Annotated in this window: 51 protein-coding genes; 30 read left to right on the top strand and 21 right to left on the bottom strand. The window is 69.3% G+C overall.

The window, feature by feature from the left end; all coding sequences use genetic code 11:
- Nucleotides 1-211 precede the first annotated feature (211 nt).
- Both O9335_RS04620 and O9335_RS04615 read left to right on the top strand, forming a co-directional pair.
- Entirely contained in the window at nt 212-2,050 is a 1,839-nt protein-coding gene (locus O9335_RS04620; RefSeq protein WP_298384218.1) for a 2-oxoacid:acceptor oxidoreductase subunit alpha, read from the top strand.
- Nucleotides 2,047-3,093: a 2-oxoacid:ferredoxin oxidoreductase subunit beta gene (locus tag O9335_RS04615; RefSeq protein WP_298384215.1), complete on the top strand. Its 1,047-nt coding sequence runs from the start codon at nt 2,047-2,049 to the stop codon at nt 3,091-3,093. The genes O9335_RS04620 and O9335_RS04615 overlap by 4 nt, the downstream gene beginning before the upstream one ends.
- Nucleotides 3,094-3,108: 15 nt before the next feature.
- Here O9335_RS04615 and O9335_RS04610 read toward each other — a convergent pair whose 3' ends face one another.
- Complete coding sequence (locus O9335_RS04610) at nt 3,109-3,324, bottom strand: hypothetical protein (protein ID WP_298384212.1); 216 nt, start codon at nt 3,322-3,324, stop codon at nt 3,109-3,111.
- A 180-nt stretch (nt 3,325-3,504) separates the two neighbouring features.
- Here O9335_RS04610 and O9335_RS04605 point away from each other — a divergent pair, with 180 nt between their 5' ends.
- Nucleotides 3,505-5,421, top strand: a complete 1,917-nt coding sequence (locus tag O9335_RS04605) for a bifunctional diguanylate cyclase/phosphodiesterase (RefSeq protein WP_298384209.1) — start codon at nt 3,505-3,507, stop codon at nt 5,419-5,421.
- Between the two features lie 15 nt (nt 5,422-5,436).
- On the opposite strand, the gene O9335_RS04600 is transcribed toward O9335_RS04605, so the two are convergent.
- The 3 genes from O9335_RS04600 to O9335_RS04590 all read right to left on the bottom strand — a co-directional run bounded on the left by O9335_RS04600 (nt 5,437) and on the right by O9335_RS04590 (nt 9,481).
- Complete coding sequence (locus tag O9335_RS04600) at nt 5,437-5,817, bottom strand: hypothetical protein (RefSeq protein WP_298384206.1); 381 nt, start codon at nt 5,815-5,817, stop codon at nt 5,437-5,439.
- 127 nt (nt 5,818-5,944) lie between these two features.
- Nucleotides 5,945-8,407 (bottom strand): EAL domain-containing protein, encoded by a 2,463-nt coding sequence (locus tag O9335_RS04595; protein WP_298384203.1) that lies wholly within the window; start codon nt 8,405-8,407, stop codon nt 5,945-5,947.
- 90 nt (nt 8,408-8,497) lie between these two features.
- On the bottom strand, nt 8,498-9,481 hold the full coding sequence (locus tag O9335_RS04590) for an ABC transporter substrate-binding protein (RefSeq protein WP_298384201.1): 984 nt from the start codon (nt 9,479-9,481) through the stop codon (nt 8,498-8,500).
- 147 nt (nt 9,482-9,628) lie between these two features.
- Between O9335_RS04590 and O9335_RS04585 the strand changes: the two genes are divergently transcribed.
- The gene (locus O9335_RS04585) at nt 9,629-10,423 is read left to right on the top strand and encodes a hypothetical protein (protein WP_298384199.1); all 795 of its coding nucleotides are present in this window, start codon (nt 9,629-9,631) and stop codon (nt 10,421-10,423) included.
- On the opposite strand, the gene O9335_RS04580 is transcribed toward O9335_RS04585, so the two are convergent.
- The gene (locus tag O9335_RS04580) at nt 10,407-11,021 is read right to left on the bottom strand and encodes a redoxin domain-containing protein (RefSeq protein ID WP_298384196.1); all 615 of its coding nucleotides are present in this window, start codon (nt 11,019-11,021) and stop codon (nt 10,407-10,409) included. The genes O9335_RS04585 and O9335_RS04580 overlap by 17 nt on opposite strands.
- Before the next feature lie 62 nt (nt 11,022-11,083).
- Nucleotides 11,084-13,231, bottom strand: a complete 2,148-nt coding sequence (locus O9335_RS04575) for a protein-disulfide reductase DsbD (protein ID WP_298384193.1) — start codon at nt 13,229-13,231, stop codon at nt 11,084-11,086.
- A 133-nt stretch (nt 13,232-13,364) separates the two neighbouring features.
- Here O9335_RS04575 and O9335_RS04570 point away from each other — a divergent pair, with 133 nt between their 5' ends.
- Complete coding sequence (locus O9335_RS04570; RefSeq protein WP_298384190.1) at nt 13,365-13,847, top strand: hypothetical protein; 483 nt, start codon at nt 13,365-13,367, stop codon at nt 13,845-13,847.
- Nucleotides 13,848-14,105: 258 nt separating this feature from the next.
- Here O9335_RS04570 and O9335_RS04565 read toward each other — a convergent pair whose 3' ends face one another.
- Genes O9335_RS04565 through O9335_RS04555 form a run of 3 tightly spaced genes read right to left on the bottom strand, consistent with a single transcriptional unit; the run spans nt 14,106 to nt 17,039 of the window.
- Nucleotides 14,106-15,110 carry a cytochrome d ubiquinol oxidase subunit II gene (locus tag O9335_RS04565; protein ID WP_298384187.1) on the bottom strand — a complete coding sequence of 335 codons (1,005 nt, stop codon included), beginning with the start codon at nt 15,108-15,110 and terminating at the stop codon, nt 14,106-14,108.
- Nucleotides 15,107-16,483 (bottom strand): cytochrome ubiquinol oxidase subunit I, encoded by a 1,377-nt coding sequence (locus O9335_RS04560; RefSeq protein WP_298384185.1) that lies wholly within the window; start codon nt 16,481-16,483, stop codon nt 15,107-15,109. Before O9335_RS04560 ends, O9335_RS04565 begins: the two co-directional genes overlap by 4 nt.
- Nucleotides 16,476-17,039: a GbsR/MarR family transcriptional regulator gene (locus O9335_RS04555; RefSeq protein ID WP_298384227.1), complete on the bottom strand. Its 564-nt coding sequence runs from the start codon at nt 17,037-17,039 to the stop codon at nt 16,476-16,478. The genes O9335_RS04560 and O9335_RS04555 overlap by 8 nt, the downstream gene beginning before the upstream one ends.
- Before the next feature lie 201 nt (nt 17,040-17,240).
- Between O9335_RS04555 and O9335_RS04550 the strand changes: the two genes are divergently transcribed.
- Nucleotides 17,241-18,038: an SDR family NAD(P)-dependent oxidoreductase gene (locus O9335_RS04550; RefSeq protein ID WP_298384182.1), complete on the top strand. Its 798-nt coding sequence runs from the start codon at nt 17,241-17,243 to the stop codon at nt 18,036-18,038.
- A gap of 57 nt (nt 18,039-18,095) precedes the next feature.
- Here O9335_RS04550 and O9335_RS04545 read toward each other — a convergent pair whose 3' ends face one another.
- The 3 genes from O9335_RS04545 to O9335_RS04535 form a co-directional block, all read right to left on the bottom strand.
- Complete coding sequence (locus O9335_RS04545) at nt 18,096-18,329, bottom strand: RNA-binding S4 domain-containing protein (RefSeq protein ID WP_298384180.1); 234 nt, start codon at nt 18,327-18,329, stop codon at nt 18,096-18,098.
- A gap of 23 nt (nt 18,330-18,352) precedes the next feature.
- Nucleotides 18,353-19,828 (bottom strand): endonuclease, encoded by a 1,476-nt coding sequence (locus O9335_RS04540; protein WP_298384178.1) that lies wholly within the window; start codon nt 19,826-19,828, stop codon nt 18,353-18,355.
- Between the two features lie 163 nt (nt 19,829-19,991).
- Complete coding sequence (locus O9335_RS04535; protein WP_298384176.1) at nt 19,992-20,798, bottom strand: DUF6671 family protein; 807 nt, start codon at nt 20,796-20,798, stop codon at nt 19,992-19,994.
- Nucleotides 20,799-20,889: 91 nt separating this feature from the next.
- Here O9335_RS04535 and O9335_RS04530 point away from each other — a divergent pair, with 91 nt between their 5' ends.
- The 5 genes from O9335_RS04530 (at nt 20,890) to O9335_RS04510 (ending at nt 26,763) form a co-directional block, all read left to right on the top strand.
- On the top strand, nt 20,890-22,155 hold the full coding sequence (locus O9335_RS04530; protein ID WP_298384174.1) for a hypothetical protein: 1,266 nt from the start codon (nt 20,890-20,892) through the stop codon (nt 22,153-22,155).
- A gap of 43 nt (nt 22,156-22,198) precedes the next feature.
- Nucleotides 22,199-23,029 (top strand): rhodanese-like domain-containing protein, encoded by an 831-nt coding sequence (locus O9335_RS04525; protein ID WP_298384172.1) that lies wholly within the window; start codon nt 22,199-22,201, stop codon nt 23,027-23,029.
- A gap of 89 nt (nt 23,030-23,118) precedes the next feature.
- Complete coding sequence (locus O9335_RS04520; RefSeq protein ID WP_298384170.1) at nt 23,119-24,132, top strand: pseudouridine synthase; 1,014 nt, start codon at nt 23,119-23,121, stop codon at nt 24,130-24,132.
- A complete protein-coding gene (locus O9335_RS04515; protein WP_298384167.1) occupies nt 24,129-25,427 on the top strand; it encodes a glycosyltransferase in 1,299 nt (432 codons plus the stop codon). The genes O9335_RS04520 and O9335_RS04515 overlap by 4 nt, the downstream gene beginning before the upstream one ends.
- Nucleotides 25,428-25,515: 88 nt before the next feature.
- Complete coding sequence (locus O9335_RS04510; protein WP_298384163.1) at nt 25,516-26,763, top strand: nucleoside recognition domain-containing protein; 1,248 nt, start codon at nt 25,516-25,518, stop codon at nt 26,761-26,763.
- Nucleotides 26,764-26,814: 51 nt separating this feature from the next.
- Here the strand turns inward: O9335_RS04510 and O9335_RS04505 are convergent, their stop codons facing one another.
- Entirely contained in the window at nt 26,815-27,168 is a 354-nt protein-coding gene (locus O9335_RS04505; protein WP_298384160.1) for a PilZ domain-containing protein, read from the bottom strand.
- 103 nt (nt 27,169-27,271) lie between these two features.
- Nucleotides 27,272-27,949 carry an outer membrane beta-barrel protein gene (locus O9335_RS04500; RefSeq protein ID WP_298384157.1) on the bottom strand — a complete coding sequence of 226 codons (678 nt, stop codon included), beginning with the start codon at nt 27,947-27,949 and terminating at the stop codon, nt 27,272-27,274.
- 74 nt (nt 27,950-28,023) lie between these two features.
- On the opposite strand from O9335_RS04500, the gene O9335_RS04495 reads away from it, so the two are divergent.
- The gene (locus O9335_RS04495; protein WP_298384154.1) at nt 28,024-29,049 is read left to right on the top strand and encodes a LytTR family DNA-binding domain-containing protein; all 1,026 of its coding nucleotides are present in this window, start codon (nt 28,024-28,026) and stop codon (nt 29,047-29,049) included.
- A 30-nt stretch (nt 29,050-29,079) separates the two neighbouring features.
- Here O9335_RS04495 and O9335_RS04490 read toward each other — a convergent pair whose 3' ends face one another.
- Both O9335_RS04490 and O9335_RS04485 read right to left on the bottom strand, forming a co-directional pair.
- The gene (locus O9335_RS04490) at nt 29,080-29,346 is read right to left on the bottom strand and encodes an OmpA family protein (RefSeq protein ID WP_298384224.1); all 267 of its coding nucleotides are present in this window, start codon (nt 29,344-29,346) and stop codon (nt 29,080-29,082) included.
- 12 nt (nt 29,347-29,358) lie between these two features.
- Entirely contained in the window at nt 29,359-29,679 is a 321-nt protein-coding gene (locus O9335_RS04485) for a hypothetical protein (protein ID WP_298384151.1), read from the bottom strand.
- A gap of 131 nt (nt 29,680-29,810) precedes the next feature.
- On the opposite strand from O9335_RS04485, the gene O9335_RS04480 reads away from it, so the two are divergent.
- The 12 genes from O9335_RS04480 to fabG all read left to right on the top strand — a co-directional run bounded on the left by O9335_RS04480 (nt 29,811) and on the right by fabG (nt 41,430).
- A complete protein-coding gene (locus O9335_RS04480) occupies nt 29,811-30,119 on the top strand; it encodes a phosphopantetheine-binding protein (protein WP_298384221.1) in 309 nt (102 codons plus the stop codon).
- Nucleotides 30,120-30,124: 5 nt separating this feature from the next.
- Nucleotides 30,125-30,745: a hypothetical protein gene (locus O9335_RS04475; protein ID WP_298384150.1), complete on the top strand. Its 621-nt coding sequence runs from the start codon at nt 30,125-30,127 to the stop codon at nt 30,743-30,745.
- A 34-nt stretch (nt 30,746-30,779) separates the two neighbouring features.
- The gene (locus O9335_RS04470; protein ID WP_298384147.1) at nt 30,780-32,477 is read left to right on the top strand and encodes an AMP-binding protein; all 1,698 of its coding nucleotides are present in this window, start codon (nt 30,780-30,782) and stop codon (nt 32,475-32,477) included.
- Nucleotides 32,474-33,418: an acyl-CoA synthetase gene (locus O9335_RS04465; protein ID WP_298384144.1), complete on the top strand. Its 945-nt coding sequence runs from the start codon at nt 32,474-32,476 to the stop codon at nt 33,416-33,418. Before O9335_RS04470 ends, O9335_RS04465 begins: the two co-directional genes overlap by 4 nt.
- Nucleotides 33,387-34,046 carry a LolA-related protein gene (locus O9335_RS04460; RefSeq protein WP_298384142.1) on the top strand — a complete coding sequence of 220 codons (660 nt, stop codon included), beginning with the start codon at nt 33,387-33,389 and terminating at the stop codon, nt 34,044-34,046. Before O9335_RS04465 ends, O9335_RS04460 begins: the two co-directional genes overlap by 32 nt.
- Nucleotides 34,043-36,433: an MMPL family transporter gene (locus O9335_RS04455; protein ID WP_298384139.1), complete on the top strand. Its 2,391-nt coding sequence runs from the start codon at nt 34,043-34,045 to the stop codon at nt 36,431-36,433. The genes O9335_RS04460 and O9335_RS04455 overlap by 4 nt, the downstream gene beginning before the upstream one ends.
- Before the next feature lie 122 nt (nt 36,434-36,555).
- Nucleotides 36,556-37,404 carry a polysaccharide deacetylase family protein gene (locus O9335_RS04450; RefSeq protein ID WP_298384137.1) on the top strand — a complete coding sequence of 283 codons (849 nt, stop codon included), beginning with the start codon at nt 36,556-36,558 and terminating at the stop codon, nt 37,402-37,404.
- A complete protein-coding gene (locus O9335_RS04445; RefSeq protein ID WP_298384134.1) occupies nt 37,401-38,165 on the top strand; it encodes a trans-aconitate 2-methyltransferase in 765 nt (254 codons plus the stop codon). The genes O9335_RS04450 and O9335_RS04445 overlap by 4 nt, the downstream gene beginning before the upstream one ends.
- A gap of 13 nt (nt 38,166-38,178) precedes the next feature.
- Complete coding sequence (locus tag O9335_RS04440) at nt 38,179-39,369, top strand: beta-ketoacyl-[acyl-carrier-protein] synthase family protein (RefSeq protein ID WP_298384131.1); 1,191 nt, start codon at nt 38,179-38,181, stop codon at nt 39,367-39,369.
- Complete coding sequence (locus tag O9335_RS04435; RefSeq protein ID WP_298384128.1) at nt 39,366-40,160, top strand: beta-ketoacyl synthase chain length factor; 795 nt, start codon at nt 39,366-39,368, stop codon at nt 40,158-40,160. The genes O9335_RS04440 and O9335_RS04435 overlap by 4 nt, the downstream gene beginning before the upstream one ends.
- Nucleotides 40,157-40,663 (top strand): hydroxymyristoyl-ACP dehydratase, encoded by a 507-nt coding sequence (locus O9335_RS04430; RefSeq protein WP_298384126.1) that lies wholly within the window; start codon nt 40,157-40,159, stop codon nt 40,661-40,663. The genes O9335_RS04435 and O9335_RS04430 overlap by 4 nt, the downstream gene beginning before the upstream one ends.
- Nucleotides 40,664-40,683: 20 nt before the next feature.
- Nucleotides 40,684-41,430, top strand: coding sequence for a 3-oxoacyl-ACP reductase FabG (gene fabG, locus O9335_RS04425; RefSeq protein ID WP_298384123.1), 747 nt, complete (start codon nt 40,684-40,686; stop codon nt 41,428-41,430).
- A 16-nt stretch (nt 41,431-41,446) separates the two neighbouring features.
- Here the strand turns inward: fabG and O9335_RS04420 are convergent, their stop codons facing one another.
- Nucleotides 41,447-42,385, bottom strand: a complete 939-nt coding sequence (locus tag O9335_RS04420; protein ID WP_298384120.1) for a hypothetical protein — start codon at nt 42,383-42,385, stop codon at nt 41,447-41,449.
- 181 nt (nt 42,386-42,566) lie between these two features.
- On the opposite strand from O9335_RS04420, the gene O9335_RS04415 reads away from it, so the two are divergent.
- The 5 genes from O9335_RS04415 to O9335_RS04395 all read left to right on the top strand — a co-directional run bounded on the left by O9335_RS04415 (nt 42,567) and on the right by O9335_RS04395 (nt 47,737).
- Nucleotides 42,567-43,103 (top strand): hypothetical protein, encoded by a 537-nt coding sequence (locus O9335_RS04415; RefSeq protein WP_298384117.1) that lies wholly within the window; start codon nt 42,567-42,569, stop codon nt 43,101-43,103.
- 131 nt (nt 43,104-43,234) lie between these two features.
- On the top strand, nt 43,235-43,942 hold the full coding sequence (locus tag O9335_RS04410) for an alpha/beta hydrolase-fold protein (RefSeq protein ID WP_298384115.1): 708 nt from the start codon (nt 43,235-43,237) through the stop codon (nt 43,940-43,942).
- Nucleotides 43,939-45,177: a beta-ketoacyl-ACP synthase gene (locus O9335_RS04405; protein ID WP_298384112.1), complete on the top strand. Its 1,239-nt coding sequence runs from the start codon at nt 43,939-43,941 to the stop codon at nt 45,175-45,177. Before O9335_RS04410 ends, O9335_RS04405 begins: the two co-directional genes overlap by 4 nt.
- The gene (locus O9335_RS04400) at nt 45,174-46,001 is read left to right on the top strand and encodes a beta-ketoacyl synthase chain length factor (protein WP_298384109.1); all 828 of its coding nucleotides are present in this window, start codon (nt 45,174-45,176) and stop codon (nt 45,999-46,001) included. Before O9335_RS04405 ends, O9335_RS04400 begins: the two co-directional genes overlap by 4 nt.
- 32 nt (nt 46,002-46,033) lie before the next feature.
- Entirely contained in the window at nt 46,034-47,737 is a 1,704-nt protein-coding gene (locus O9335_RS04395) for an NAD(P)/FAD-dependent oxidoreductase (RefSeq protein ID WP_298384106.1), read from the top strand.
- Nucleotides 47,738-47,741: 4 nt separating this feature from the next.
- Here the strand turns inward: O9335_RS04395 and O9335_RS04390 are convergent, their stop codons facing one another.
- The 4 genes from O9335_RS04390 to O9335_RS04375 are packed head-to-tail and all read right to left on the bottom strand — an operon-like array spanning nt 47,742 to nt 51,677.
- Nucleotides 47,742-48,521, bottom strand: a complete 780-nt coding sequence (locus O9335_RS04390; protein ID WP_298384103.1) for a glycosyltransferase family 2 protein — start codon at nt 48,519-48,521, stop codon at nt 47,742-47,744.
- Entirely contained in the window at nt 48,518-49,282 is a 765-nt protein-coding gene (locus O9335_RS04385; RefSeq protein WP_298384100.1) for a 1-acyl-sn-glycerol-3-phosphate acyltransferase, read from the bottom strand. Before O9335_RS04385 ends, O9335_RS04390 begins: the two co-directional genes overlap by 4 nt.
- Nucleotides 49,279-50,322, bottom strand: a complete 1,044-nt coding sequence (locus O9335_RS04380) for a hypothetical protein (protein ID WP_298384097.1) — start codon at nt 50,320-50,322, stop codon at nt 49,279-49,281. The genes O9335_RS04385 and O9335_RS04380 overlap by 4 nt, the downstream gene beginning before the upstream one ends.
- On the bottom strand, nt 50,319-51,677 hold the full coding sequence (locus O9335_RS04375) for an NAD(P)/FAD-dependent oxidoreductase (protein ID WP_298384094.1): 1,359 nt from the start codon (nt 51,675-51,677) through the stop codon (nt 50,319-50,321). Before O9335_RS04375 ends, O9335_RS04380 begins: the two co-directional genes overlap by 4 nt.
- Before the next feature lie 182 nt (nt 51,678-51,859).
- Between O9335_RS04375 and O9335_RS04370 the strand changes: the two genes are divergently transcribed.
- The gene (locus tag O9335_RS04370; protein ID WP_298384091.1) at nt 51,860-52,501 is read left to right on the top strand and encodes a phosphatase PAP2 family protein; all 642 of its coding nucleotides are present in this window, start codon (nt 51,860-51,862) and stop codon (nt 52,499-52,501) included.
- Nucleotides 52,502-52,607: the final 106 nt, after the last annotated feature.

The raw sequence follows: 52,607 nt of genomic DNA, 5'->3' as shown, positions 1-52,607 counted from the left end.
CAATCCCGCAGCCCCCCGGAACGAGCAGCGCAGGGAACCCCAGCCGAAGGCTGGGGCGCTGGAGCCGGGGCGGCGCTTTTGGTTCCTTTTGGCAAGACAAAAGGAACTCCGGGTGCAGGGCGGACAGCGCCTGCGGGCTGCCCCGAGGCACGCGCCCAAGCGACCCTGGACGCGCAGTCGCTCCGCGCACTCACGCAAAGGAAACCCAACGATGAGCCGCATCGAATCCACCAACGACTTCGTCATCAAGTTCGCCAACGTCAATGGCAGCGGCAGCGCCAGCGCCAACGAGCTGTTGGCGCGCGCCATCTTGCGCATGGGCGTGCCGGTCAGCCCGAGCAACATCTTCCCCAGCAACATCCAAGGCATGCCCACCTGGTACGAGCTGCGCGTGTGCGAGCAAGGTTGGTTGGGCCGACGGGGCGGCATCGACCTGATGGTGGCCATGAACCCGCAGACCTGGGACGCCGACGTGGCCGAACTCGAGCCCGGCGGTTACCTGTTCTACGACAGCACCAAGCCCTTGCCACCGGGCAGCTTGCGCGACGACATCACCGCCATCGGCATGCCGGCCACGGCGATCTGCAACGCCACGTACGAGGACCCGCGCCAGCGCACGCTGTTCAAGAACATCCTCGTGCTGGGCGCGCTGGCCGAGCTGATGCAGGTCGAGCTGCCCGTCATCGAAACCCTGTTCGCCGAGCAGTACAAGGGCAAGGAGAAGCTGCTGGACGGCAACGTGCAGGCGCTGCGCGCCGGCGCGGCCTTCGCGCGCGAGCACCTCGCGCAGCAAGGCTTGGGCCTGCGCGTGCAACGCGCCGACGCCGTGGGCGACCGCATCTTTGCCGAGGGCAATGCCGCGACGGCGCTCGGCATGGTCTACGGCGGCGCCACCGTGTGCGCCTGGTACCCGATCACGCCGTCCACCTCGGTGGCCGAGGCCTTCCAGGCTTACTGCAAACAGTTCCGCACCGACCCCGAGACGGGCGAAGTCCGGGCCGCCATCGTGCAGGCCGAGGACGAGATCGCCGCCATCGGCATGATCCTGGGCGCGGGCTGGAACGGCGCGCGCGCCTTCACCGCCACCAGCGGCCCCGGCATCAGCCTGATGCAGGAGTTCCTGGGCTTCGCCTACTTCGCCGAGGTGCCGCTGACCATCGTCAACGTGCAGCGCGGTGGGCCCAGCACCGGCATGCCCACGCGCACCCAGCAGGCCGACCTGCTGGCCTGCGCCTACGCCAGCCACGGCGACACGCAGCACGTGCTGCTGTTCCCCGAAGACCCGGCCGAGCTGTTCGAGTTCGCCGCCACGGCGCTGGACCTGGCCGACCGCCTGCAAACGCCGGTGATCGTGATGAGCGAGCTGGACATCGGCATGAACCAGCGCCTGTGCCGCCCCTTCCACTGGGACGACGCGCGCCGCTACGACCGCGGCAAGGTGCTGACCCGCGAGGATTTGGACGCCGGTCGCAAGCTCGAGCGCTACAAGGACGTGGACGGCGACGCCCTGGCCTGGCGCACGCTGCCGGGCACGCACCCCAGCAAGGGCGCCTACTTCACGCGCGGCAGCACGCACAACGCGCTGGCCGTGTACAGCGAGCGCGGCGACGACTACCGCTACATCGCCGACCGCCTGCAGCGCAAGATGGTCACGGCCGCACAGCTGGCGCCGCAGCCCGCTGTGCGCGCCGCCGCGAACACCACGCACGCCACGCGCCTGGCCGTCGTCTACTTCGGCAGCACGGCCCCGGCCATGGACGAGGCCTTGCACGAACTGGCCCAAGAAGGCCTGCACCTGGACGCGCTGCGCGTGCGCGCCTTCCCCTTCGCCGCGTCGGTGGGCGAGTTCATCGCGGCGCACGACACGGTGTTCGTCGTCGAGCAAAACCGCGATGGCCAACTGCGCACCCTGCTGGTGAACCAGCTGGAGATCGACCCCAAGAAGCTGCGCAAGCTGCTGCACTTCGACGGCACGCCGATCACCGCGCGCTTCATCCGCGACGCCATCACGCAATCGGTGCACCAAGCTGCCGTCGGGAGCCCCGCATGACCTACATCGCCAAGCCCACGCTGCACCACCCCACGCTCACCAAGAACAAGGTGGGCTACACGCGGCGCGACTACGAGGGCCGCATCAGCACCCTGTGCGCTGGCTGCGGGCACGACAGCATCAGCGCCGCCATCGTGCAAGCCTGCTGGCAGATGGACATCGAGCCGCACCGCGTGGCCAAGATGAGCGGCATCGGTTGCAGCAGCAAAACGCCCGACTACTTTTTGAGCGCCAGCCACGGCCTCAACAGCGTGCACGGCCGCATGCCCAGCGTGCTGACCGGCGCCAGCCTGGCCAACCGCGAGCTGCTGTACCTGGGCGTGAGCGGCGACGGCGACTCCGCCTCCATCGGCCTGGGGCAGTTCGCCCACGCCATGCGCCGCGGCGTGCCCATGGTCTACATCGTGGAGAACAACGGCGTGTACGGCCTCACCAAGGGCCAGTTCAGCCCCACGGCCGATGCCGGCAGCCGCAGCAAGAAGGGCGCGACCAACACCGACGTGGCCATCGACCTCGTGAGCCTGGCCCTGCAGCTGGGCGCCAGCTACGTGGCCCGCGGCTTCAGCGGCGACAAGGCGCAGCTGGTGCCGCTCATCCAGGGCGCCCTGCAGCATGGGGGCGCCGCCTTCATCGACGTGGTGAGCCCCTGCGTGGCCTTCAACAACCACGCCGGCAGCACGCGCAGCTACGACCACGTGCGCGAGCACAACGCCGCGCTCAACCGCATCGACTTCATCGACCTGGCCGAGGCCCCCACCGGCGACGCGGCGGTGATGGACGTGCCCCAGGCCGACGGCAGCCTGCTGCGCCTGCGCAAACTGCAAGCGGATCACGACCCGCGCGACCGCCTGAGCGCCATGACGACCGTGCAACGCCTGCAGGCCCAGGGCGAGCTGCCCACGGGCCTGATCTACGTGAACCCCGAGCCGCGCACCCTGCACCAGCAAATGAAGCTGCCCGCGGGCGCGCTGAACCGCTTGGACGAGGCCGCGCTGTGCCCGGGCGCCGAGGCGCTGGCCCGCCTCAACGACGGGCTGCGCTGAAACCGGCGGCGGCGCCTAACCGAAGGCGAGCTGCCACAGCCCCACGATGACATGGCCCCAAATCAAGATGTTCAGGGTGGCCAGCGTGAAAACGCGCGTGTAGGCCCACAGGGTCTTGGCCCGGTCCAAGCAGCCGTCTTCCCCGGTGAAGACGAACATCGCGAAGTAGAACGCCGCCGGCAAAAAGGTGCCGACGATGAGGATCGCCATGGTCCAGTAGAAAAAGCCCATTCGGCTATTGTGCTGGGCGCCCGCCCTCCCCAGGTCCTGGGGGGAACCAGGGGAGCCGGGCCAATCGCTCGGGACTTCCCCAGGGGGTGACAGGGGCAACGCCAGTTACAACGCCTGGCTTTTTCGCCGCACCGCCCCCTGCCCGCCCTTCCGCCCCGCCGTGTTGCGTGGGGTTGCCCGATGTTCGCGTCCCCCGCTTTCCTGACCCGCCCCCGAGCGGCCCTCTGGCTGGTGGGCGGCGCCTGGGTGGTCGCCACGGTCGCGGCCCTGTGGGTCGAAGCTGCTGCGCTGCGCGGCGCGGCCATGCTGGGGCTGGCGGCGGTCTTGGGGCTGGTCGCATGGTCCACCCGGCACGCGTGGTGGACGCACCGGAGCCTGAAGCGCGCTCAGCACGCCCGCTGGCGGATGGAGGCCGAGGTGTTCAACCATGCCCGCGAGGGCATCGTGATCTCCGACCCCCTGGGCCGCATCGTGGACGTCAACGCCGCGTTCGAGCGCCTGTGCGGTCACCCCCGAGACCAGCTCGTGGGCCGCTCGTTCCATGGGCTGGATTCGGGCCAGCATCCCCCCGCCTTCTTCGAGCACCAGTGGGCCGAGCTGCAAGCCACCGGCACCTGGCAGGGCGAGGTCTGGAGCCGCCATGCCGGCGGCCACCTGTACGCCACGCAGCAAACCATCACGGCCGTTCGCGACGCCGAAGGCCGCGTGACGCAATTCGTCAGCCTGATCAGCGACATCACCCGACTCAAAGAGCAGGAGCAGCGGCTGGAGCACAACGCGCACCACGACGCCCTCACCGGCCTGCCCAACCGAGCCCTGCTGGCCGACCGCCTGCGCCAAGCGCTGGCCCTGGCCACCCGTCGCGGCATGCGCCTGGCGGTGGCCTACCTGGACCTGGACGGTTTCAAGGCCGTGAACGACACCCACGGCCACGAGGTGGGCGACCGCCTGCTGGTGGGCCTGGCCGGCCGCATGCAGCAGGTCTTGCGCGAAGGCGACACGCTGGCGCGGCTGGGCGGCGATGAGTTCGTCGTCGTGCTGCAAGACCTGCCCGACGCTGCGGCCCTGGAACCCCTGCTGATCCAACTGCTGTGGGCGGCCTCGGTGCCCTACGACGTGGGCGCGCTCACCTTGCAGGTGTCGGCCAGCCTGGGCGTCACCCTGTACCCGCAAGACGAAGAGGTGGACTGCGACCAACTGCTGCGCCAAGCCGACCAAGCCATGTACGCCGCCAAGCTGCAAGGCAAGAACCGCTTCGTGGTGTTCGACAACGAGCGCGACCGCGAGATGCGCGGTCACATCGCCAACGTCGAGGGCCTGCGCCAAGCCCTGGGTCGACACGAGATGGTGCTGCACTACCAGCCGCAGGTGAACCTGCGCACCGGCCACGTGGTGGGCCTGGAGGCCCTGGTGCGTTGGCAGCACCCCGAGCGGGGCCTGCTGGCGCCGGCCGAGTTCCTGCCGGCCCTGCAAGATCACCCCCTCGAGTGCAGCCTGGGGCAGTGGGTGCTCGAATCCGTCATCGCGCAGCGCGCCGCCTGGGCGAACGAGGGCCTGAACCTGCCCATCAGCGTGAACATCAGCGCGCGCCACCTGCAGCAGCCGAACTTCATCGACCAGGTCGAGCACATCCTGCGCAGCCATCCGCAAGTCAGCGCGAGCGATCTTGTGCTCGAAGTGCTCGAGTCCAGCGCCTTGGAAGACCTGCTGGGCGTCAGCCGCACGATGACCGACGGCGCCCAGCGCGGCTTTCGCTTCGCGCTCGACGACTTCGGCGCCGGCTACGCCTCACTGACCTACCTGCGCCGCCTGCCGGTGGCCAAGCTCAAGATCGACCAAAGCTTCGTGCGCAACCTGCTGGACGACCCGGACGACCTCGCCATCCTGCAAGGCATCGTCGGGCTGGCGCAAGCCTTCGGACGCGAGGTCGTGGCCGAGGGCGTCGAAACCGAGGCCCACGGCAGCGCGCTGCTGTGGCTGGGCTGCGAGGTGGGCCAGGGCTTTGGCATCGCCCACCCCATGCCGGCCGAAGCCGTGGTGGATTGGGTGCAGCAGTGGCGCGCCCCGCGCGCTTGGTGGACCAACGCGCCGGATTGAGGGCGTGCGTGCGGCTCAGGTCGGCGTGGGCACGCCGGCCATGCGGTCGTGCTTGACGAAGGCCTGACGCGCCAGGGCCACCAGTTGCTTGTCGCTCGGGTGATCCACGGTTTGGTAGCCCACGATGTGGGCGGCGAGTGCGGGTCGGTGCTGGCTCACGTAGTGCTTGAAGTCGGACTGCGCGGTGCGCGAGCCCGTCACCAGCACCTCGGCGATGCCGGCCAGCGCATCGCACACCTCGCTGAAAAACTCATGCTCGGTGCGCACCGCGCTGCCATGCTGCTTGGTGTGGTGGGTGTGCGCTTTGACGCGCTCGGCCAGCACGTGCTCGGCATCGAACTGCAGCACCCGGGCTTGGTGGTGGTCGAGCCACAACACCGCGTGAAAGAGGGACATGGAAGGCTCCTGACTGAGGTTCACGGACAGGGCTCCATGGTGGAACGCCTGAGGCCCGGACGCCTTGACGAGGCGCAAAGCCGACGCCGACACCCCTCCCCCTGGAAACGGCCAAAGACCGGCGCGATCAAGTCACCCAGCGCTGCCACCAAACCGCTTCGGGCTCGGGCCGCGCGAAAAAGTAGCCTTGCAGCCGCACCTGTGGCGCCAAGCCGGCGAACAACGCCACCTGCTGCGCCGTCTCGATGCCTTCGGCTACCACCTCGAGGTTCATGTGGTGGGCCACGGCCAGGATGGTGCTGATGAGGGCCACCGAGTCGGCATCGCCCACGGCGTCTTGCACGAAGCTGCGGTCGATCTTGAGCTCGTGGATGGGCAGGCGCTTGAGGTGCGCCAGCGAGGAGTAGCCGGTGCCGAAGTCGTCCATGGAGAAACAAATGCCCAACTCGCCCAGGCTGTGCATCTTGTCGATGACCTCGGTGAGGTTCTCGATCACCAAGGTTTCGGTCACTTCCAGCATCAGGTCCTCGGGCAGGGCCCGCTGGCGCAGCAGGCAGGCCTGCAACCAGCTGACGAAGTCGGGCGAATGAAAGTGCAGCGGGCTGATGTTGACGGCGATGCGCGTGGGGCGGCCGGCCTCGCGCAAGCGCCGCGTCAGGTCGGCCACTTGGCCGAGCATCCAGCGGTCGAGATCGACGATCAATCCGCTGTCTTCGGCCACGGGAATGAACTCGCCCGGGGCCACGAGGCCGTGTTGGGGGCGCTGCCAGCGCACCAGGGCCTCGGCGGCCACCAAGCGGCCACGAACGTCCACCTGGGGTTGCAAGAACAAACGCAGCTGCTGCGCGGGAATGGCCTCGCGCAGGGCCTGCTCCACATGGAATTGCTGCCGAGCCGCGTCGCCCATGCCCTCGTCAAAAAAGGCCACCCGCTGCACGCTGGCGCGCTTGGCGCGGTGCAACGCGGTGTCGGCCCGGCGCATGACGTCGCTGAAGTGGTCGTGCGGACCGCTGGGCATCAGGGCGATGCCCACGCTCACCCGCAACTCCATGCTGTGCTCGTTCACGTGCATCGGTTGCTGCAGCGCGCGCAGGGTCGCGTGGGCCAACCGCAAGGCTTGCGCACCGGTTTCGGCCGCGTCGCGCCCCCGCTCGTCGTCCAGCAGCAGCACGAACTCGTCGGCCCCGAGGTGCATGACCGAGGCGGCGTGCAGGGGCAAGGTCTGCAAGCGGCGAGCGGCCTCGCGCAGCACCTCGTCGCCGACCGCGCGCCCCAGGGCGTCGTTGATGGCATGGAAGCGGTCGAGGTTCACGATGAGCAAGGCCGCGGGCTCTGCCGCCGTGACGCGCTTGAGCAGTTGCGCCACGCGGTCGCTCAGCAGATGGCGGTTGGGCAGTCCCGTCAGGCCGTCGTAGTAGGACAGGCGGTGGATGGCCTGTTCGGCAAGCCGGCTGTCGGTGACATCGCGCCAGATGGCGGCGATGAAGCGCTGCCCGTGCACCTCGATGCCACGCCCGCTCATCTGCACCTCACGCACACCGCCGTCCCGGTGGCGGTGTTGGGTGTCGAAGCGCACCGGCTGCTCGCCGCACATGGCCGCCAGGCGCAGGGCCTGGCTGGCGGCATCCGCATCGGCTTCGATGTCGGCCATGCACAGCGCGGTGAACTCGGCCCGCGTGTAGCCCAGGTTGCGAGGGGCCGAGTCGTTGAACTCCACGAAACGGCCAGTGCCTGGGTCCACCACGGCAAAGCTGTCGCTGGATTGCTCCACCACCGCGGAGAACAAGGCTTGCCGTTCCAGCAAGGCACGGTCCTGCAGCACGCGCTCGGTCACGTCTTGCACGATGCCCACGGTGCTCTGGGCCGGTCCGCTGTCGCCGTCGAAGTGCTGCCCGTGCTCCTGCACATGCCGGACGTCGCCATCGAGCCGCAGGATGCGGTGCTGGCTGCGATAGGGCGCGCCGTCTCGGCGCGAGGCCTCGAAGCACGCCTGCACCCGGGGGCGGTCATCGGGATGCACGCGCTCCAGGAAGTCGGCGTAAGCCGGAGAAGTCGAGCCGGTGTCCGTCCCAATAATCCGGTGCGCTTGTTCCGACCACGTCAACGTCCGGTGGTGGTGGTCCAACTCCCACGAGCCCTGCTTGGCAATGCGTTCGGCCTGACGCAGCCGTGACAGGCTGCGCTCCAGCTCGTCTTGCAGGTTGAGTTGGTCCGTCAGGTCGCGGGCGATGCCCAGCACCCCCACCAGTCGCCCCTGGGCATCGCGCATGGGCGTCTTGATCGTTTGCAGATGCTCTTCGTGGCCATCGCTGGCGAAGCGCAGGGTTTCGATGAGCACTTGGGTGCGATCGGCGGCGATGGCGGCCTGGTCGTGCAAGCGAAAGAAAGCAGCCCGCTCCGGCGGCACGAAGTCGTCGTCGGTCTTGCCCACGATCTCCGCTTCGGGCGCCCCGTACAGGGCCTCGAATCGGGTGTTGCACGCGAGGTAGACCCCATTCGGGTCCTTGATCCAGACCAGGTCGGGCAAGGCCTGAACCAGGCTCCGAAAGAAGTCGGGCAAGGAGGCGCGAATCGCATCGGCATCTGACATGAACCCTCCTGGCGGCCCCGGGGGGCCGGCGACACAGTCCGTCGGCTGAGCGTAGCGCTCAGCGACCGACTCGCCGCCACCGAAGGCGCCTCAACCCGTGAATCGTTCGCTGACCGCCCGGTTCAGCGCCACCTCGCCGGGCTTGTACAGCCCGGCCTTCACCATGTCTTGCAAGAACGCCTCCACCCGGGCCACTCGCAACCGGCCCAGGGTCGCCACGTCGCCCACCAGGCCCTGGCCCACCATCAGCGCATGGCTGGCCAGCAATTCGGCCTGCTTCATCTCGGGGTTGTCCTGGCGCATGCGGGCATCGGCCGCGGCGCGCTGGGCCGGGCTGCCCGTGATGTAGGCCTTCCAGCCGGCGATGCTGGCGTCGACGAAGCGCTGCACCAGGTCGGGCTGTTGCGCGACGGTGGCGGCACGGGCGTCGATCAGGGTGCTGTAGCTGCGCCAGCCGTGGTCGGCGATGAGGTGCACCACGGGGTCGAAGCCGCCTTGCTCCTTCACATAGATCGGCTCGGCCACCGAGTAAGCCTGCTGGATGCTGCGCCGGTCGGCCAAGAACGGACCCAGGGTGTAGTGGTAGGGGCGCAGCGCCTCGTCGCGAAAACCGTGCGCCTGCTTGAGCCATTGCCAGGTGGTGAACTGCAGGTCCTTGGCGATCCAGGCGCGCGGCGCCTTGGCCAGGGCCTCGAACTTGTCGAAGCCTTGGCCGGGGTGGGCGATCAGGGCCTGCGGGTCTTTCTGGAACAGCGCCGCCACGCTGAGCGTGGGCACGCCCATCTTGGCGTTGTCGAAGGCATGCAGCAGGTTGCCCGTCATCAAGAAGTCCACCTTGCCGGCCGGCAACAAGGGGCGGTTGTTGACCTGCGGCCCACCCTGCCGGATCTCCACCGCCAGCCCGGCCTTGGCGTAGCTGCCATCGACCAGCGCTTGGTAGAAGCCACCGTGCGCGGCCTGCGCCCGCCAGTTGGTGGCAAACACGACCTTTTGCGGGGCGCTCAGCCCTTGGGCGCGGATGAAGGCGGGGGCGGCCAGGGCCCCGGTGGCGAGGAGGGTGCGACGCTTGAGCATGGCGGCATTGCACCACCTTCCGGCAGGGGGAAGGGTGCCGGTGCGGGCGACCCGCGGTATCGAGCGGTGCGCCCGCGCCGCACCAGCCTTGCCAGGGCGCGGGGCGGCGCGCACGATGCGCGCCGTTGCCACCCCGTCGAGACCCCGATGACCCCCTCCCACCGCTGGTTCACTGCCCTGGCCCTCCTGCTGCTCGCTCTGGCTGTGTTGGCCCTCGCCCTGGGTGAGCCCCTGACCGCGCGCTGGCTCGCTCACCTGAACGAACACGGGCACGCCCACTTGCATCCCCATGGACACCCGTTTGCCGATGCCCGCTGCTTTTTGGGCATTCCCAACACGGCCGACACCCTCAGCAACGCCGTGTTCTTGTTGCCAGGCCTGCTCGGCCTGTGGGCCTTGCGCCGTCGGCCGGCCATGGCCCCCGGGCTGCACGCCGGACTGTGGGTGTTCTTCTTGGGCTTGCTGCTGACGGCGGTGGGCTCCTCCGTCTACCACTGGACCCCCAGCGGCGCCACCCTGGCCCTGGACCGCGCCGGCATGGCCGTGGCGTTTGCGGGGCTGCTGACGGCGGCCACGGCCGACCGTTTGAGCCCCGCCGGCGCGGCCTGGATGCTGCGACTGAGCCTGCCCCTGGCCCTGCTGGCCGCCACACTGCCCGCCTTGAGCGGCAATGTGCTGCCCTGGCTCGTGGTGCAGGGCGGGGGCGTGCTCTGGGTGCTGGCACTGGCCCTCGGCAGCCGGCCCAGGCCCGATGGCATCGCCATCAGCCTCGGCGCGGTGGTGGCCTGGTACGCCGTGGCCAAGGTGCTGGAGGGCGCCGACAGCGCCGTGTTTGCCGCCACCGGCGACTGGGTGAGCGGCCACACGCTCAAGCACGTGGCCGCGGCTGGGGCGGCTTGGCCGGTGGTGGCCGCCGTGCGACGGGTCAGCTCGCGTACTTGATGCTGCACCCGTAGGGCGTGGTGCTGGGCTTGCTGACGGCTTGGCCGGCCTTGAGCTCGCCCAAGGCCTGCGTCACGAAGTTGGTGGCGCCGGGGATGTCGGCGGGGTTGGCACTGGGCTTGCTGTCGATGGCGCCGTTGTAGACGACCTGCCCAGCTGGGTTCACGATGAACAGGTGGGGCGTGGTCTTGGCGCCCCAGGCTTTGCCCACGGTGCCGGCATCGTCCAGCAGCAGGGTGCTGGCGGCTTTCTGCTCGGTCATCCAGGCGGCCAACTCGGCCGGCTTCTTGTGGTCCTTGTGGCTGGCGGCGGTGCTGCTCACGGTGAGCCACACCACGCCCTGCGCCGCGGCGGCCTTTTGCGTGGCCTGCATGTTGCCGCTGCCGTAGTGCTTGACGACGAAGGGGCAGCCGGGGTTCACCCACTCCAGCACCACGGTTTTGCCCTTGAAGTCGGCCAGCGCCACGGGTTTGCCGCTGGCGTCCACGGCCTGCAAGGCCGGCGCGGCTTGCCCCACCACGGCTTGGGCGTGCAGGGCACCTGCAGCGAACAGCGCGGCGGCGGCGAACAGGGTGCGGCGGGCGAGACGATCGGTCATGGGCAACTCCAAAAACAAGGGTGAGGGGCGAATCAAATCAGCAAGTCGCCAACCCTGTGGCGTCAGGGGTTGAGCGTGGCGGCCAGGCTGCTGCGCACGCCATCGGCGCTCAGGATTTCGGGCAGCAGCACGGGCTCGGTGGCGCCGGGCTTGTACAGGGCGTACACCGGCACGCCGCTGCGCCCCAGGCGACGCAACTCGGCGGTGATGGTGGCGTCGCGCAGCGTCCAGTCGGCGCGCATCAGCACCACGCCACGCTGCGCAAAGTCGGCCAGCACCGCCGCGTCGGCGAGGGCGTTGCGCTTGTTGTACTGGCAGCTGATGCACCAAGCGGCCGTGAAATCGACGAACACCGGCTGGCCCGCGGCCAGGGTTTGCGCCTGTGCCTCGGGGCTCCAGGCCTGCCAGCCGCTGGCTTGGGGCGAAGGGGCCGACACCGTCGCTCCCTCGGGCTGGTGCAGCGACGGAGCGGCCCACACGCCGGCGGCGCCCAGCACCACCGCCGCGCTGACGCGCCAACCCCAGCCGCCTTGCGTCCAGGCCCAAACCGCATAGGCCATGCCCAGCAGCAGCACCAGCAGCGCCACCGCGCCATCGATGCCCGTTTGCTGGCCCAGCACCCACACCAACCACAGCACCGTGGCCAGCATCGGGAAGGCCAGCAGGGTGCGCACGCGCGCCATCCAGGCGCCGGGGCGCGGCAGCAGGCGGGCCAGGGCCGGCACGAAGGCGATCAGCGCGTAGGGCGCCGCCATGCCCAGCCCCAAGCTGGCAAACACCGACAGCGCTTGCCACGCCGGCAGGGCCAGCGCTGCGCCCAGGGCCGCGCCCATGAAGGGCGCCGTGCAGGGCGAGGCGATGGCCACGCTGAGCACGCCGGTGGCGGCTTGATCCAGCCAGGGGCGCTCGGCCCGCCAGCCGGCCACGTGCCCGGGCAGGGCCAGCGCCACCTCGAACACACCGAACAGGTTGAGGGCGATGAGGGTGAACAAGGCCGCCATGGCGGCCACCACCCACGGCGTTTGCAGCTGGAAGCCCCAGCCGATCTGCTCGCCACCGGCGCGCAGTGCCAGCAGCAGACCGGCCAAGGCCACGAAGCTGATCACCACGCCCAGCGTGTAGGCGATGGCCCCGCCCCGGCGGTGGGGGGCGTCGTCTTGCACCAAGGAAAACGCCTTGAGCGACAAGACCGGGAACACACACGGCATCAGGTTCAAGAGCAGGCCCCCGACGAAAGCCAGCCCCAGGGCGAGGCCAAAGCCCGCCCCGGCCGCAGCCGCGCTGGCACCGTCGGCCTCGGGTTGCGCCTTGGCCGCCGCGGCGGTGGCAGGCGTGTCAAACGTCACCGCCGGGGCGGGGCCTGGCGTCCAGCCCTGGGCCAGGGCCACGGGCAGGGCCACGGCGCGTTCGCCCTGGCGCAACACGGCGCTCAGGGCGGCCGGGCTTTCGCTGCGCACGGGCGACAGCGGCACGCTGAGCCACAGGGTCTCGCCCTCCCAGCGCTGGCCAGCCGGGGCCGCATGCTCGATGACCCCCGCCTCGCCCGCGAAGTAGCTCACCCGCTGGCCGCGCCAGTCGGCGGGCAGGCCGGGCACCTGCATCACCAAGGCCTGGCGGCCGTCTTGCTCGGCGACCTGCGCCTTCGCGCTCAAACCGGGCACCGTGGCCGGTTGCGCAGCGCGCGACTGCGCGAAGGCTGCGGCATGGGCGGTCAGCGGCTTGCCCGTGGGCAAGGTGATGGAGAACTGCCCTTCCTCGGGGATGCACACGTCCTTGCAGACCAGCCACTGGGCCTGCAAATCGATCTTCAGCGGCCCGGCGGGCAAGGGGTCGGGGAGCGACACGGCCACCGGCAACAGCAGCTTGCCCTCGAAGCCGTAGTTCACCATCGGGCCCAGCGGCAGCTTGTGCGGCGCCGGCCACTGGATGTCGCCTGCCGTGAGCCCCCCGGGCAGGGTCCAGTTCAAGGTGGTGGGCAGGCCGGAGTCGCCCGGGTTCTTCCAGTAGGTGTGCCAGTGCGGCGCGTGCTCGATCTCCAGGCCCAGCCACAGGGTCTTGCCCGGGGCCACGCCCTCGGGCGCGTGCGCCAGCAGCCGGGCTGCGGCTTGCAAGGACTTGACCGGGGCGGATTGCTCCTGCGCGGGGGCCAGGGCGCTGGCGCCCAGGAGCACGAGGGCCAGGGCCCAGCGGGTGAAGGCGTGGAAGGTCATGGGGCAGAGAACCGATTCGGGGGGCGCAGCGCGCCCAGGCGCCGAACTTTAGGTGGGGATGAGTCGGCCTGACGGTCGTCAGGCTTACAACGGTGCACGCAAAATCCCGCGCCCTGCTTCCCGGCCCGCCCCAATGCACGACGACGACGCGACCCCCGACCTGATCCAAGAGCCCCGCCGCTGGCGCGACAAGGGCTGGACGGCCCAGGTCATCAAGAACGAGGACGACGAGGGCTGGGCCGTGGCCATGTACCTCGACGGCCATGCCGAGCCCGCGCTCGTCGGCCCCTGGACCATGGGCCGCGACAAGAAGAACCCCAAGCCCCTGGACAGCAGCGCTTTCAACACCCTGGTGAAGACGGCCAGCGAGGTCATCGAACGGCACGAGCAACAGCTGCGCGCCCAGCTGCACAAATCGCTCTACGTGGCGCAGGACGGCGCCTGGCTCAAGGTCAACCTGGACATCGTGCCCTCAGAGGACGAGCCCTACGCGGTCCTGAGCGCCGAAGACGCCACCGGCACGCGCCTGGCCGAGGTGCGCGTGGCGCCGAACTACAAGCTCAGCAAGGCCGCGGCCGAGGACTGGGTGGCCGGGGGTTTTCAGCGTCCGCGCTGAACCCGCGCTGCGCCTTGGCGCGATCGGCATCAGCCGCCGGACTCGGGAAGGGCGTTCGACGCGTCCCACGGCATCGCTCGCCCCGGCAAGCCCGGCGATTTGAACGGCCCCTTTTCGGCCAGCCAGTGGCCGTGCGGCCCAATCGTTTTCAGGTACGCCCGCGCGGTGCTGAGGGTCTCGGGCCCCGGGAAATCGGGGACACACAGGGCGTGTCGGGCTGGGACATGGGGCGCTTGCCAACGGCGCGACGTTGAGGCGTCAGCCGTAACTCAGCGGCTGTGCCTTGCCCCAGAACACCCGGTAGGCGAACACCGTGTAGCCCACGATGGCGGGCACGGTGATGGCGCAGCCGACGAGGATGACCTTCAGCGAATCCGGGTGGCTGGCGGCCTGCCACAGCGTGAGCCGGTCCATCACCACGTAGGGGTAGAGGCTGTAGGCCAGGCCCAGGCCGCTGAGCAGGAACACCAGCACCGCCAGCAAGAAGGGCCCGGCGCAGAGCTTGCCGCGCACGCGGTGGCTGTTGAGCAAGGCGCGCAGGCCGGCCAGGGCCAGCAGGGTCATGAGCGGGATGGGCAGCAGGGCGATGAACTCGGGCATGGCGAACCAGCGCGCGCGCACCGTGGTGCTGACCAGGGGCGTGGCCACGCTGATGGCGCCGATGCCCAGCACCACCGGCGCCCAGGCCTGCTTGGCCCAGGCGATGGCGCGTTCTTGCAGCGCGCCCTCGGTCTTCATCACCAGCCAGGTGGCGCCCAGCAGCACGTAGGCGGCGGGCAGCGCCACGGCGATGGCGGCGGCAAAGGCCGTGGCCGCCCAGCCCTCGGCGAAGCCCGTGATGTAGCGGCCCAGCATCCAGCCTTGCGCCGCGGCGGCCAGGCCCGAGCCGGCGACGAAGGCGGCGTTCCAGGCCGGCTTGTGGCTGGCCTGCGCCTTGACGCGGAAGTCGAAGGCCACGCCGCGCAGGATGAGCCCGATGAGCATCGCCGCCACCGGCAGGTACAGGGCGGTGAGCACGATGCCGTGCGCCTTGGGGAAGGCGATGAGCAAGATGCCCACGCCCAGCACCAGCCAGGTTTCGTTGGCGTCCCAGAAGGGGCCGATGCTGGCCACCATCAGGTCTTGCTCGGCCTCGCCTTGGCCCCGCGGCAGCAGCAGGCCCACGCCGAGGTCGAAGCCGTCCAGGATCACGTAGGCCAGCATGGCCGCGCCCATCAGGGCGACGAACACCACGGGCAGCCAGTGGCCGTCGGTCGGGGTCATGCCAGCACCTCTTGGCTCTTGGGCTCGCGCGGGGCCTCGCCGGTGCCGTGCAGCAGCTCGTCGATGGGCTTCTTGGCCAGGTGGCGCAGCACGTGCACGTAGGCCACGATCAGCGCCAGGTACACGGTGACGTAGGCCGCCAGCGTGAGCGCGATGTGGCTGCTTGGCGTGGTGGAGGCCAGCTCGGCGATGCGCAGCTGCCCGTAGACCATGAAGGGCTGGCGGCCGATTTCGGTCACGTACCAGCCGGCCAGCGTGGCCACCCAACCGGAGAAGCCCATCAGCGCCATCCAGCCCAGCAGCTTCTTCGGGAGCCGTTCGGGCGCCCAGCCGCGGCGCCGCAGCAGCCACCACGCGCCCCAACTGGTCAACAGCATCAGCACGCCGGTGCCCACCATCAGGCGGAAGGCGAAGAACACGGGCTTGACGGGCGGGTGCGCGCCCTCGAATTCATTCAGGCCTTTGATTTCGCCGTCCAGCTCGTGCGTCAGGATCAAGCTGGCGAGCTTGGGGATGCCGATCTCGAAGTGGTTGGTGCGGGCGGCCTCGTCGGGCCAGGCGAACAGCAGCAGCGGTGCGCCGCGCTCGGTCTCCCACACGCCTTCCATCGCGGCCACTTTGGCGGGCTGGTGCTTGAGCGTGTTCAGGCCGTGCAGGTCGCCCACGAAGATTTGGATGGGGATCAACACGGCGCCCAGGGTCAGGCCCACGCGCATGACCTTGGGCGTGCTGGCGTTGGCGTGGCCGCGCAGGGTCTGCCAGGCGCTGAGTCCCGCCAGCAAGAAGGCCACGGTCAGGCCCGAGGCCAGCAGCATGTGCGCCAGGCGGTAGGGGAAGCTGGGGTTGAAGACGACCTCGAACCAGCTCGTCACGAAGAACTCGCCGTTCTCGATGCGGAAGCCCGCAGGCGTGTGCATCCAGCTGTTCAGGCTCAGGATCCAGAAGGCGCTCAGCGTGGTGCCGAAGGCCACCAGGAAGGTGGCCAGCAGGTGCACGCGCTCGCTGACCCGGCCGTGGCCGAACAGCATGATCCCGAGGAAGCTGGCTTCCAAGAAGAAGGCCGTCAGCACCTCGTAGCCCAGCAGCGGCCCGGCGATGTTGCCCACGCGCTCCATGAAGCCTGGCCAGTTGGTGCCGAACTGGAAGCTCATGGTGATGCCGCTGACCACGCCCAGCGCAAAGGTCAGCGCGAAGACCTTGGTCCAGAAGCGGTAGGCGGCCAGCCAGGCGGTGTCTTGCGTGCGCAGCCAGCGCCAGCGCAGGAAGAGCAGGGTCCAGCCCAGGGCGATGGTCAGCGTGGGCGCCAGGATGTGGAAGCTGATGTTGGCCGCGAACTGCGCGCGGGCCAGCAGCAGGGCGCTGGGGTCAACCATGGCCGAGCTCCTCGTCAGCAGCGCGGACTTTGATGGCGCCGGTCAGCTCCAGCAGCTTCTGGATCCTGGCGCCCATCTTCATCAGCTTGGCCAGCGTGGCCGGGTCCAGGCGCTGCACGTCGTCGAACCAGGTGCTCATCAGGTCGATCAGGTCGTGCATGCCGCGCATGCGCTCCTGGGCGATGCGGTCGGCTTCGCTGGTGGGCGTTTCCAGCAAGGCGTTGCGCAGCATGCTCAGCGTGGGCTCGATTTCGCGGCGGCGGCGCTCTTCGGCCAGCGTGCGGAACACCTCCCAGGCGTCGCTCGGGGCCTCGAAGTACTCGCGGCGGTCGCCCGGCAGGTGTTTCAGGCGCACCAGGCGCCAGGCCTGCAGCTCTTTCAGGCCCATGCTCACGTTGCCGCGGCTGAAGCTCAGCGTGGCGGCGATGTCGTCGGCATGGATGGGCACCGGCGATACGAAGATCAGCGCGTAAATCTGGCCCACGGTGCGGTTGATGCCCCAGTGGCTGCCCATCTCGCCGAAGTGGCTGACGAAGGCGTGCACCAGCGGGCTCATGGGGGCGGGAGAGGGGGCGGCGGCAGGGTCAGGAGCGGTCATGAGGGCGCTCGGGCGGGTGACCTCCGCATTGTTTCTAAAGTTTCAAAGAGTATTGAAACTTCAGGAAGAGGCCACAAAGTCGGCAAGGGCAAAACCGCTTGGTATTTTCAAATACTGCGCGGTATATTTCATGAACCCAATGTTTTACGGGAAGCCACCATGACCGTCACCGCCCTGCACACCGCTTTCCGCCCCGACTGGCTCACCCACCCCGGCGGCCCCCTGGCTTGGCAGCCAGGCTTGACATGGCGCGGCCTGCACGTGCTGGTGACCGGCGGCACCCGGGGCCTGGGCCGGGCGCTGGTGAAAGCCCTGCTGGCCCGCGGCGCGGCCGTCACGGCCACGGGCACGGACGAGGCCCGGCTGGCGGCCGCACGCCGGGCCCTGCCCGAGGCGCGTTGGTTGGCCTGCGACTTGATCGACCCAGCCGAGCGGCGCGACCTGCTCCAGGCGCTGGCCGGCGTGCCACTGGACGCCGTCATCCACCACGCCGGACTCAAAGCCCCGCGCGACTTTGGCGCCCCGGGCACCGCCGACGAGGCCCCGCTGGCCGACGAACTGGACCTGAACCTGCTGGCCCCGATCGCGCTGACGCAGGCGCTGTGGCCGGCATTGCGGCAATCCGCGGCGCAGCGCCGGGCCGGTATCGTGGCGCTCACGCCCGCGCCATGGGCGCGGGGCCCGCACAGCACCAGCCCCGTGCAGCAGGCGGCTCAAGCGGGCTTGCAGGCGTTTGCGCAGTCGCTTCGCTTGCACAGCGAAGCGCGCGGCGACGGCGTGAGGGTGTTGTGCGCCCAACCCGGCGTCAACTCGGCTTGCGACCCCTGGGCGCCGCTGCACGACGCGGCCAACACCTTGCTGGACGCGCTCGAAGATGGCGAGGAAGAGTGGACGTGGGACGCCGCGGGCAGCTTGCAGCGCAGCCTGGGTGGCTCGCTGGTCGGACGGCTTTACTGACCAGGGCCCATTCACACCGCGGCAAGCCAGCGTGACTTCCCGTCGGGTCAAAAGGCCCTACAAGGCGCCTGCGGGCTCCACCCGCACGACGGCGCCACGCAAGCGCACCAGCTCGCCCCCTCGCAGCTTGCGCCCGCGGCGCTGCTCCACCTCGCCGTCCACGGTGACAGCGCCATCGGCAATGACGGCGCGGGCCAGTTGACCCAAGCCAGCGAGGTCGCTGGCCTTGATCAGGGCTTCCAGGGTGATGTAGTCGCCGCGCAAGGCGAAGGGCGTGGGCACCGTGCTCATTGGCACAGTGTCGCCGCCCTCGGTCAGGGGCAGCCGGCGCCGAACAACTCTTCGGCCCAGGCCGGGTAATCGACGAAGGGGTTGCGGTTGCCCTGGCGCTCGACGATGCGGGCGTGGCGGCGAATCTCGTCAGCGCTCACCGGGTCTTGGCGGTGCCAGGTCATCAGCGCGCAGCGCTTGCCCAGAACGGCGCCCGTGGTGCCGGTGGTTTCGGCCAACTCCAAGTTGGGCACACCGGTCGCGTCGCTGCCCTCGTAGCGAATGGCCATGTAGAACATCATGCGGGCGATGTCGCCCTTCACGGCGGCACGCGGCTCGAAGCTGTCGGCATCGGTGAAATTGCCTGGGGCCTCGCCGATGGCGGTGCCACCCCAGTCGAAGTCCTTGTTGCCCCGCGTGCTGTTCACCGACACATCGGCCGGGCGCAGGTGGTGGATGTCCGTGTAGCCCCACTGGGCTTCATCGGGGAAACCGCGGCTCTTGGGCCACACGTGTTCGCGGTTCCAGGCGTCTTGGTCGCTGGAGTTGACCGAAGCGTTGTAGGTTTTGGCTTGGGAACGGCCGGTGTAGATCAGGATCACGTTGGCCGTATTGGCCGGGTCTTCATCGGTGTACTTGAGGATGTCCCACACCTCGGTGTAGGTCTTGCGCACATGGCCGCGGGCCGCGGCTTGGTTCAGGGCGGAGCGCAAGGCCACACCGGTCTTGCCGATGGCCTGCACGTAATAGCTCTCGAAACCCGACCACGTGGCCCCGCCGCCGCCCGGGGGCTGGCTGGGCGCCGTGTACTGCGCCTTGATCGTCACGCCCGAGAACGCCTGGAAACCGTAAAGGCCGATGTGATACGTGGTGGCCTGAGGCTGGGCGAAGGTGCAGGTTTCGTTGTTGCCCGTCACCAGGGGTCGGCAGTCGTACACCGTGAGCGAAGGCGCAGTGCCTGCGCGCACGTACAGGTCGGCCGCGCCCGTGCCGCCGCTGCTGCTGATGGACAGGTTCGTGGCGCCCGCCGGAACGGTGATCGTGTAGCGCAGCCAAGCGCCTTGCGCAGCCCCCTGGCCCCCCACGGCCACGCCGTTTTGCAGGGTCACCGTGGGAGCCGGAGTGCTGCCGGCCGTGTAGTTGGCCAGCAAACTGGCTCCGCTGTAGCTGCTGTAGCCCTGCACGCGCACGAAATACGTGGCTGCCGTTGGGCTGGAAAAACTGCAGGTCTCGGCGTTGGTGGAGCCCGTGGAGGCGCAATCGTTCGTGCTGCTGGTGGCGATGGCGCCGCGGCGCACATACAAGTCGGCGTCGCCCGTGCCGCCGCTGAGCTTGAAGCTCAAGCCGGTGGCGCCAGCTGGCACCACCAGGCTGTAGTCCCTCGTGCTGCCCTTGGCGCCCGAAATACTGCTGACGGTGACGCCCTTGGTCAGCGCGGTCTGCGCCCAAGCCGCCGGCGCCGACACCACCACCATCGACACCACCAGGCCCCCGGCCCACTTGGAAAACACCCCGCGCATGACGAACTCCAGCTTGGCTTTTGACGAAACCGCGCACGTTAGCGAAACGGTGTGACCGATGGGTGACGCCGGCGCCACAACGCGGGTTTCCACACCCCTAAAACGGGGCGGGAATTTCCCGCCCCCCGATTGGGTTGCGGGCTCTAAGACCGGGATCGTCCGCTCAGGGATTGCAGTATGCGCAACGCGCTGGCGACACCGTCTCGCGCAACGGCCGCTGCAGCGCGTGGGCGCAAGCGCCGCAGGCCAGCACCTCGGCCCGAGCCGCAGGCGTGGGCAGGCCACAGCCTTCGCAACGGGCCCCAGGCAGGCTGCGCACCGGGCCAAAGCCGGGAGCCTGGCAAGCCGGACACACCACGGCCAAACGCTCCGCCAGCGCCCAGCCAGCGGCCTCGATCATGCGCATGCGCGTGGGGTTGCGGTGCGCGCGCATGTCGGTCTCCACCCAAAGCTCCCCCGTGGCCCAGGCCGGCGCGGCCCGCTCGAACAAGCCGGCCCAATCGGCCGCGTCCTTGTCGAACCAGGGCTCCTGGGGCCGGCCAATCACCAGCCCGTGCAAGGGGAATCCCGCTTCTTCAGCGAAAGCACGAAGTGCCGCCTCCGAATCCACCGAGCGGTGCCGAAAGTTCGTCGCCCCGCCCTGGGCCACGCCGTGCACCGCATGGCCGCGCTCGGCGTCCCACCAAGCCACGATCTCCACGCCCCAGGGCACCATGCCCAGATGCGGGTCGGGCCCGAAGCTGCCCTCGCTGCCCAAGCCATAGCGCGCGCCCGTCAGCTCGCAGGCCCAGCGCGCCTTGGTCAGCGCCGCCTCCAGCTGCGAGCCCACCCGCTCGCGCTCGCGCGTGAAGGTGCCCAAGTCGTCGGTGTTCTTGCCCGTGGCCAGCACCAGTTCCAGGCCCAGGCGATCGGCCAAGGGCTGCAAGGCCTGGGCCTTGCCGTGCTGGGTGAGGAGGGCGATGCGGGGCATGGGGGGAGAAGCCTACGCAAGGCCGCCCACCCCCCGCATCGCGGTGGGCTTGCGGCAGTGGCCGCGCGAGGGCGCTTCCTAAAATGACCGCATGAACGACCCCAAGAAGAAGACCGCCCGGCGTTGGGCGGTGGGAGGACTGCTGCTGGCCCTGGCCCTGTTGGCTGGGGGCGGGCTGTGGCGGAGCGGGGGCGGGGACCCCATGCCGGCGCAGCATTCCGTGGTCGCAGCCACGGGCGCCAGCGCGCCGACCTTGCCCCAGCCCGCCGCTTCGGCCCCGGTTCCAGCGGCTTCGCCGGCGCTGGGCGGCGCCCCCAGCGGCGCCGCACCCGCGGGCCTCAGCGCCAGGCAACTCGCGCAGATCGAGGCCCAGTGGTGCACGCACGGCATGCAGGCGCACCGGCAGTCGCAAGCGTCGGTGTTCCAGGGCGAGGGCGGGGCCGTGAGCACCGGCGATCCGCAGGCGATGAACCGCGTGGTGAACGCCTTGCTCGCGCTGCCCACCACCCAGGCCCAGACCGCCGTGCGCCAGCGCATGCTCGCCGCGTGGGTCGAACGCCTGGAACGCCAGGGCGACCCGCGCAGCTTGGCCACGGCGCTTTACCTGCGGGTTGAGCACGCGGCAGGCTGGAGCGAGGCCGCGGTAGCCGCCTTCCGGCAGCTGGCCGCCACCACCACGGACCCCTACGTGCTGAGCCTGTGGCAACGTCACGATCGCGCTTGCTGGATACGCGGCGACTGCCGCGCCGTGCCGATGAACCGTTGGTCGCTCATCGAGCCCGACAACCTGCTGGCCTGGCTGCCCCCGGGGCTGGGGCCGGTGACGCTGAGCGAGGCGCAGTGGGCGGGCGTGTCCCGAGCGAAGTACCTGCGCTCGTACCAACGCGACCTGCAGCTGGCCTTGCTGCCGCTGGCGCGCGAGCTGCCGCCGGGCCTGGAGCTGGACGTGGCCATGACCTTCATCGCCCAGCTCAACATTCGGCTCGGAATTGCGCCCGGTCGGATCGTCGACGCCTGCGCGCCCGAAGCGGCGCGGCAGCTGCACCGCCAAGCTTGCCTGCACGGGGCCGACCTCCTATGGCGCCAGCCTCAGGCGGACTTGATGGACGTGGCCCAAGGCCTGGCCATCGCCAAAGGCCTCAACGCCGGTGGCGAGGGCCCGTGGCCCGCGCGCACCGCCGAGGCGATGGCGCTCGGGAACTTCAATGCCACCGAGTTCCACATGCTCGACATGGGCGCCGCCACCAAGGTGGCCTCGTGCGACGCGCTGCCAACGCGGCGCGAGCGCCTGACCGACATCGCGCAACAAGGCAGCTGGCGCGTGGCCCAACGCGAGCACGCCCCCGCCGCACGCTGACCCCCGGGGCGCCGGCCGCGGGGCCGGCCCGGACAATGTCGGCATGTCCACCCCCTTGCTGCACAGCAGCTTCTACCGCTTTTGGCCCGTGGCCGACCCCTTGGCCCTGGCCGGCGAGGTGCGCGCCATGGCACAGGGCCTGACGGGCCTGATCGTGCTGGCGCCCGAAGGCATCAACGGCGCCGTGGCTGGCGCGCCCGAGGCAGTGCAGGCCTTCGAAACCGCGCTGCAAGCCAGCGGCAGCTTGAGCGACGCCGCCCGCCCGCTGCGCTTCAAGCGCAGCACCTGCGTCACGCCGCCCTTTGGGCGCTTGAAGGTCAGCGTGAAGCCCGAGATCGTGGCGCTGGACCTGCCCGCTGCGGCCGACCTGCCGGCGCCCGACGAGCACGACGCCAGCCACCTCAGCCCGCAGGCCTGGCGCGAACTGATGGCGCGCGACGACGTGGTGCTGCTGGACAACCGCAACCACTTCGAGTGGCGCCTGGGCCGCTTTCGCGGCGCGGTGGACCCCGGCGTGCAGCACTTCCGCGACTTCGTGGCCTACGTCGAGGCCCACGCGCCCGCCTGGCGTGCCGCGCAGCGCCCCGTGGCCATGTACTGCACCGGCGGCGTGCGCTGCGACAAGACGGCGCCTTGGATGCGCAGCCTCGGGCTCACCGTGTTCCAGCTGGACGGCGGCATCCTGAACCACCTCCAAACCCTGCCAGATGCTGAACGCGACTGGGAGGGCGAGTGCTTCGTGTTCGACAAGCGCATCGCCCTGGACGCCCGCCTGCAAGAGACCGGCACCGCGGCCGAGGCCGTGTTCGACCCCGCCCTGCCCGACGAGGCCTGGCGCCTGGCCCGCGCGAAGCGGCTGGATGAGGCCGGTTGAAGCAGACTTGCTGAAGTTCTCCCGTTCGGCCTGAGGTGTCGAAGGCCAGCGCAGGGCTTCGATACCTCAGCCCGAACAGACGTTGGTTCATGCCCCAAGAAGTCGCCACCGCAGGATCGATGCCGCCCCCGCGCGACGGTGTCAACCCCAGCCGCGTGCGCGTGCGCCCCGGCGAGCCGGGCACCGTGTTGGCCTTCCTGCAAGCGCGCTTCCTGCACGCCACCGACTGGCCCGAGCGCCTGCAGCAGCAGGCCGTGCTGAACGCCGCTGGCCAGCCGGTGCAGGCCGCCACGCCCTGCCCCGCGGGCACCTTGCTTTGGTACTGGCGCCGCCCCGCTGAGCCCGAGCCCCGCGTGCCCTTCGAGGTGGTGGTGCTGCACCAGTGCGCGCGCCTGGTGGTGGTGAACAAGCCGCCCTTCCTGGCCGTGACGCCCAGCGGCCGCCACCTGCAAGAAACCGTGCTGGTGCGCCTGCAGCAGCAGCTGGGCCTGCGCGATTTGAGCCCCCTGCACCGCGTGGACCGTGACACCGCCGGCGTGCTCGCCTTCTCGGCCGACCCCGCCAGCCGCGCCGCCTACCAAGCCCTGTGGCGCGAGCGGCAGGTGCACAAGGTGTACGAGGCCGTGGTGCTTTGGCGCGACCACTTGCGCTTCCCGTTCACCGCACGCCACCGTTTAGAGGAACCGCGCGGCGACGGGGCGGCCTTTCATCAGATGCAGGTGGTGCCTGGCGAGCCCAACGCCGAAACCCTGGTGGAGCTGCTGCAAGGCCCCGCCGCGCTCGACCCCGCCACCGTGCCCGGCGCCGCGCCGGGCCAACCCTTGGCCTTGCTGCGCCTCACGCCCGTCACCGGGCGCAAGCACCAGCTGCGCGCGCAGTTGGCAGCGCTGGGCCTGCCCATCGTGGGCGACCGGGTGTACCCGGTGCTGCAGCCTGAGGGGCCGGACGACTTCGCGCGGCCTTTGCAGCTGCTGGCGCGGCACTTGGCGTTTCGGGATCCGGTGGATGGGTCTGCGCGCGCCTTCGAGAGCGCACTCAGACTTGGGCGGCTTGGCTTTCAGGCAGCCGCTCCCGATGCGTCGCTCCATACTGCCTCCCCATGAAGATCGGCCTTCAAACCTGGGGCAGCCATGGCGACATCCGCCCCTTCGTGGCACTGGCCAACGGCTTGCACGCCGCGGGCCACGAGGTCACCCTCGTCGTCACCTGCGTGGACAGCGACCGCTACGCCGCCTTGCAAGCCAGCTTGCCCTACGCGCTGGAAGTGGTCGCCTCACCCGTGGAGCCCGATCGCGCTGCGCTTGAGCGCTGGGGGGCGGCCCTCGTGGCCGAGCGCAACACCAGCAAGCAGATGCGTTGGGTCATCGAGCGGCTCTTGCTGCCGGTCGAGGCCGAGATGTACCAGGCCTCCGAGCGGCTGTGCGCCAACAACGATCTGGTCATCGGGCACTACATCCTGCACACCGTGGCCATCGCAGCCGAGAAGCAGGGCCGCCCCTGCGTGAGCGTGGCCCTGGCGCACGGCGCCGTGCCCTCGGCCTTCCAGCCGCCGCTGGGCGTTCCCAACTGGGGCGCCTTCAGCAACCGCTTGGCCTGGCGCCTGGCTCGTTGGGTCTTGAACCGGGACTTCAAAAGGTACGCAGACCGCTTGCGCGCCCAGCAGGGCTTGCCCCCGGCGCGCGACGTGATCGACACCGTGTGGGCCTCGCCCGACCTGACCTTGCTGGCCTGCAGCCCGGTCTTGTGCACGCCGCGCCCGGACTGGCCGGCGCATGTCCGCATCTGCGGTGCGCTGGACACCCCCGACTCCGTCGCTGAAGGCAGCGTGCCCGAGCCACTGCAAGACTTTTTGTCAGCCGGCGCCCCGCCGGTGTACCTGACCCTGGGCAGCATGATGTCCGGCAGCCAAGAAGCGCAAACCCTGGCGCTCTTGGCCGAAGCCTCGCGTGCCGCTTCGGTGCGGGCCATCGTTCAAGCGCCCTCGGGCGTTCCGTCGGGATGCGCCAACGACGGCCAACTGCACTTCGTCAGCGCAGCGCCGCACGCCAGCGTGTTCCCGCGCTGCGCCGCCGTGCTGCATCACGGGGGCGCCGGCACCTCGCAAGCGGCGCTGCGGGCCGGGGTGCCCTCGGTGGTGCTGGCCTACACGGCCGAGCAAGAGCTGTGGGGACGCGAGCTGCAGCGCCTGGGCGTGGCCGGACCGCCCATCGCCCGCCGATCGGCCACCGTGGCCAAGCTGGCAGCGGCGCTGCGTCAAGTCACGCAGTCCGAGCCGATGCGTCACAACGCGCAGGCCTTGGGTGCTCGCCTTGCCGGCGAAGACGGCGTGGCCTCAGCGGTCGGGTTGATCGAAGAGACCTTCGCCCATCGGCTGGCGCGCCCGGTTGTTGGAGCCTGACGCGCTGGCAGCCGATCTGGCGTCTGGTCATGGGTGGCACCACTCCTGTCATGCGCGCTGAGCGGCGACGCGCCTAAAGTCGCTCGCCATGGTTCTCAACGCAATCTGGGTCGCCTTCATCCTGGTCGGATTTGTCGTCGCGCTCTTCAAGCTGATGCAGGGCGATGTGCAGATCTTCACCAAGATCCTCACCGGCCTCTTCGACACCGCCAAGACTGGCTTCGACATCTCGCTCGGCCTCGTGGGGGTGATGAGCCTGTGGCTGGGCATCATGAAGATCGGCGAGCGGGCCGGGATGATCGCCATGTTCGCCCGCGCGCTGGACCCGCTGTTTCGGCGCATCTTCCCGGACATCCCGCCCGCACACCCGGCCAGCGGCAGCATGGTGATGAACTTCAGCGCCAACATGCTGGGCCTGGACAACGCCGCCACGCCCTTGGGCTTGAAGGCCATGAAGGAGTTGCAGGAGATCAACCCCAACAAGGAGGTGGCCAGCAACCCGATGATCATGTTCTTGGTGCTGAACACCGCCGGTGTGACCCTGATCCCGACCTCGGTGATCGCCATCCGTCAGAGCATGGCGGCCAGCCAGGGCTTGGTGGGCTTCAACGCGGCGGACATCTTCCTGCCCACGCTCATTGCCACTTTCGTCTCGTTCTGCGCCGGCTTGTTTGTGGTCGCGCGGGTGCAGCGCATCTCGCTGGTGAACGGGCCGATCGCGATCTTCGTCTTCGGCTTTGGCGGCCTGATGGGCGGGCTCTACGCCTGGGTCTCGGGCCTGCCGGCCGACGAGATGGCCCGCACCATCGGGCTGATCGGCAGCCTGATCATCTTCAGCATCATTGCGCTCTTCGTGGCCGTGGGCGCCATCCGGCGGATCAACGTCTACGAGGCCTTTGTGGACGGTGCCAAGGACGGCTTTCAGGTGGCCATCACCATCATTCCGTACCTGATCGCCATCTTGGTGGCCATCTCCGTGTTTCGCACCACGGGGGGCATGGACTACATCGTCAGCGCCGTCGGCTCGGCCGTGGCCGCCATCGGCCTGCCCACCGACTGGGTGGCCGCCCTGCCCGTGGGCCTGATGCGCCCCCTATCCGGCAGCGGCGCCCGGGGCCTCATGGTCGACGTGATGACCACCTACGGCGTGGGCACCTTCCAAGGCACGCTGGCCTGCATCATCCAGGGCAGCACCGAGACCACCTTCTACGTGCTGGCCGTGTACTTCGGCAGCGTCAACATCAAGAACACGCGCTACGCGCTGGCCTGCGGGCTGTTCGCCGACTTGGTGGCCCTGATCGCTGCGATCTTCATCGCGTATGCGTTCTTTGGTTAGCGGCTCCTGGGCTGCGGGAAGGGTTGCGGGGGGTTGAAGAGGCCGACGCGCTCAACCCGCGATGTAGTTCCCGATGGCCACCAAGAGCGGGTCGCTGGGCTGCAGGAACTGCATGCCGACGCGATAGGCGTCCTCGCGGCTGCTGAACACGCTATGCCGCACCTGCGCCTGCACGTCGAAGACGGTGGGGGGCGTCGTCGGCGCCCGGCGGTTGGGCATGGGAATGCGCAGCACCACCCGCAAACCGTCGGGCGGGGCGGTGGCGGACAGCAGGCCCACGCCGGAGACGCTGATGTCGGTCGTGCGCATGACCAACGGGGGCCGGCCAGGAAGCAACAACTGCACCTGGATGCGCAAAGGACGACGGTCGTGAGCGCGTTGCTCGCGGCTGGTGATGGGGCCCATGCTGGGTCGAACCTCCCGGGAACGGAGCGCCATTCTCCAGGCTGGCGCCGCCGCAGCGCAACGCCGACCGCGGGGGCCGGGTCGTCGCTGCGCGGGCTCGCCCTCAAAAGCGGTAGCCCAGGCGGACGTCAACGCCCAAGCCCTTGTAGGTGGCTTGGAGGTCCCCGGTGCCGGCGCTGGAGCCCTTCAGGCGGGGCGTGCCGGCGTTGACGTACTTCAGGCCGACACCCGCAAACCACGGGCTTTGGTACTGCCACTGCACGCCTGCCAGCAATTGCCAGGCCGCCCGATTCCCCGAGAACTCGCGCTTCACGCCGCCCAGAGTCAGGTCGCTGTCGATCTCTTGAGCCACGCCAATGCCTGCGCCCACGTAGGGCTTGAACCGTGCCCAGGACGTGCTCCAGCCTTCAAAGTCCTTCAGCAGGTTGGCGGTGATGATCACCGACGCGTAGTCGGCATCGCTTTGTTGTGCGCTCAGGCCGGCCACCGTGGTGGACCGCAATTCGTTGCTGCGGTAGGTGTAGTCGGCTTCCAGGCGCAGGTCGGGGCGCAGGTACCAGCCCAAACTGCCGCCGGTCATGAGGCCACCGCCGAGTTTGAGCTTGCCCCGCGCCGCCGAGCCGCCGGATGGGGTGTAGGTGGCACTCGGGTCGCTCAACAGCGAGTACCCCACCGATCCGGTGGCGTACCAACGAGGGGCGGCGTCGGGGTTGGCCTGGACGGCGCTCGAAGCGACGACGGCGGCCCAGACGAGGGTGACTTTGATGGCGTTGATGTTCATGAGGGTTCCAAAGGCAAGGGGTTGACGAAAAGGCTGCCGCCCCTTCGGCGGCTGGAGTTGATACTATTCAGTTCATGAGACGACCGATCAGTCACATTCACCAACGGTGGATCCAATTCACGAACGGCAGTCCTGCGCAGGCGCGGCCGTTGTCACCGGCGGCGCAACTGGCCTGCGCCGGTGCCCTGTTGGTGCTCACGCTCACGCTGATCGAGCCCGCCAGCGCCGTCGGCCTGCCCTGGTGGCAACAGGCAGCGTTCCAGGCGGCGCACATCGCGCCCGGCATGGCCTTGGCGTGGGTCGTCAGCGGTTGGTTGTTCGAGCGCGCAGCCCTTCGGCGCTGGCCCGGCTGGGCCCTGCTCGCCCTGGCTGGAGCGGTGGCCGGAGCGGTGCTGGTGCCGTGGTCGGTCGCTCTGGAGATGGCGCTCGGGGTGGTTGATCTGGACGAACCCGGCAGCGCCCCGCTGCCCCACACGGCCGAGGCTTGGTGGCGCGAGGTGTCGGAGGAGTGGCTGCACGTGCCACCCCGCACCGCGCTGCTGTGGATGGCGATGAACCAATGGGTGTTGTGGCGCACGCGCCAGCCAGAGGCCCTGCAGCCCACGGCCCCTGAGCCGGGTGGACCCCCGGCGCCCAAGCCCGACCGAACACCCGACCCCGCACCCGACCTCGGCGTCGCCCCCGACCCTGCACCCGCGCCCGACGTCGCCCCCGACCTCTCAACACCGCCAACACCCCCGGCACCGCCCGCGGGTCCAAGCTTGGCCAAGGGCACCGGATTGCTGGCGCAGTTGCCCGCTCGCCTGGGGCGGGACATCGTCCACCTGGAATCCCAGCAGCACTACCTGCGGGTGGTGACCACGCGGGGCGAACACCTGCTGTTGCACGGACTGGGCACCGCCATGGCCGAGCTGGCCGCGCGCGGCATTTCGGGCGCGCAGATTCACCGCTCGGTCTGGGTGGCCTGGGCCCATGTGGAAAAGCTCGACTTGCGCAGCACCGCACCGGCCGCCGTGCTGCGCGGTGGCCAGCGCCTGCCCATCGGCCGCCGCCGCCTGCGCGAGGTGGCCGAGGCCTGGCACCAATGGCCGGGCGCCTGAACGGCGACTGTTGCGAAGAGCAGTGGCTGGTCAGCGCACCGCCAACTCCACCCGCCGGTTCATCGCTCGGCCAGCCTCGGCGGCATTGCTCGCCATGGGCGCGTAGCTGGCCACTCCGGCGGCCGTCAACTGCTTGAGATCGATCTGGTGGCCCTTGGCCAGCGCATCCACCACGGCCTGGGCCCGGGCCCGCGACAAGGCAAGGTTGGCGTCGAGCCCCCCTTGGCTGTCGGTGTGGCCCACCACAAACGCCTGAAGCGCCGGCTGGCGGCGCAGCAAGTTGGCCATCGCTTCCAGCTGGGGCTGGCTTTACGGCTTGATCTCGGTCCTGCCGGTGTCGAAGACCAGACCGTACAGCGCCATCTTGCCTTCGGTCTGCAGCCCACGCGCCAAGACTTGGGCATCGACCAAGACCTTGCCACCCTCCATGGGCTTGGGTTGCACGACCTGCACCACCGTGGCCACGTGTTCGTCCCCCGGTGCGGTGATGCCCACCTTGCCCGGCAGCGCGCCGACGTGCAGCGTTTCGCCTTGCACCTGGAGGGTGCCGTACCACCAGCGCCAGCTGCCGGCTTCCATGAACATCTGCCGGATGGATTGCGCGCCGATTCGAAGAAAAGCAGTGCGCACGGGCGATCGGGGCGAAAGAGATCCGATAACTTGCTGATGGAGCGGCAACCGTCACGAAGCGATCACAAATCGACGACCCGCCTACAATTCGCGGTTTACCGCAGCCGCTCGACGCGGCCAATTGAGAGGCAATTCCCGTGTTAGAGCCGACCCCCGTTACTGTCGCTGCTGCTGCACCAGCCACGCCCGTGTTGGAGCGCGAGTTGGCTGAGCTCTTTGTGCAGGCTTTGAACTTGGACGTTCAGCCCGCTGACATCGACCCCACCGGAGCGCTCTACGGGGACGGGTTGGGGCTGGATTCGATCGACATCTTGGAGGTCGCGTTGGAGGTCTCGCATCGATACGGCTTCCAACTGCGCTCTGACGACGAGAACAACCACCAGATCTTCCGGTCGCTGCGCAGTTTGGCGGCCCACGTGGCGCAGCACCGCACCAAGTAGACCCCATGCCCCGCTGGCGACTGCTGGCTGCTGCAGCCGCCCTTTCGGCCTATGCGCTGCTGAGTTGGTCATTGATGACCTGGTGGCCCAACAGTCCCTGGGCGGTGGCCACGCTGCTGGGCCCAGTGATCGTGTCCCTGCTGGTGGCCGGCGCCGTCAAGCGCAACCTGTGGACTGTGGCCGCTGCGCTGGTGGCGACGGCTCTTTTGGCCGCTTTGCTCTGCATCGGCTCCACCTCCATGAACCGGCTGTATGTGTTGCAACACGCCTGTCTCCACGCGCTGCTGGGTTGGGGCTTTGCGATCACGTTACGCCCGGGCGGCACGCCGTTGATCACCCTGCTGGCCGAGCGCATCCACCGTGAGTTCACGCCTGCCATGCGCGCTTACACGCGCTGGTTGACCGGTGTCTGGGTGCTTTACTTCGCGGCCATGATTGGCGTTTCGATCGCCCTGTACCTCCTGGCTCCCTGGCCTTGGTGGTCGTTCTTTTGCAATGTGCTCACGCCACTGGCGGCGGCCTTGTTCTTCGCGGTAGAGCACGTTCTGCGCTACCGGCGACACCCAGAGTTCGAGCGCGTGAGCTTGGGGCAGGTGGTCCAGGCCTGGCGCGCATCCGGGCGCTAAGCCCTGGCCGACTCTTCCGACCTTTGTCCTCACGATGTCTGCCACCGCTGTCCCCAACGCCCTGCCCCTGCTCACGGCACGAGACCTTCAGGCGCCCTTGGCATGGCGGGGAGGCGTGCCTGTCAGCGCTGCCCGCTTCTTGGGTCAGGCCCTGGCACTGGCCGAGCACCTGCCAGCGGCAGGCCAGCCGATCAACCTGTGCCAGGACCGGTACCTGTTTGCGCTGGGCTTGGCAGCGGCACTGATCCGCAGGCAAACCAGCCTGTTGCCCCCCAATGCCCTGCCAGAGACGATGGCGCGCCTGAGCGCTGCCGGCGCCGAGGGCCAAGCCTCGGCTTACGCGATGGTGGACGACGCCACGCTGGAGGTCGGCGGGCTGCAGCGGGTGCTGGTGCAGCCCGCGGAGACCGCTGCCGAGGCCGCCACGGTGCCCGATGTCCCGGCCGACTTTGAGGCGGTGTGCTTGCTCACCAGTGGCAGCACCGGTGCCCCTCAGCCGCATCTCAAGCGCTGGGGCGCCTTGGTGATGAACATCGTCGCTGAGGCCGAGCGACTGGCAGCGCTGAGCGGACAGCCGTCCTTGGCGGGGCTGACATTGGTGGGGACGGTTCCACCGCAGCACAGCTACGGACTCGAATCGACGGTGTTGTTGGCCTTGCTGGGCGGCGCTTGTTTTGAGGCCGACCGGCCGTTCTACCCGGCCGACATCGCCGAGTCTCTCGCCGGTGTACCCGCCCCGCGCGCGCTCGTGACCACGCCGTTTCACCTGAAAACACTGCTTCTGGCCCAGTTGCCGCTGCCGCCAACGGCCTTGCTCCTGTCGGCCACCGCGCCACTGTCGCCACAGCTAGCTCAAGCGGCCGAGACCGCGACCGGCGGCACCTTGGTCGAGATTTATGGCTGCACCGAAGCCGGCCAAGTGGCCACGCGGCGCACCACGGCCGGCGAGACCTGGCATGCGCTGACCGGGCTGCGAGTGTGGCGCGAGGAGGTCGAGGGCGGGGAACAGTTCTGCGTACACGGCGGCCATGTGCTGGAGCCGACGCCCCTGGCGGACTTGCTGGCACTGGACGATGCGACGCACTTCCGTCTGCTGGGGCGCGCCAACGACTTGATCCACGTGGCGGGCAAGCGCAGCTCGCTGGCGCACCTGAACTTCCACCTCAACCGCATCGACGGCGTGGAGGACGGCGCGTTTTGGATGCCCGAGGAGCGAGCCGACGGCGTCGCGCGGCCGGTGGCTTTTGTGGTGGCCCCCCAGCGCAGCGACAAAGACGTGATTGACGCCCTGCGCGAGCACCTGGAGCCGGCCTTTGTGCCGCGCCGCGTGGTGCACGTGTCGGCTTTGCCGCGCACCGCCACGGGCAAGCTCACGGCACAAGACTGGGCCCGGTTCGCGCGCGACGCCCTGTCGCAAGCCGGCCGCTATGTCGTGGACAGCGATCATCCGACCTTCGCAGGCCACTTCCCGGGCCAGCCGGTACTGCCGGGGGTGGCCCTGCTGTCGCTGGTGATGCGCACCTTGGACGCCGCGCCCGAATTGCGCGCGCGCCTGGGTTCTGTGCCTCAGATCAACAACGTCAAGTTCATCAGTCCGGTGCTTCCAGACACCGAGTTGCGAGTAGAACTGCAGCCCCAGGGCCGTGGGGTGGGTTTCGCTGTCTTGCGCGGCGATGGTGCTGTGGCCAAAGGGCTGCTGACCGCCGGTGCGGCGCCTGAGGAGAATGCATGAGCACCGATGCAGACCCGCAGTCGGCGCGTTCTTGGAGTACGACGCCAGAGCGCAGCAACCTGCTGGCAATCCAGACCATCGCCTGGATCGCCACCCATTTGGGCCGGCACGTGGCCCGTCTGGTGCTGCACCCCATCGCGCTGTACTACCTGCTTTTCGCGCCGGCCGCGCGTCGCGCCTCGCGCCGTTACCTGGGGCGGGCGCTGGGCCGGCCAGCCGGCTGGACCGATCTGTACCGTCACATCCACGCCTTTGCCTCCGTGGCGCTCGACCGAGTTTGGTTCGCGGCAGGCCGCGTGGACTTGTTCGACCTGCGCATCTGCGGCGGCGCGGTGATGGAAACGGCACTTGCCGAAGGCCGCGGCGTGTACCTGGTGGGCGCTCACATTGGCAGCTTTGAAGCGCTGCACGCGGTAGGCTTAAGCAAACGTCAGCTTCCGGTGGCCATGGTGATGTACCCGGAGAACGCCCGAATGATCCACACGGTGCTGCAAGCGCTGGCACCGGATTTCGACGTGAGCATCATCCCCATTGGCCAGCGCGGCTCGGCCCTGACGATCCGAGATTTCCTGGACAAAGGCGGGCTCACCGGTTTGATGGGCGACCGCTACATGCCCAGCCAAGCGGTCCAAGAAGGCAGCGTGGAGCGGCTCTTCTTGGGGATGCCTGCGCAATTCACTGACGGCCCCGTGCGTCTGGCGATGATGCTCCGCCGCCGCGTGATCTTCATGGTGGGCTTGTACCGAGGCGGCAACCGGTACGACGTGCGCTTTGAAGAATTGGCCGACTTTCGCCAACCGCCCGCCGACCCCGGCGAACGCGAAGCCCTGGTGCTTGCCGCCGTGGCCGACTATGTGCGCAGGCTCGAGGCCCTGTGCCTCGAAGCCCCCTACAACTGGTTCAACTTTTATGACTACTGGCACGAAGACGCAGCAGCCTGATGCCGCCCGCCGGGCCTGCTTGGCCGCTGCGATGGGGCTGATGGCGATGGGTCCCAGCGCATCGCGAGCGCAGGCACCAACCCCGGCCTTTGACTTGGGCGCGCTCATGGCCGTGCTGGCGGAACGCAAGGGCGGCGAGGCTCGGTTCACCGAAGAGCGCACCGTCGGGTCGCTGGATTACCCCTTGCAAGCACGAGGGCGGCTGACCTTCCAAGCACCGGACCGCTTCGCGCGCTTCACCGAAGAGCCCACCACCGAGAGCATGGAGGTGCAGGGCAACCAGGTGCTGCTCAAGCGCGGAAAGCGCACGCGGCAAATGACCCTGGATGCAGTCCCCGAAGTGGCGGCGCTCGCCGAGGCCATGCGCGGCACGCTCAGCGGCGACGCGAGCGCCTTGCAGCGCCACTTCCGCGCCCAGGTCAGCGGCAATGCAGCGCGCTGGATTTTGCGCTTGACCCCGCTGGACAGCCGGCTGGCACGCACAGTGCAGCAGTTGGAAATCTCGGGCCTGGGACCTGATGTCCGCAGCCTGGACCTGCGCTTGGTGGGCGGCGATCGCTCCCTGATGCTGGTCGAGCCGATGCCCGAGGTCCCGACGTCCAACCCTGCCCCCTCGGTCGGCAAGTGAACAGCGCCCCGGGTCTGGCCGCGCTGACAACACGCCATCGCGCAGCGGTGCTGCTGCTGTGGCTGGTTGCCATGGCCCTGGCGGGCTGGCAAATCACGCGCACGCCGTTCACGGCGGACCTGTCGGCGTTCCTGCCGGCCACGACCGACGCCAAGCAGCAGGTGCTGATCGACCAGATCCGCAACGGCGTGCCGTCGCGCACCTTGTTCATCGGCATCGAGGGCTCCACTGTCGAGGCTCGCGCTGGTGCGTCAAAACAGTTGGCCGCCTCCCTTCGAAGCAGCGGGCGATTCGACCAGGTGAGCAATGGCGAGAACGACGCCTGGGCTGGGGTCGGCCAGTGGATGGTGGAGCGCCGCTATCTGCTGAGCCCCGCGGTCACACCAGAGCGATTCACCGCGGATGGGCTTCGAGAAGGCATCAACGAAACACTGTCGCTGCTGGGTACGCCGGCAGGAACGGCCTTGAAGCCGCTGTTGGAGCAAGATCCAACGGGCGAGGTGCAGCGCATCGCGGAGAGCATGATCCCGGTGAAGTCGCCCCGCACCGACGGCGGCGTGTGGGTCTCGCGCGAGGCCGGCGGCACGCCGCCGCGCGCCGTGATGATGGCCACCATTCGCGGAGACGGGGCCGACCTCGACGCGCAGCAAGCGGCCATCGAGACCGTTCGCCAGAGCTTCGCCCAGTTGCAGGCCCCGGGCCTGCACTTGCTCGTCAGTGGCGCGCCGGTGTTCTCGGTTGACAGTCGCGCGCAGATCAAGGCCGAGGTGGAGTGGCTGGCACTGACCGGCACGCTGGTGATGAGCGCGCTGCTGCTGGCGGCGTTCGCATCGCCGCTGGCCTTGGGCGTGGCGATGCTGCCGGTGGCCTCGGGCATCCTGGCAGGCATCGTGGCGGTGAGTCTGCTGTTCGGCAACGTGCACGGCATCACCTTGGGCTTTGGCGCCACGCTGATCGGCGAGGCCGTGGACTACGCCATCTACTACCTCATCCAGGCCCGCGGCCACAGCGGCACCGGGTGGCGGCATTGGCTGCGCGGCAACTGGCCCACGGTGCGCCTGGGCCTGCTGACCTCACTGTGCGGCTTCACGGCCTTGCTGTTTTCCGGCTTCCCAGGGCTGCAGCAGTTGGGGGTGTTTTCGCTGGCCGGGTTGGTGGGTGCGGTGCTGACGACCCGCTTCGTGCTGCCGGTGTTGATGCCCGACGGCGCCCGTGGCGAAGGCCTGCGGCGCCCCATGGGCCGCGCGGCGCGTGCCGCGATTGCGGTGCTGCCCCGCACGCGCTGGCTGTGGCTGGCGCTGGGCTTGGCCTCGGTGGTGCTGGTGGTGCAGCGAGAAGGCCTCTGGAAGGCCGAGTTGTCCTCGCTCAGCCCTGTTTCGAAAGAGGCCCTGGCGCTCGACGCCAGCTTGCGTGCTGACATCACCAGCGGCAGCGACGGCGGCGCTTTCGTCGTGGTGCAGGGTCCCGACGCCGAGACCACGCTGCAGCGCGCCGAAGCCGCAGCCTTGCGCCTGGAAGACCTGGTCAACACGCAAACCATTGCTGGCTTTGACAGCATCACGCGCTTTCTGCCCAGCTTGCAAACACAGCGGCAGCGTCAGGCGGCCTTGCCCGACCCCGCGGCACTGGAGGTGGCCTTGGCCGAAGCCACCGCCAATGGGCCCTTGCGCGCCACACGCCTGACGCCTTTTGTGGAGGCTGTTGCCCAGGCCCGCCAGTTGCCGCTGGCCACGCCCGACATGGCTCGAGCCAGTGCCTTGGCGCCGCTGCTGGACGCACTCACGCTGCAACACCCCGACGGCCACTGGACGGTGCTGCTGCCGGTCCAGGCGTCGGGCGCGACGGTGGACATCGAGAAGGTGCGCGCCGCCCTGGCCGACCTGCCGCAAACGCAGGCCATCGACGTTGGGGGCGAGCTCGGTCGCATGTACAGCCGCTACCTGAGCGAAGCGCGTGGGCAAGCGGCGCTGGGCGGGCTGGGGGTCTTGCTGCTGATGGCTGTGGCGCTGCGCCAAGGTCGCCGCGTGCTGGCGGTAAGTCAGCCGCTGCTGCTGGCCGTGTTGCTGTGCTTGGGCGGCTTGGCGCTGTTGCAAGTGCCCATGGGCATCTTGCACCTCGTGGGCTTGTTGCTGGTGGTGGCCGTGGGGTCGAACTACGCCTTGTTCTTCGACATGCTGCAGCACGGTGGCGGCGTGGCGGACGACGACACGCTCGCCTCTCTGCTGCTGGCCAACCTCACGACGGTGATCGGTTTCGGCCTGATTGCGGTGTCGGACATCCGGGCCCTGTCGGCCATCGGTGCCGTGGTGGCACCGGGCGCCCTTTTGGCCTTGGTGCTGGCGGGCGCCTTTGTCAGCCCGGCGCGCACGGCCGCTCAGCCGTTGTGACAGAATTTTTTGAAGGGCTGCGGCGCCTGGATCGGCCCAGTGCACTGGACGTGCGCCCATCGGTGGCGCCTCAGTGCCGGCCCGCCCCGCTCCCTGCCACTTTGCTGTCGCCTCCGTGCCCCATGCCCGCGCCCGCTGAGCGCTCCACCCCCTCTTGGCCTTGGCCCCCTGTGTTGCAAGCCAGCCTGGGCCTGCACGCGGCCGCCGGGACCGCCGCGTTGTGGGAGCCCGGGACTTGGCCTTGGGCTTTGGGTAGCGTCGTGCTCAACCACGTAGGGCTGACGGCCGCTGGTCTTTGGCCGCGCAGCGCGCTGTTGGGACCTAACGTGCGATCCCTGCCGGCGGCCGCGGTGGCACGCCGGGAGTTCGCGCTGACGCTGGACGACGGCCCCGACCCCGAGGTCACCCCCGCGGCGCTCGACCTGCTGGACGAGGCCAGCGTGCGGGCCACCTTCTTCGTCATCGCGCAGCGCGCGGCGCAGCACGCCGGGCTGGTGCGCGAGATCGTACGCCGCGGCCATGACGTGCAGAACCACAGCCTGCGGCACCGGCACGATTTTTCAATGCGCGGGCCGCGAGCCTTGGCCCAGGAGATCGGTAGCGCCCAAGCCCTGCTGGCCGACTTGACGGGCCAAGCGCCGCACTGCTTCCGCGCGCCCGCCGGGCTGCGCAACCCCCTGTTGGACCCGGTGCTGCACCGCCTCGGGTTGCACTTGGTGAGTTGGACCCGGCGCGGCTTCGACACGCGCGAGGGCGATCCCGCCCGCGTGCTGCGCCGCCTGATCGGCCCGCAAGCGCGCGCCCTGGCGGCAGGCGACATCCTGCTGCTGCACGACGGCCACGCGCGGCGCACCGCGAGCGGTCAGCCCGTGCTGCTGGAGGTGCTCCCCCCCCTGCTGCACGCCGCCCGCGACGCCGGCCTGCACCCCACCACCTTGCGGGCGGCGCTGCCGGCCCGGCATTCGCCATGAGCATCACCGAACACACCCCACGGCGCACCCGCGCGGACGACGACGCTTGGCGCCGCCTGATCGACAAGGCCACCGCCCCCTACAGGGCCGCGGGCCGCTTCGCTTGGCATTTCGCGCGCGGCAAGCTCGGTCGCGACCCGGTGTTCCGCGGCATGTTGGAGCGCGGCGATTTTGGCCAAGGCGGTCGCGTGGTGGACATCGGTTGCGGCCAAGGCCTGATGGTGAGCCTGCTGCACCGCGGCGCCGAGTTGGCGCGCGAGGGCGACTGGCCGGCGGCCTGGCCGGCCGCCCCGGTGGTCACGGCCTACACCGGCATCGAGCTCATGCCACGCGACGTGCAACGGGCGCAAGCCTCGGTCGGTGGCCTAGCGCTGACGGACAGCGAGCGTCCGCGCTTCGTCTGCGGCGACATGCGTCACACCGATTTGCCGCCCTGTGACTTGGTCGTCATCCTCGACGTGCTCCACTACGTGGACCACGCTGCGCAGGACGCCCTGTTGATGCGTGTGCGCGACGCTCTGCGCCCGAACGGTCGGCTGTTGCTGCGCGTGGGCGACATGGACGACCTGCGCGGCTTTCGCGTGAGCCAGTGGGTCGACCTGGTCGTCACCTGGGTGCGAGGACATCGCGCGCCACCCACCTACGGCCGCAGCTTGGCGCAGTGGGAAGCGGCCCTGCTGGCCTTGGGCTTTCGCGTGCAGCTTGTGCCGATGAGCGCGGGGACGCCCTTCGCCAACGTGCTGCTCGTGGCCACGCTTTGATTCCGAGAATCCCATGACCCCGATCCCTATCACTCACCACACCCTGGTCACCGCCCTGGGCCACGGCCGCGCGGCCACCTTCGAGGCCCTGCGCGACGGCCGCAGCGGCCTGGTGCGACGCGGCTTCGAAACTGCCGACATCGGCTCTTGGTTGGGCGTTGTAGAGGGCTTGGACGACCTCGACTGGCGCGACGAACTGGCCACCTACGACTGCCGCAACAACCGCTTGGCCGAGTTGGCACTGCGCACCGACGGCTTTGCCGATGCCGTGCAGTCCACCGCCGCTCGCTGGGGCGCCATGCGCGTGGGCGTGTTCCTGGGCACCAGCACCTCGGGCATCTTGCAAACCGAACTGGCCTACCGGGAGCGCGACCCAAGTACCGGCGCGTTGCCCGACGCCTTGCACTACGGCGAAACGCACAACACCGCCTCGGTGGCGCGCTACGTGCGCGCCGCGCTGGGCCTTCAGGGGCCGGCGCACGTGGTGTCCACGGCCTGCTCGTCCAGCGCCAAGGTGTACGCCGCGGCCCAGCGCGCCATCCGCCTGGGTCTGGTGGACGCCGCCGTGGTGGGGGGGGTGGACAGCCTGTGCATGACCACGCTGTACGGCTTCAAGGCCCTGGAGTTGACCTCGAGCGAGATCTGCCGCCCCTGGGACGCCGACCGCGCCGGCCTGTCCATCGGCGAGGCCGCAGCCTTTGCCCTGCTGGAGCGCAACGGCGGACCAGCCCGCCCCATGGGCTGGTTGCTGGGCGCCGGCGAGAGCAGCGACGGCCACCACATGAGCAGCCCGCACCCTGAGGGCGCTGGCGCGGCACTGGCCATGCGCGCGGCGCTGGCCCAGGCGGGCCTAACGCCCGCGCAGGTGGACTACCTCAACCTGCACGGCACCGCCACGCCGGGCAACGACGCCGCCGAGGACCGCGCCGTTTGCGCCGTGTTCGGCACGGCCACGCCCTGCAGCAGCACCAAAGGCTTCACCGGCCACACGCTGGGCGCGGCAGGCGGCGTGGAAGCCAGCATCGCGCTGCTGGCCCTGGAACACGGCCTGGCGCCGCCCAGCCTGAACTTGCAAACGCAAGACCCCGCGCTGCACGCGCAGCTGCTGCGCGAGCCGCTGCAGGCACCGCTCCAAGTCGTAGCCAGCAATTCATTCGGCTTTGGCGGCAGCAATGCCAGCCTGCTTTTGGGAGCCCCCTCGTGAGCGCGTTGAACGTGAAGGTTCTGGGCATCGGCCTGCTCGGCCCGGGCCTGCCCGACTGGACCCAAGGCGCTGCCGCCTTGCGCGACGCATCCACCTGGGTCGACGGCCCCACCGTGGTGCCACCGCCGCAACGCCTGCCCCCGACCGAACGGCGCCGCGCCGGGCCGGTGGTGAAGGTGAGCCTCGTGGCGGCCGACCAAGCCGTGGCGGCATCCGGTCTGGACGCGGCCGCCCTGCCCACCGTGTTCACCTCGTCCACCGGCGAGCCCTCCAACTGCCACGCGCTGTGCGAGTCGCTGGCCGCACCCGAGCGCTTGGTCTCGCCCACGCGCTTCACCAACTCGGTGCACAACGCACCCGGTGGCTACTGGCACATCGCGGTGCAGGGCATGGCCCCATCCACCAGCCTGGCCGCGCACGACGCCAGCTTTGGCGCAGGCCTTCTAGAAGCCATGACCCAAGTGACGGCCACGGGCGCCCCGGTGCTGTTGGTGGCGGCCGACGTGCCCTACCCGGCCCCGCTGGACGCCAAACGGCCGACGCGCGACGCCTTTGGCGTGGCCTTGGTGCTGGCGCCGGTCGCGGCAGGCGGCCCCAGCCTCGGTCTGCAGTTGGTGTCCGAGGCCGCACCGACCGTCTGCGACCACGACGACTTGGATCGGCTTCGACTGGGCGTGCCCGCTGCGCGGGCGCTGCCCTTGCTGCAAGCGCTGGCGCGGGGGGGCGACAGCGCCGTGGTGATGGAGGGCCTGCCAGGCCTGAGCTTGGCGCTGACGGTGACGGCCGCATGAACGCCCCCCTCACCCCCACGAACACCTCCATGCACCCCGCCACGCTCGACCGCGACGGCATCGCCGCGCGCATCCCGCACAGCGGCAGCATGTGCTTGCTGGACGCCCTGCTGAAGTGGGACCCCGAACGAGCCCTGTGTCGCGCCACCAGCCACCGTGACACCACCAACCCCTTGCGCTCGCCCGGGGGCTTGCTGTCGCCGGTGGCGATCGAGTACGCCTCCCAGGTCATGGCCTTGCACGGCGGCCTCACTGCGCCGCCGGGCACTGCGCCCTCGGCCGGCTTCCTCGCGGCAGCGCGGGGCGTGAACCTGCACGTGGCTCGCCTGGACGACGTGCCCGGCGCGCTCCTGGTCAGCGTCACCCGCCTGGCCGGCGCCGAAGCACAAGCGCTCTACCAGTTCGAACTGCGCGACGAAGCCGGCCGCCTGCTGGTGGACGGCCGCGCCACCGTGGTGCTCAACACCCCCTTGCCCCGCCCGGCCGCCACGGCCGCGCCCTGACCCCCTTCCGAACCACGCCGATGACTGCCACCCCCCTCTCCCTGCAAGGCAAACGCGCCCTCGTCACCGGCGCCAGCGGCGCCTTGGGCGCCGCCATCGCGCGCCGCTTAGCCGCCGACGGCGCGCACCTGCTGCTGCACGCCAACGCCAACGCGGACGCGGTGCAAGCGCTGGCCGATGAATTGAAAGCCGCTGGCGGCAGCGCCGAGACGATGGTCTTCGACCTCACGAACGACGCCGCCACCGCCGACGCCGTGGCGAACATGCTGGCGGGCGGCGCGGTGCAAATCGTGGTCAACAACGCCGGCATCCACGACGACGCCGTGTTTCCCGGCATGCGCGCCGAGCAGTGGCACCGCGTCATCGACGTCTCGCTGCACGGGTTCTTCCGCGTCACCCAACCGCTGATGCTGCCCATGCTGCGCACGCGCTGGGGGCGGGTGATCAACATCTCTTCGGTGGCCGCGCTGTCGGGCAACCGCGGGCAGGTCAATTACTCGGCGGCCAAAGGCGCGCTGAACAGCGCCACCAAGTCGCTGAGCCAAGAGGTGGCCAGCCGCGGCGTGACGGTGAACGCCATCGCACCGGGCATCATCGCGTCGCCCATGGCCGACGGCAGCTTCGACCAAGCCATGATCGAACGCATGGTGCCCGCCAAGCGCGCCGGCACGCCCGAAGAGGTGGCCGCCTTGGCCGGTTTCCTGGCCAGCCCCGCCGCGGGCTACGTCACCGGCCAGGTGATCTCGGTCAACGGCGGGCTGTACTGAGCCTGGGGCCAGTGCGTCACAGCGGGGCCGCCGGCGCCGCCGCCGCACCCGAGAAGCTCGGTCCGTTCAGAGCCGCCAGCCCGTACCCGCGATTCACGTCCAAGCCCACGATGCGCCAATCGTGCGCGGGCAGGCGAATGGGGTGCACCACCTCCTCGTAACTGCGCATCGGCCAAAGCACGCCAAAGCGGCGCTGGTGTTCGAAGGTGTCCACCTCGGCCACGGCGCCCTGCGTGTTCGCAAAGCCCTCCAGCGTGAACCGAACGCGGCGCACGATGCCGAGCTCGGCGTCGATGAACGCGGCCACGCGGTCCAAGGCCACGCGGCCCAAACCCGGGCGTTTCCACACCTGCACCACCTGGCATGCACGGCCGTCCACGCGCGCTTTGCCCCCCAGTTGCATCGCGTGGCCCTGCCCGGCCAACCACAGCGGTCCGAGCAGGAACAAACCATAGGCCTCGGCCACCAGCGCTGCCGCCGCATCGGCGGCGGCCTGCGTGCTGGGCTGGCCGTTGAACCAAACCGCCACCTGCCCGGGGTGCACCGCGCCGGCTTGGCCGCGCTGCCACAACACATGCTTGCTGCCAGCCGGCCCGGTGAAGGCCTGCGCCACCACGCCGGCCTGCGGCATCAGGCGTTCTTCTGAGCTGCCGCGAAAGCCTTTGTCGACCACCACGGGCTGCACGCGGTCGATCAGCGGCCGCCACGCGCCCTCATAGCGCACATTAATGTCCTGAAGCCCCAGGTATGCGCCCCAGCCATGCTCGTCGGCGCTCTGCTGCAGCAAGCGCTCAGCCGCGGGATCGTGCGCGACCGCTTCAGACCGGACCAAGGGCAAGGGGGTGCTGCAGCCGGCCAACCCCAAAACGGGCAGCGCCGCGCCAGCGGCCAAGAAGCGACGTCGTGCGATTCGAGGCAGCGAGAGCGGAACGCGCTGCTGTTGGAGTTCAGCCATGAGACAGGAGCTTTCAAATTCAGTCGCGTCGTTCGCTGGCGGGATGGCTTTCGACCCGACGCCCGTGGACGATAGCGAGGGCCCAATATCCCTGCTCGGGCATGGTGGGTGCGCTTACGATGCCGCGCCCGCAGCCTTGGCCGCGGCTCCACAAACTCGGATCTCCAGAAGGACCCGCCCCATGTCTCAAACCAGTTCCTGCAGCGCCTTGCGCCTGGCCCTGCTTATTGCCACATTGACCCTTGCCGCCTGCGCCAACGTCTCCGGCCCCATCGGCGGCTCAAGCAAATCCGACACAGCGCCAGCGCCAGCCGCGGCGACGACTCCCGCCGGCCCGAAGATTGGCCCCGGCATGAACGAACGCGGCGAGGTCATCGACCCCAAGAAGGTCGAGTCCGGCTACGGCCTGAAGGTCACGGGCTTGAACAACTGGGAAGGCGAGATCACCGGCAAACCGGCTCCGGGCAGCAAGTTCACACAACTGAAGATCGGCATGCCGCTCAAGCAAGTCATGGACTTGGTGGGTACGCCAACCGACCAAGGCAGTTACATGACGGGCAAGGCCTGGATCCCCTTCAACTTCGGGAGCGACCGCTATCGCCACGAAGTGGTCTACAAAGGCCAGGGGCGGCTGATCTTCGCGGGCGCGGCTGGCTTCGACACCAACGCTCACCTCATCTGGATCATCCACAGCGCCAACGAACAAGGCTACCGCTGATGCCCACGGCCGCACCCAGGCAGCCGCAGCGCAGGCGGCTCATGGGGCGCGGCCTGACCTCAGCCGCCGTCCTGGCCGTCCTTGGCGCAGTCAGCGGCTGCAGCCTGCTGGCGCCTCCTGTTCTTCCTCGCATGAATTCGCTGCGTCACCCCAGCCCCTGCCCCGGCCGCTCCGACACCCTGGTGGTCATGCTTCCCGGGGCCTACAGCCGGCCGCCTGAGTTCATCGAAGCCGGCTTCCCGCAAGCGATGCACGAACGCGGCGTGCACGCCGACGTGCTCATCGTCGACAGCCACCTCGGCTACTACAGCGACCACAGCGTGTTGCGCCGACTGCGCGATGAGGTGGTGCTGCCCGCGCGAGCCGAGGGCTACCGCCGCATTTGGCTGGTGGGCATTTCGCTGGGCGGCATGGGCGCGCTGGGCTACGCCGTGCGCCACGGGGCCGAGATCGACGGTGTGCTGGCCCTCGCACCCTACTTGGGCCCCCGGCGCCTCACGCAGCAGATCGACGACGCGGGCGGCGCCCGCGCTTGGCGCGCCGCCGGCCTGGACGCCAACGATCCCGACGCCAGCGACGAACTCGACCGCGAGCTGTGGCGCACCTTCGCCACGCCCGAGTCCGCGCTGCCGTCCGTGCATTTGGGCTACGGCCTGGGCGATCGCTTCGCCAGCGCCCACCGCCGCTTCGCCGAACTGCTGCCCCACGACCGCGTGAACACCACTCCGGGAGGCCACGACTGGCCGGCGTGGCGTGCGCTGTGGCAAAGCTGGCTGGACCAAGGCCTGCTGGCCGACAGCCGCTGCGCGAATCCGGCCCCTGGCCGCTCTGCCCCATGACGCCGCTCGTTGTTCAGGCCTACACCGCCTCGTGCGCCGCCGGCGTTGGGCTGCCGGCCCTGGCCGCAGCGCTGCGCGCCAACACCAGCGGCCTGCAGGCGTTGACACCCGACAACGCGCCCCGCTGGGCGGGCACCTCACAAGTTCCGACGGCTTGGGTGGGAGCGCTCGACGCCCTGGCCACGCAGCCCCTGCCAACCACGCTGGCCGACTGGGACTGCCGCCCCACGCGTTTGGCCTGGCAAGCCTTGCAGCAAGACGACTTCATGACCGTCGTGGCCGCGGCCCGAGCGCGCTGGGGCGCGGCCCGCGTGGGCCTGGTGCTGGGCACCTCGGCATCGACCATCGGCGATTCCGAGGCCGCTTACCGGCAACTGGATGCCGACGGGGCCTTCCCCATCGGGCGCCGCAATCCGCGCTTGAACACCCCCCACGCGTTGGCGGCCTTCGTGCAGCAAGCGCTGGGTCTTGAGGGACCAGCGGTCACGGTGTCCACCGCGTGTTCGTCCAGTGCCAAAGCCTTCGGCAGCGCGCGGCGCTGGCTGCAAGCGGGCGTCGTCGATGCCGTGGTGGTCGCTGGCGTCGAGGCACTCAGCGCCAGCCTGCTGTTCGGCTTTCGGTCGCTGGGGCTCTTGGCCGACGCGCCCTGCCAGCCCTTCGGCGCGGCGCGCAAGGGCATCAGCCTGGGCGAGGCCGCTGCCTTTGCCCTGGTGCAGCGCCAGGACGCCGACACCCCGGCCGCGGCCCTGTGCTTGCTGGGTGACGGCGAAGCCAACGACGCGCACCACATGTCGGCCCCGCACCCGCAAGGCCTGGGGGCCGAGTTGGCCCTGAACGCCGCGCTGGCGCGGGCCGGCCTGTCGAGCGAACAGATCGACTTCGTCAACCTGCACGGCACCGCCACGCCGGCCAACGACGAAGTGGAAGCCGCGCTGGTGGCCCGTCGCTACCCCCCCACGGTGCACGCCTGCGCCACCAAGGGCCTGACCGGCCACACCATGGGCGCGGCCGGCTTGTTGGAAGCGGTGGTGTGCCTGCTGGCTTTGGAACAAGACCTCCGGGCCGGCAGCGCCCACACCCCGGCTCCCGACCCGCAGTTCGGCCCGGTGTTCGCCGAGCAACTGCGCCTGCAGCCGGTGCCCGCGCCCGTGCGACACGCGGCCAGTCACTCCTTTGGCTTCGGCGGCAACAACTGCGTGCTCGTGTTCGGGCGCGCAACCGGGGCCACCGCATGAGCACCCCCGCATTCCACCGGCTGTACGTCGAAGGCCTGGCCTTGTGGTCACCGGCCCTGCCTGGCTGGGCCGCTGCCGCACCGGCGCTCCAGGGCATGCCCACACCTGCCGCTGAGGCGCCACTGGCCAGCCGCCCCAGCCCCGCGCTGCTGGCCGCCAACGAGCGACGCCGCGCGCCTGATGGCGTGCTGGTGGCACTGGAAGTGGCCGCAGCAGCAGTGGCCATGGCCGGGCGCGACGCCGCGAGCTTGCCCAGCGTCTTCACCTCCGCCCATGGCGACTTGGCCGTGGTCGACGCGCTGTGCAGCACCCTGGCCAACGACCCGGCGCTGCTGTCGCCCACGCGCTTCCACCACTCGGTGCACAACGCCGCCTCGGGCTACTGGGCCATGGCCACCGGCTGCCACGCGCCCAGCAGCGCCGTCGCCGGCTTCGACACCAGCTTCGCCCTCGGCCTGCTGGAAGCCGCCACCCAAGCCGCCACCGAGCACACCCCCGTTCTGCTGGCGGGCTTTGACACTGACGCGCGGGGCGCGCTGGCCTCGGTCACGCGCAGCCGCGGGCTGCTGGGCGTGGCCCTGGTGTTGGCGCCCGAACGCAGCGCCGCCACCCGCGCCGTGCTGGACTGGGCGGTGCAGCCTGGCAGTGCGCTGTCCAGCACGCTTCAAAGCCCGGCGGCCCAGGCCCTGGCGGGCAATGCCATGGCCGACGCGCTGCCACTTTTCGAGGCACTGGCGCGCCTCGAAGCCCAGCCCGGAGCGCGCGAAGAACTGCAACTGCCCTTGGGCCCCAAGGGCTTGTTGCACTTGCGCACAATGCGTTGAATACCGGCGTCAGCGCCGTTTTTGATCTCCCGATGCACACCGAACCCGTTCCCACCCCCACCGACGTCTTGATCATGGGCGGCGGCTTGGCCGGCATGACGCTGGCCTTGCAACTGCGCCAGCGCCTGCCCGACCTCAACGTGCAGGTGCTTGAGCGCCGCCCCCACCCCGTGCCAGTGGCCTGCCACAAGGTCGGCGAAAGCAGCGTGGAGATCGGCGCGCACTACTTCGAGCACACCTTGGGCCTGCGCGAGCACCTGCAGGGCGAACAGCTGCGCAAGTTCGGGTTTCGCTTCTTTTTCAGCGAGGGCCGGCGCGACCTGCACCGCGTCACCGAGTTGGGCGCCAGCCGCCCGCTGCCGGTGGCGAGCTACCAAATCGACCGCGGGATATTCGAAAACTTCCTCGGCGAAGAATGCCAACGCCGCGGCATCCGCTTCATCGACGACGCCATGATCCGCCAAGTCGACCTGAGCGACGACGGCAGCCTGCACACCGTGCACTGGCAACGCACCGGCGAAGACCTGGTGACGACGCAGGCCCGCTGGGTGATCGACGCCTGCGGGCGCGCGGGCCTCATCAAGCGCAAGCTGGGCTTGTCGCGCGACAACGCGCACGCCGCGCATGCCGTCTGGTTCCGCATCAGCGATCGCATCCACCTGGACGCATGGCCGCTGGAAGGCGAGAACAGCGGCGATGAAGAAGCAACAGCCGCGGCCGCTTGGCGTTCGCGCTGCGTCACCCCCACCCGCTGGCTGTCCACCAACCACCTGGTGGGCGCGGGCTACTGGGTGTGGCTCATCCCCCTGGCCTCGGGCTCGCACTCGGTCGGCATCGTGGCCGACCCGAAGTACCACCCGCTGGACCGGATGAACACCTTCGAGAAGGCGATGGACTGGCTGCGCGAGTTCCAGCCCGCGCTGTTCGACGACCTCGACGGCAAGCGCGACAAGCTGCAGGACTTCGCTTTCTTCAAGCGCTTCAGCTACGACTGCAGCCAGGTGTTCAGCGACCAACGCTGGGCATTGGCCGGCGAAGCCGGCCGCTTCCTCGACCCGTTCTACTCACCCGGCAGCGACTTCATCGCCATCGGCAACACCTACATCACCGAGCTGATCGCGCGCGACCGCGCCGGCCAGCGCTTGGCGGCCCACACGCAGGTGTACGAGCAGGTATTCCGCTCGTTTTACGACAGCACGCTGGCGCTGTACGTTGACCAGTACGGCCTGTTCGGCGACCCCGAGGTGCTGCCCACCAAGGTCATTTGGGACTACACCTACTACTGGAGCGTGTTGGCCCAGATGTTCTGCCAGGAGCGCCTGACCGACCTAGCCTCGCTGGGCCACCTGCGCGACGAGCTGGCGGTGTGCCAGCAGCTCAACATCGAGGTGCAGCACTTCCTGCGCGCCTGGGGCACCGTCAGCCAGCGCCGCAACCTGCCGGTGATGCTGGACCAGGCTTCCGTGCCTTGGTTCGTGGAGCTCAACCGCAGCCTGCACGACGCCGGACTCAGCGACGAAGCCTTCCGCCAGCGCATCCGGCAAGCGGCATTGACCCTCCAACAGTTGGCGGGCGAGTTGCTTCAGCGCGGCCTAGAAGAACACCCAGGCTTGGATGGCAGCGCGCTGAAGGCGCTGCTGCCGCCGCAGGCACTGGAAAAGCCGGCGCACAGCCTGCTCTTCCCCAGCGCTGACGCGCTGGCGGCTGAAGCCGCTGAAGCCGCGTACGCCGTTTAAGCCGTCAGCGCTGGAAGGGCGGCCGCCCGGCCGCTTTGCGCCACACCAGCACGGGCAGGCGCAGCACAAACTCGACCATCAGGCGGGTGTGCATCCAGGTCAGCAACACGTTGTCGCGCACGTAGCGGAAGTGCGAGACGCCGCCCTCGTCGGCGCGCAAGTACTTCACCGGCGCGTCCAGGTTCACAGGCTTCACCCCGCGCCAGGCCAAGCGCACGACGGCCTCGGTATCGAAGTCGAAGCGGCGCATCCAGGGCTGGCGGACCATCACCGCCGCCAACGCGGCCACGGGGTAGACGCGGAAGCCATAGAGCGAGTCGGCCACGCCGGCACCCAAGGTTTCAAGGTTGGTCCACCAGTTGGACACGCGACGACCGCGCACCCGCAACAAGGGCGCGCTGGCATCGAACACCGGGCGGCCCAGCACCATGGTGTCGGGTCGGGCCATCGAGGCCTGCATGAAGGATGGGATCAAGTCGGCCGGGTGCTGGCCGTCGCTGTCCATGGCCAGCGCGTGGGTGAAGCCTTCGACCTGAGCCTGCTGCAGGCCCTGCAACACGGCCGCGCCCTTGCCGCTGTTCTGCGGCAAGACCCACACACGCAAACCAGGGTCGGTGGCCGCCATGGCTTGCAGGCCTTCGGCGGTGCCGTCGGTGCTGCCATCCACCACCACCCACACTGGCGCCCATTGGGCGCGCGCGGCGCGCACGGTGGCGTATACCTGCTCGCCCGTGTTGTAGCTGGGAATGAGCACCATGTGCGTCGAGGAAGGCGTCGTCGTCATGGGTGGATACCGCACAGTGGCGGCGTTTGGCGCACGCCAGCCGCAAAGTAGGACTCGAGTTCGCGCATTTGGGCGGCTGGGTCATCGGAAGGCTCAAACCGGCGGCCCAAACGGACCTTGAACACGATCGGCAGGGGCGGCAGCCGCCACAGCGGCCAGCCTTTGCAGAGGTAGGGCGACGAGGTGTCGATGAACACGGTTTGGATCGGCACCCCTGCGCGCTTGGCGAAGGACACGCCCCCACGAAAGGCGTTCACCGGCGGCTTCGTGGTGCGCGTGCCCTCCGGGAACAGCACCAACTGGCCGCCTTGCTTCAGGTCTTGCACCGCCAGCCTCACCAGCCCGCGGGGCGAATCGTTGCGGATGTAGCGGGCCAGGCGGGCGCCCGGCGCCAGAAACGGGTTGCGCATCAAGCTGGCCTTCATGATGCAGGCACTGCGAGGCAAGCGGGCCACCAGCATCATGGCGTCGAGCATGCTGGGGTGGTTGGCGACCACGATCAGCCCCCCTTCGTCGCGCAGGGCGTCCAAGGGCTCGGAGTGCAGACGCATCATGCCCACGGCGCGCGCCATCACCCAAAACAGGCGGTAGCCCGCGGCAATGCCGGCGCGGCCCACGCGCCGGCCGGTCTCGCGCGACAACAGCGGGTACAAGACCAACGCCACCGCGTTCCACAGCAAAGAGCCCAGCCCCAGCAGGAGCAGCATCACTTGCAGGGCCAGCCACAGCACTGGCGCGCCCATCCAGCGCAATGCGTTCACAACAGGGCCCCTGGCGCGAAGGCATGGGCTTCTATTTCCACCAGCAAATCGGCCCGGCAGATGTCAGCCTGCACGCAAGGTGCGTCGCGCCACGCAGGCTCGGCCTGGGCCAGCACCTGGCGCACCGCGACCGCGTCGGCGGCGTGTCGCACGTACACAGTAGGCTGCAGGCCGCCCAGCGTGTAGCGGGCGCTTCCGCCTTGGTGGGCGCTGTCGATCACTGCCTGCAAATTGCGCAACGTCTCTAAGGTCTGGGCCACCACGTCATCGTGGTGCACCGTGTGCTCGCCAACGATGCTGGCCGTGCCCGACACCAGCAGCGCCAACCGTCCCCCGCCCGCGTCGGCCAACGCCGCACGCGAGAAAGTCGGCGCGCGCGGCCCGTACGTGCGGCTGTAGCGGTAAGCCGGCACCTGCCGTGGGTTTTCCACCGGCCGCGGCGCCACCCTGCCCGCCAAAAAGCGAACGCTCAAGCCGCCCAGAGTAGGCCCCGCCGTGCCCAAGGCACAGGCAGCCGGCGCCCCTTCGAATGGGTCGCGCTGGGCGTCCATGAAAGCCTGCTGGCGACCGATGTTGAACTGTCGGTAACGCTCCAGCCCGCCACCGTCGGCATTGATGCGGGGCAAGTAATTCCAAAGCCGGAGCAACTGCGGGCAGCCGCAGTCGTCGAGCGCCGCAAACAGGTCGCGGTACGCACGGTAAGCGGTTTGCTCCAGCGCGCCGTCGGCCTCGGGCAGGTTGAGCTGGCCGAAGGCCCATTGCCCATCGGTCTGCCATCGCACGCTGCCACTTTGTCCGCAGCGCAGCGCATCGCCCTGGGTCACCCACACATCGGCAAACGGACATGTGGAGACCAGCAGGGGCGTATCCAGCGCGGCCAATCCGCTCGAGTCACCCCCCCAGCCCCAGGCCAAGCCCCCAAGGACGAGTCCTTCTTGGCGCTGGCCTTCGCGCCATTCGGTGGGGCTGAGGCGGCAGGCGCGCAAAGCATTGGGCACGCGCAAGTGAGTCTCGCGCGACAAGTCGTCAACGTGCTTCATAAGGGATCAGCGATGACGTTTTCGCCACGTACGGCGCCCACGTCCCGAATCAACCGGCGCCGGGCAAGCCAAGCGCTCAGCGTGCGCGGCAATGAGAACAAGGAGCCCAAGTAATACACACCTTTGAACGCCGCCAGCGACGCCCAAATCGGCGTCTTGCCGTAGATGTCGCCCGCCAGAAGCGACATCACCGCCTCCTGCATGCGCAGCGGGTTGCGCGGGTGCATGAACAGCTCGCGCAGCATGGGGTTCGTCATCCGGTGAATGAACCAAGAAAACTCTCGGGGGCCGTGCCGCATGCGTCGCTCGAACTGACGCCGCGCTGCCGGGTAGTCCTCGGGGGCATCCAGGGCCTTGGCCACCACCTCGGCGCCGTCAAAGGCGTTTTGCATCGCCAAGAAAACGCCCGACGAGAACACCGGGTCGATGAAAGCATAGGCGTCGCCCAGCATCAAGAAACGGTCGCCCGCGCAGCGGTCGGCTCTGTAGCTGTAGTTGCCCGTGGCCCAAACGTGGTCATCCACCAGCGCCGCCCCGTCCAACCGTCGCGCCAGTTCAGGCGCCAGGGCGATGGTGTCGGCGAAGAACTCTTTCAGCGGCTTTTTGCGCTGCTTTAAGTAGCTGGGCCAACACACCGCACCCACGCTGGTGCTGCCGTCGGCCAAAGGGATGAACCAGAACCAGCCGTGCTGGAACCAAAAGATGCTGATGTTGCCCTCCTGCTTGCCTGGCAGGCGCTTCGCACCCCGGAAGTGCCCGAAGAGCGCCGCGCTGTTGTGCCGCCGGTTCTTCTGCTTCCACTGGTTCTGCGTGGCCAAGAGGGTGTCGCGGCCGCTGGCGTCGATGACGAACTTCGCACGCCAGCGTTGCACGGCCCCGTCGCCCAAGACGGTTTCAACGTCGGCGCCTTGGGCGTCAAAGGCCACGCGGCGAACGCAACAGCCCTCGGCCGTGCGCGCGCCAGCGGCGGCCGCGTTTTTGAACAGGATGTCGTCAAAGTCGGCGCGCCGCACCTGCCAGGCCATGGGCAGGCTCTTGTCCCAGGCGTCGCCGAACTCCACGAAGGCCCGGTGGCTGTGCTGCGGCGAGCAAAACTCAACGCCCCACTTGGGCATGCCAATGGCCTCCACCTGGGCACGAACGCCCAGCTTCTCGAGCAAGGGAACACCCGCCGGCAGCAGCGACGCACCGATGTGGAAGCGCGGGTGGTGGGCCTTTTCCACCAACATGACGTCGCGACCTTGACGCGCCAGCAACGTGGCCATCGTGGAACCCGCAGGACCGCCGCCGATGATCAAGACCTCGCATTGGCGCAAGGGCCCAGAATCGCGGGCGGCGAGAGTCTCCGAGGTCATGCAAATTCGACGGACGAGGGGTGATGAGAGCGCCCCGTCTGGACCCGAGGGGGACTGCCATATGGCAATGCAGCCACGCACGCGCTGGTGCAAGTTGCCGCGATTATCTCAAACGCATCTTCATGAATCGATCTGGCTGTACCCCTGTCAACACCCTCCCCACCGCGAATTGGTGGGCCGACTTGCGTGACAGGTTTTGGTACCTGTTGCCGTTGAAGGTGGTCGGCATCAGCGGCTTCATGTGGCTCTTCTTCATCGGCTACTTCCACACCTTGCGATCGCCCCAGTACCCCGTCTTCGAGATGCCGCGCACTTCGCTGGACGCCTGGGTGCCCTTCCAACCTGAGGCACTGCTGGTTTATGGGTCACTGTGGTTGTATGTGGGCATTGCACCAGGGCTGTTGCTGCGCGTGCGCGAGTTGGTGGTCTACGGGCTTTGGGCAGGCGCCCTTTGCAGTTGCGGGCTTCTGATCTTCCATTTTTGGCCCACCGCCGTGCCGGCGCCGGACGTGGATGTGCAAACCTACCCCGGCTTTGCCCTTTTGCAAGGCGTGGACGCTTCGGGCAACGCCTGCCCCTCGCTGCATGTGGCCACAGCGGTGTTCAACGCCATATGGGTCGACCGACTGCTTCGCACCATCCGCACACCGGACCCCCTTCGTTGGGCCAACTGGTTGTGGGTGCTGGCCATCACTTGGTCGACCGTTGCAATTCGGCAACATGTTGTGCTCGATGCCATCGCAGGCGCTGCGCTGGGCACTGCCATCGCCACCGCATCAGTTTGGCTGAGCCCCTGGATTGGGCGCCGAGCCTCGGACTCCTAGGAGTCTGCGCGGCAGAAGCCCAGGCCGTCGCCGAGATCCCGGGGGCGACAGGCTAGGCGCTGGCGACGCCGCATGGCGGGCTACGTCAGGAGCCGGCCACGACGGT

Source organism: Inhella sp., from assembly GCF_027532025.1.
Lineage (GTDB): Bacteria > Pseudomonadota > Gammaproteobacteria > Burkholderiales > Burkholderiaceae_C > Inhella.
The sequence above is the reverse complement of the archived record's forward strand: the minus strand, read 5'-3'. Positions and strand labels throughout refer to the sequence as shown.

Bases quoted from the DNA above. Each gene is read 5' to 3' on its own strand.
- O9335_RS04620 (WP_298384218.1), top strand. From the start codon at position 212: ATGAGCCGCATCGAATCCACCAACGACTTCGTCATCAAGTTCGCCAAC.
- O9335_RS04615 (WP_298384215.1), top strand. From the start codon at position 2,047: ATGACCTACATCGCCAAGCCCACGCTGCACCACCCCACGCTCACCAAG.
- O9335_RS04610 (WP_298384212.1), bottom strand. From the start codon at position 3,324: ATGGGCTTTTTCTACTGGACCATGGCGATCCTCATCGTCGGCACCTTT.
- O9335_RS04605 (WP_298384209.1), top strand. From the start codon at position 3,505: ATGTTCGCGTCCCCCGCTTTCCTGACCCGCCCCCGAGCGGCCCTCTGG.
- O9335_RS04600 (WP_298384206.1), bottom strand. From the start codon at position 5,817: ATGTCCCTCTTTCACGCGGTGTTGTGGCTCGACCACCACCAAGCCCGG.
- O9335_RS04595 (WP_298384203.1), bottom strand. From the start codon at position 8,407: ATGTCAGATGCCGATGCGATTCGCGCCTCCTTGCCCGACTTCTTTCGG.
- O9335_RS04590 (WP_298384201.1), bottom strand. From the start codon at position 9,481: ATGCTCAAGCGTCGCACCCTCCTCGCCACCGGGGCCCTGGCCGCCCCC.
- O9335_RS04585 (WP_298384199.1), top strand. From the start codon at position 9,629: ATGACCCCCTCCCACCGCTGGTTCACTGCCCTGGCCCTCCTGCTGCTC.
- O9335_RS04580 (WP_298384196.1), bottom strand. From the start codon at position 11,021: ATGACCGATCGTCTCGCCCGCCGCACCCTGTTCGCCGCCGCCGCGCTG.
- O9335_RS04575 (WP_298384193.1), bottom strand. From the start codon at position 13,231: ATGACCTTCCACGCCTTCACCCGCTGGGCCCTGGCCCTCGTGCTCCTG.
- O9335_RS04570 (WP_298384190.1), top strand. From the start codon at position 13,365: ATGCACGACGACGACGCGACCCCCGACCTGATCCAAGAGCCCCGCCGC.
- O9335_RS04565 (WP_298384187.1), bottom strand. From the start codon at position 15,110: ATGACCCCGACCGACGGCCACTGGCTGCCCGTGGTGTTCGTCGCCCTG.
- O9335_RS04560 (WP_298384185.1), bottom strand. From the start codon at position 16,483: ATGGTTGACCCCAGCGCCCTGCTGCTGGCCCGCGCGCAGTTCGCGGCC.
- O9335_RS04555 (WP_298384227.1), bottom strand. From the start codon at position 17,039: ATGAGCCCGCTGGTGCACGCCTTCGTCAGCCACTTCGGCGAGATGGGC.
- O9335_RS04550 (WP_298384182.1), top strand. From the start codon at position 17,241: ATGACCGTCACCGCCCTGCACACCGCTTTCCGCCCCGACTGGCTCACC.
- O9335_RS04545 (WP_298384180.1), bottom strand. From the start codon at position 18,329: ATGAGCACGGTGCCCACGCCCTTCGCCTTGCGCGGCGACTACATCACC.
- O9335_RS04540 (WP_298384178.1), bottom strand. From the start codon at position 19,828: ATGCGCGGGGTGTTTTCCAAGTGGGCCGGGGGCCTGGTGGTGTCGATG.
- O9335_RS04535 (WP_298384176.1), bottom strand. From the start codon at position 20,798: ATGCCCCGCATCGCCCTCCTCACCCAGCACGGCAAGGCCCAGGCCTTG.
- O9335_RS04530 (WP_298384174.1), top strand. From the start codon at position 20,890: ATGAACGACCCCAAGAAGAAGACCGCCCGGCGTTGGGCGGTGGGAGGA.
- O9335_RS04525 (WP_298384172.1), top strand. From the start codon at position 22,199: ATGTCCACCCCCTTGCTGCACAGCAGCTTCTACCGCTTTTGGCCCGTG.
- O9335_RS04520 (WP_298384170.1), top strand. From the start codon at position 23,119: ATGCCCCAAGAAGTCGCCACCGCAGGATCGATGCCGCCCCCGCGCGAC.
- O9335_RS04515 (WP_298384167.1), top strand. From the start codon at position 24,129: ATGAAGATCGGCCTTCAAACCTGGGGCAGCCATGGCGACATCCGCCCC.
- O9335_RS04510 (WP_298384163.1), top strand. From the start codon at position 25,516: ATGGTTCTCAACGCAATCTGGGTCGCCTTCATCCTGGTCGGATTTGTC.
- O9335_RS04505 (WP_298384160.1), bottom strand. From the start codon at position 27,168: ATGGGCCCCATCACCAGCCGCGAGCAACGCGCTCACGACCGTCGTCCT.
- O9335_RS04500 (WP_298384157.1), bottom strand. From the start codon at position 27,949: ATGAACATCAACGCCATCAAAGTCACCCTCGTCTGGGCCGCCGTCGTC.
- O9335_RS04495 (WP_298384154.1), top strand. From the start codon at position 28,024: ATGAGACGACCGATCAGTCACATTCACCAACGGTGGATCCAATTCACG.
- O9335_RS04475 (WP_298384150.1), top strand. From the start codon at position 30,125: ATGCCCCGCTGGCGACTGCTGGCTGCTGCAGCCGCCCTTTCGGCCTAT.
- O9335_RS04470 (WP_298384147.1), top strand. From the start codon at position 30,780: ATGTCTGCCACCGCTGTCCCCAACGCCCTGCCCCTGCTCACGGCACGA.
- O9335_RS04465 (WP_298384144.1), top strand. From the start codon at position 32,474: ATGAGCACCGATGCAGACCCGCAGTCGGCGCGTTCTTGGAGTACGACG.
- O9335_RS04460 (WP_298384142.1), top strand. From the start codon at position 33,387: ATGACTACTGGCACGAAGACGCAGCAGCCTGATGCCGCCCGCCGGGCC.
- O9335_RS04450 (WP_298384137.1), top strand. From the start codon at position 36,556: ATGCCCGCGCCCGCTGAGCGCTCCACCCCCTCTTGGCCTTGGCCCCCT.
- O9335_RS04445 (WP_298384134.1), top strand. From the start codon at position 37,401: ATGAGCATCACCGAACACACCCCACGGCGCACCCGCGCGGACGACGAC.
- O9335_RS04440 (WP_298384131.1), top strand. From the start codon at position 38,179: ATGACCCCGATCCCTATCACTCACCACACCCTGGTCACCGCCCTGGGC.
- O9335_RS04430 (WP_298384126.1), top strand. From the start codon at position 40,157: ATGAACGCCCCCCTCACCCCCACGAACACCTCCATGCACCCCGCCACG.
- fabG (WP_298384123.1), top strand. From the start codon at position 40,684: ATGACTGCCACCCCCCTCTCCCTGCAAGGCAAACGCGCCCTCGTCACC.
- O9335_RS04420 (WP_298384120.1), bottom strand. From the start codon at position 42,385: ATGGCTGAACTCCAACAGCAGCGCGTTCCGCTCTCGCTGCCTCGAATC.
- O9335_RS04415 (WP_298384117.1), top strand. From the start codon at position 42,567: ATGTCTCAAACCAGTTCCTGCAGCGCCTTGCGCCTGGCCCTGCTTATT.
- O9335_RS04410 (WP_298384115.1), top strand. From the start codon at position 43,235: ATGAATTCGCTGCGTCACCCCAGCCCCTGCCCCGGCCGCTCCGACACC.
- O9335_RS04405 (WP_298384112.1), top strand. From the start codon at position 43,939: ATGACGCCGCTCGTTGTTCAGGCCTACACCGCCTCGTGCGCCGCCGGC.
- O9335_RS04400 (WP_298384109.1), top strand. From the start codon at position 45,174: ATGAGCACCCCCGCATTCCACCGGCTGTACGTCGAAGGCCTGGCCTTG.
- O9335_RS04395 (WP_298384106.1), top strand. From the start codon at position 46,034: ATGCACACCGAACCCGTTCCCACCCCCACCGACGTCTTGATCATGGGC.
- O9335_RS04390 (WP_298384103.1), bottom strand. From the start codon at position 48,521: ATGACGACGACGCCTTCCTCGACGCACATGGTGCTCATTCCCAGCTAC.
- O9335_RS04380 (WP_298384097.1), bottom strand. From the start codon at position 50,322: ATGAAGCACGTTGACGACTTGTCGCGCGAGACTCACTTGCGCGTGCCC.
- O9335_RS04375 (WP_298384094.1), bottom strand. From the start codon at position 51,677: ATGACCTCGGAGACTCTCGCCGCCCGCGATTCTGGGCCCTTGCGCCAA.